Here is a 55,827-nt window from a genome sequence, read left to right as displayed (position 1 = left end):
CTCAAGGCCATCGAGCTGCGCCTGGAGAAATTGCCAAGCCAAGTGCAGAAGGACCGGGTCTGGAGTACCGAGTTGGGCGGCTTGTGGAGCCAGTATCAGAACCGCCTGAACAAACACGCCCAGGAAGGCAAGCGCGACCCTCAGCTGGAGCTGTATCGCTGGTGGCTGGAGGAATACCGGGTTTCGCTGTTTGCCCAGCAGTTGGGCACCAAGGTACCGATTTCCGACAAGCGCCTGAGCAAGCAATGGAGCCTGGTCGAAGCGTGACCGACGTGCGGCAAGCAACTGTGGCGAGCGAGCTTGCTCGCTCGCCACAGGGAAGGTGTTTGCGCGGGATAGGCGCCAAGTGTCCGATGTTGTGGCAAACTTCGCGGTTATAAATGCCGGGATCGTCGAGTTGGGCTGGTGCAGCCGTGGCGCGATGGAATAAAGCGTTACCAGTTTGAAGGCCGCTGGGCGGCATAAAACTACTTACGGTTTGGTACGACGGTACCAATACCCTTCTGCCTGAACAGATTTAGAGGAACGACCGTGCATAACGTCGTCATCAGCGGCACAGGCCTGTACACCCCGGCCAACAGCATCTCCAACGAAGAGCTGGTGCAGTCTTTCAATGCTTACGTGCAACAGTTCAACCTGGATAACGCCGCCGCCATTGAACGCGGTGACGTGGAGGCCCTGACCGAATCCAGCGCCGCCTTTATCGAGAAGGCCTCGGGCATCAAGAGCCGCTTTGTCATGGACAAGGCCGGCATTCTCGACCCGCAGCGCATGGCGCCACGCCTGCCCGAGCGCTCCAACGACGAATGGTCGATCCTCTGCCAGATGGCCGTCAGTGCTGCCGAGCAAGCCTTGCAGCGCGCCGGCAAGACCGCCGCCGATATCGACGGTGTGATCGTCGCCTGTTCCAACCTGCAGCGGGCGTACCCGGCGATTGCCATCGAAGTCCAGGAAGCGCTGGGTATCCAGGGTTTTGGCTTTGACATGAACGTGGCGTGTTCCTCGGCGACCTTCGGTATCCAGAACGCCGCCAACAGCATCCAGCTGGGCCAGGCGCGGGCGATCCTGATGGTCAACCCGGAGATCTGCACCGGCCACCTGAATTTCCGCGACCGCGACAGCCATTTCATCTTTGGCGATGCGGCCACCGCCGTGATCCTGGAGCGGGCCGACCTGGCCACTTCCGAGCATCAGTTCGACGTGGTGAGCACCAAGCTGCTGACCAAGTTCTCTAACAACATCCGCAATAACTTCGGTTTCCTCAACCGCGCGGCGGAAGAGGGGATTGGTGCCCCGGACAAGCTGTTCGTGCAGGAAGGCCGCAAAGTCTTCCGTGATGTCTGCCCGATGGTCGCCGAGTTGATCGGCAAGCACCTGTCGGAAAACCAGCTGAATGTTGGCGATGTGAAGCGTTTCTGGCTGCACCAGGCCAACCTCAGCATGAATCACCTGATCGTCAAGAAACTGCTGGGCCGCGAGGCTTCTGTGGAAGAGGCGCCGGTGATCCTCGATACTTACGCCAACACCAGTTCGGCGGGTTCGGTGATTGCGTTCCACACCTACCAGGACGACTTGCCCAAGGGCGCTGTGGCTGTGCTTAGCTCGTTTGGCGCAGGGTATTCGATTGGTAGCGTGATCCTGCGCAAACGCTGATCATGTTTTGAAATCGAGGTCTTGAATGGCAGCAGCGGACGACGCGCACCTGCTTGAACGATTGCTCAAGGGTGAGCAGCGGGCCTACAAGGAGTTGGTCACCACTTACCAGAGCGCCATGCGCGCCGTGGCCTATGCCATCGTTGGCCAGCGCCATGCCGACGAGGTGGTGCAGGACGCCTGGCTGTCGGTGGTGCGTAACCTGGCGAAGTTCGAGGGGCGTTCCAGCCTCAAGACCTGGCTGCTGACCATCACTGCCAACTCGGCAAAGGGCCGCTACAAGCAAAACCGCCGGGAAGTACTGCTCGATGACTTGCCGGCGCCCCATGGCACCATCGGTGATGATCGCTTTGTGCCCGAAGATGGCCACTGGGCCGTCGCGCCGTTTGCCTGGCACCAGGACACGCCCGAAGCCCTGCTCACTGAAGACGAATTGCGTAAATGCCTGGAGCACACACTGGCCAGTCTTTCCGAGCTGCAAAGCAGCGTACTGCTGCTGCGTGAGCGCCAGGGGCTGGAGTTGGAGGAGATTTGTAATCTTCTGACGCTATCGCTCTCCAATGTTCGTGTGCTGTTGCATCGAGCACGGCTTAAAGTCTTCGCCACGGTGGAGCATTTTGAGGAAACCGGCGAATGTTGACCTGTAAGGAACAAGTGGCACGTTCCAGTGACTATCTCGATGGGCAACTGACCTTTCGCGAGCGCCTGCTGGTGCGCCATCACCTGATGTTCTGCCCCAACTGCCGGCGCTTTATCCGGCAGATGCGCTTGATGCAGGCGACGCTGAAGATCCTGCCCGAGCCGCCTATCGCCGATGTTGATGCGTTGGCCGAACGCCTGGCCGCCGAGCGCTCCCGCGACCAATAATATCCATCACTTTTCACACTGAAACGAAGCCCGCATCGATAAAAGATGCGGGCTTTTTTTTGCTCAAAAAACAACCAAGATGAAAAATATTTCATTTTTATCGGGTGTTTTTACATTTTGTATCATCTGCCATTTTCACCAGTTTCCGGGGCTGGAGCCTTGATTTCCGTAGGCTCTGGCTTATTTCGAATGGCTATTAAAAAGTTCCCGAGTAACAAAATCTTTATGTTCCGGCAACCCAGCTGAAATATCCCCTCGCCAAGATCGCCCCCCAACACCAGCGGCTCTAAACCGCGTGTTTTACCAATGCACAAGACCATCAATTAGGGGAATTCTTCGATGATCCGCAAGCACTTCGCCGGTTTCGCGGCCAGCGCCTTGGCCCTGGCCGTTACCGCCCAGGCTTTCGCCGGTACTGTCACTACTGACGGTGCCGATATCGTTGTCAAAACCAAGGGCGGCCTTGAGGTTGCAACCACCGACCAGAATTTCAGCTTCAAGCTGGGTGGTCGTTTGCAGGCCGATTACGGCACGTTTGATGGCTTTTACACCAAGAATGGCAACTCGGCTGACGCCACATACTTCCGACGTGCCTACCTCGAATTGGGCGGCACGGTGTACAAGGACTGGAAATACCAGATCAACTACGACTTTTCCCACAACTCCGGCAATGCCGATGATGGCTACTTCGACGAAGCGTCCTTCTCGTACGTAGGCTTCAAGCCAGTGGTGATCCGCGCGGGTCGTTTCGACCAGGACTTCGGCCTGGAAAAAGCCACCAGTTCCAAGTGGGTGACCGCCATCGAGCGTAACCTCGGTTATGAAGTCGCCGACTGGATCAACTCCCACGAGAACGGCATGGGCCTGCAGGTCAGCGCCGTGGTGGCTGACATGGCCTACCTGTCCTCCAGCGTGTCGTCCAAGGACATCAACGACAAGGACGGCAAAGGCGTGAAGCAGTTCAACGGCCGTGCCGTGTTTGCGCCGATGCACGACAGCGGCAACGTTTTGCACCTGGGTGTGGACGTGGCGGTGCGTGACCTGAAGGACACCTCGTTCGACTCGCGGATCCGTCCTCGCCTGGACGCTCGTGGCGTTGCCACCAACGGCGGTAACGATGCCGGGGCCAACGGCAACCGTGCGACCTTCGGCGGCGGTGTAGGGCTGGACTCCGGCAACCTGACCGCGAACGACGCCTACGACACCGACACGGTGTTCGGCGGCGAATTTGCCTTCGCCCGCGGTCCGCTGTCCCTGCAGGCCGAATACCTGAACCGCAAGATGAAGGCCGACAGCAGCGCTTATCAGGATGTGAAGGCCACGGGTTTCTACGGCCAGGTGGCCTACACGCTGACCGGCGAGTCCCGGGTCTACAAACTCGACGGCGCCAAGTTCGACACCATCAAGCCGCAGAACAAGCAGTTCGGTGCGTGGGAAGTGTTCTACCGCTACGACAACATCAGCGTTGACGACAAAAACGTGGTGCGTAACAGCGCGACCCGTGAAGTGGGTGACGCCAAGGCAAGCCTGAACACCATCGGTGTCAACTGGTACGCCAACGAAGCGGTGAAGGTGTCTGCCAACTACCTCAAGGTCAGCACTGACAAGATCCAGAACGCCAATGGCGACGACAGCGGCGACGCCATCGTGGCCCGCGTGCAATACGTGTTCTAGGCAACCTGTAATACCGCTCCAAAGCGCTCTTTCCTCATCCGTCAAAGCGCTCCTCATTTGGTTTGCCCCGCCGTTTGGCGGGGCTTTTTTTTGCGCCGTGTCCTGTAGGCGCGAGCTTGCTCGCGAAGAACCCGAGATCACCGCGTTCTGTCAGAATGGTCGCGTTGTCGTTAACGATCATCGCGAGCACGCTCGCTCCTACACAAAGCCGTGACCGTCGGGGAATGGGATGCCGTTACAACGTTTGAATAACCTGTCCGAGATTGCGCCCGATGAATGGAACGCGTTGGTCCCCGTCGATCAGCCGTTTCTGCGCCATGCGTTCCTCAGTGCCCTGGAAGACAGCGCCAGCATCGGCCCGCACTCCGGCTGGCAGCCCGAGCATTTGCTGCACTATGAAGGTGGACGGCTGATTGCCGCGTTGCCCAGCTATCGCAAATGGCATTCCTATGGCGAGTACGTGTTCGACCACGGTTGGGCCGATGCCTGCGAGCGGGCGGGCATCGACTACTACCCGAAATTGCTGACGGCCGTGCCCTTCAGCCCGGTCAGCGGCCCGCGCCTGTTGGCCGCCAGCGCCGAGGACGGTTTCGAATTGCTTAAAAGCCTGCCCGGTTACCTGGAAATCGAAGGCCTTTCCAGCGCCCATATCAACTTTACCGACGCCCTCGCAGACACCGCACTGGCCCGGCAGCCGGGTTGGCTGCAACGCCTGGGCTGCCAGTTTCATTGGCAAAACCGCGGCTACCGAGACTTCCAGGACTTTCTCGACGCCCTGAGTTCGCGCAAGCGCAAACAGATGCGCAAGGAGCGCGAGCAAGTGGCGGGGCAGGGCATCGAGTTCGAGTGGCTGCAAGGTCATGAGTTGAGCGAGGCGCAGTGGGATTTTGTCTACGCCTGTTACGCCAATACCTACGCCATACGCCGACAATCGCCGTACCTGACCCGGGCGTTTTTCAGTCTGCTGGCGGAGCGCATGCCCGAGGCGATTCGCGTGGTGCTGGCCAAGCAAGGCTCACGGCCGGTGGCCATGGCCTTCAGCCTGATCGGCGGCAACAGTTTTTATGGGCGTTACTGGGGCTGCCTGGCCGAGTTCGACCGGCTGCATTTCGAGACTTGCTTCTACCAAGGCATGGATTACGCGATTGCCCATGGCCTGCAGCGTTTCGACGCCGGCGCCCAGGGCGAGCACAAGTTGATTCGCGGGTTTGAGCCGGTGATCACGCACTCCTGGCATTACCTGCGACACCCGGGATTGAAGACCGCCGTGGCGGATTTCCTGGAGCGCGAAAGCGTGGGGATCCTGGCATATGCCGAGGAGGCGAGGGCAGCCCTGCCTTACCGGCAGGGCTGAACCCGTTTGGCTCAGGCGGTTTTTTCCGCGCCCAGCCATCGATAGGTAATGCCGCCGACCACTGCACCGAGGATCGGCGCCAGCCAGAACATCCACAACTGCTGCAGCGCCCAACCGCCGACGATCAGCGCCGGGCCGGTGCTGCGGGCCGGATTGACCGAGGTGTTGGTGACCGGGATCGAGATCAGGTGGATCAGCGTCAGCGCCAGGCCAATGGCAATGGGCGCGAAGCCCGTCGGCACACGACGGTCGGTGGCGCCGAGGATGATCAACACGAACATCGCCGTCATCACCAGCTCGCACACAAACCCCGCTGCCATCGAATAACCACCAGGCGAATGCTCGCCGTAGCCGTTGCTGGCCAGGCCCGAAGCCAGTTCGAACCCCGGCTTGCCGCTGGCTATGAAGTACAACAATGCAGCCGCAACGACGCCGCCGATTACCTGGGACACGATGTACGCCGGTAACTCCCTGGCCGGAAATCTTCCGCCCACTACCAGCCCCACCGACACTGCAGGGTTCAGGTGACAACCGCTGATGTGCCCGATGGCAAATGCCATGGTCAGCACCGTGAGCCCGAACGCCAGGGCCACACCGAGCACACCGATCCCGACCGGGGACGATGCGGCCAGTACCGCACTGCCGCAGCCACCCAACACCAGCCAAAACGTACCCAGTCCTTCCGTAACGGAACGTTTGAACAGTGACATGAACACATCCTTAATAGATTGCTCTATCTGATTAACGGGTCTGTGATGCATCCCTGCTGCCTTAAATCAGGGCCCTCCTGGGGCCTGATTGGAGTACAGCAGGATTGTGTCGCAAGACCAGCGGGATAGAGAAAACTGTCAGAATTGTTCGGAATTGAGGTCGCGGTTAACCAACGGAATCAGTCTATTCCGACGAAGCCACCGGTCTGGTGTTGCCACAATCGCGCATACAAACCGCCGTGTGCGAGCAATTCGGCATGGCTGCCGGTCTCGGCGATCTGGCCTTTTTCCAGCACCACCAGCCTGTCCATTCTGGCAATGGTGGAAAGCCGGTGGGCGATGGCGATTACCGTCTTGCCCTGCATCAGGGTTTCCAGGCTTTCCTGGATCGCCGCTTCCACTTCCGAATCCAGCGCGGAGGTGGCTTCGTCCATGATCAGGATCGGCGCATCCTTGAGCAGCACTCGCGCGATGGCGATGCGCTGGCGTTGCCCGCCGGAGAGTTTCACCCCGCGTTCGCCGACGTGGGCGTCGAGGCCGGTGCGGCCCTCGGCGTCCGACAGCAATGGGATGAACTCGTCGGCGCGGGCCTTGTGCACGGCGGCCCAAAGCTCTTCGTCGGTGGCGTCCGGCTTGCCATACAGCAAGTTGTCGCGGATCGAACGGTGCAGCAGCGAGGTGTCCTGGGTGATCATGCCGATCTGTTCGCGCAAGGTTTCCTGGGCGACGTCGGCGATGTTCTGGCCGTCGATCAGGATACGGCCGCCTTGCAGGTCGTACAGGCGCAACAGCAGGTTGACCAGGGTGGATTTGCCCGCGCCGGACGGACCGATCAGGCCGATCTTTTCACCCGGTTTAATCGCCAGGTTCAAGCCGCTGATGATCCCGCTCTTCTTGCCGTAGTGGAAATCCACCTGATCGAACCGCACCTCGCCATGGGGCACTTCCAGGCGCGGGGCATTTTCCCGGTCGGTCACTGCCAGCGGCTGGGCGATGGTTTTCAGGCCGTCCTGGACCATGCCGATGTTTTCGAAAATGCCGTTGACCACCCACATGATCCAGCCGGACATGTTGACGATACGAATCACCAGGCCGGTGGCCAGGGCGATGGCGCCCACCGAAATCAGCGATTGGGTCCACAGCCACAGGGCAAGGCCGGTGGTGGTGACAATCAGCAGGCCGTTCATGGTGGTAATCACGATGTCCATGCTGGTCACGACGCGGCTGGCCAACTGGGTTTTCTCGGTCTGCTCGACGATGGCTTCCCTGGCGTAGTTCTGCTCGAAATTGGTATGAGCGAACAGCTTCAAGGTGGTGATGTTGGTGTAGCCGTCGACGATCCGCCCCATCAGTTTTGAGCGTGCCTCGGAGGAGATGACCGAGCGCTTCTTGACCCGTGGCACGAAGTACCGCAGGGCCAGGCTGTAGGCGACGATCCAGGTGATCAGCGGGATCATCAGGCGCCAGTCGGCTTCGGCGAACAGCACCAGGGCGCTGATGGCGTAGATCGCCACGTGCCAGATCGCGTCCACGGCGGCCACTGCGGAGTCGCGCAGGGAGTTGCCGGTTTGCATGATGCGCTGGGCAATGCGCCCGGCGAAATCGTTCTGGAAGAAGTTCAGGCTCTGTTTGAGCACATAGCTGTGGTTTTGCCAGCGGATCAGGCTGGTCATGCCGGGGCTGATGGTCTGGTGCACCAGCAGGTCATGCAGGGCGCCGAAGATCGGGCGCAACAGCAGGGCGACCACGGCCATCCAGATCAGCTCGGTGGCGTGGATCTGGAAGAAGTTGGCGGGCGGCGTGCCCTGGGCCAGGTCGATGATGCGGCTCAGGTAGCTGAACAGCGCCACTTCGATCAGCGCGCCGATCAGGCCCACCACCAGCAAGGCGGCAAAGCTTGGCCATACCTGGCGCAGGTAATAGACGTAGAAGGGCAGGACTTTGTCTGGAGGGGCCGCGCTGGGAGGTTCGCGGAAGATGTCGATCAGTTGTTCAAAACGACGATAGAGCATTAGGTCTGACGCCCGCGCGGCGGGCTCTCCTGTTCAAATGCGCGCGACGCCTTGCGGGCCCCGCGCGAAACTCCCTGTAGCCTTCAGTCGATGCGCTTGGCCGACTTGATCAGGACAGGATCGATTGGCACGTTCTGCATGCCCTGTTTGGTGGTGGTCTGCGAGTTGACGATGATGTCGACCACGTCCATGCCCTTGACCACTTTGGCGAACACCGCGTAACCGGCATCACGGCCCGGGTCGAGGAAGGCATTGTCCGCAACGTTGATGAAGAATTGGCTGGTGGCGGAGTTCGGGTCGTTGGTACGCGCCATCGACAGGGTGCCGCGCACGTTATGCAGGCCGTTGCTGGCTTCGTTCTTGATCGGTGCTTCGGTCGGCTTTTGCGACATTTGCTGGGTAAAACCACCGCCCTGCACCATGAAGCCCGGGATTACCCGGTGAAAAATGGTGTTGGTGTAGAAGCCCTTGTCGACATAGGCCAGGAAGTTCTTGGTACTGATCGGGGCTTTGACCGGGTCCAGTTCGATCTCGATGTCGCCATTGGTGGTGGTGATCAATACGTGGGGTGCCTTGGCGGGTTCGGCCGCCATCAGGTTGGCAGCGAACAGTACGGAACCGGCAAAGAAGGCGATTTTTTTCAGCATGGGTCAGTGATCCTGGGTTGTGGTTTCGACTGTCTTGAGAAAATCGAGCAGGGTGTTGTTGAAGCGTTCGGGTTGGTCCAGCGGCGTGGCATGGCGGGAATCCTCGATCACCACCAGCCGCGCATCGGGCAGCAGTTTTACATAGATTTCTTTCTGCGCCACGGGGGTGTAGTCGTGGTCGGCGCTGATGACCAGGGTTGGACAGGATATTTTCGAAAGTTGTTCCTGTACGCCCCAGCCAACAATCGCATCGAAGCTGGCGAGGTAAGCACGTTTGTCGTTTTTTGCCCAGCGTTCGGCCATCTTGCGCCGCAGTTCGGCTTGTTCGGGCTTGGGAAACAGCAGGCTGCCCAGGGCCTTGCCGATAGTGTTCAGGCTGAGGACGCGCGCCAGGCTCCAGCGCTTGGCCCACTGCCAATAGTCGCTGGCGCTGCGAACCTTGACCTGGGGCGCACTGTTGACGATGCACAGGCTCTTGAGCATTTGCGGCTCATCCACTGCCAGTTGAAAGGCGATCATGCCGCCCATGGACAGGCCGACCACGTGGGCCGGCGGCAAATGCAGGTGTTCGATCAAGGCCACCAGGTCGGCGGTGAAGCCGGCGATGCTGTAGCGCTCACGGGGTTTGTCGGAGCGGCCGTGACCGCGCACATCCACCACCACCAGGCGATAGTGTTGGGACAGCACGGGCACTTGCAGTTCCCAGTCCAGGCAACTGGAGCCCAGGCCGTGGATCAGGATCAGCGGCGCGCCGTGGCCATATTCCTCGTAATGCAGGGTGCAACCTTCATGTTCGAAATAGGCCACGTGAACTCCTTGTTCAGGCTTGCTGCGGTGCGGCGAATGGCGCGTCCAGTGGTGCAGTGTCGAAGGTGCGCAGCAACTCGACGAGAATCTGCGTGGCCGGGCCCAGGGGTTTGTCCTTGTTCGAGTAAAGATAGAAGGTCGGGTTGCGGCTGCCACCCCGTTCCAGGGGCAGTAGCTTGAGCAGGCCTTCCTTGAGTTCGCGTTCGATCAGGTGTCGCGGCAGCCAGGCGAAGCCCAGGCCGCTGCTGACGAAGGTGGCGGCGGTGGGCAGGCTGCCAACGGTCCAGCGCTGCTCGGCGCCGAGCCAGCCGACGTCCCGTGGCTGCTGGCGGCCGGAGTCGCGGATCACCACCTGCATGTGGCTTTCCAGATCCTGGAAGCTCAGTTCGCGGTGCAATTGATGCAGCGGATGTTCGGGGTGGGCCACGGCGACAAATTCGACGTCGCTCATTTCCGTACCGAGGTAACCGGGAATGATGAACCCGCTGATGGCGAGGTCGGCCATGCCGTCCATCAACAGCTCTTCGACGCCGGACAACACCTCTTCGCGCAAACGCACCCGGCAGCCACGGCTTTGCGGCATAAAGGCAGTGAGGGCGCGCACCAGGCGGGCGTTGGGGTAAGCGGCATCGACCACCAGCCGCACCTCGGCTTCCCAGCCTTGTTCCATATGGTGGGCCAGGTCTTCCAGTTGGCTGGCGTTTTTCACCAGTTGCCGGGAGCGGCGCAGCAGCACTTCACCGGCTTCGGTGAGCACGGCCTTGCGCCCGTCAATGCGCAGCAGCGGCACGCCGAGCTGATCCTGCATGCGGGCCACGGTGTAGCTCACCGAGGATTGCGAGCGGTGCAGCGCTTCGGCCGCCTGGGCGAAGCCGCCATGGTCGACCACGGCTTGCAAGGTGCGCCATTGATCAAGGGTAACGCGGGGCGCTTTCAAGATGAGCTCCTCTTGTCCTAAGCTGGCGGTCCTTATTGGAGACTGCCGAATGAGAAAATTCTGTTGTGTGCTGCTGGCGTTGCTGCCGTTGAGTGCGTTTGCATTCAGTACCGATGTGACGAAAGACATTCAGGGCGTGAAGATCGATTACAGCGCGTCAGACGTCGACAGCACTATCAGTTCGATCCAACTCACCAACTACGGCCCCAATGACGCGGAGTGCAAGGTACGCTTTACCAATGGTCCGGAAGCCCCGCGTACCCGCAAGGTCACGGTCGCGGCAGGGAAAACCACCAACACCACGGTCAATTTCAGCCGTGCCATTATCAAGATGCGTATCCAGCTGACCTGCGCACCGAAATAAGGCAAAAGCGGAGGATGCCCACAGCAATACTCCGCTTATAAACAAATTTCTAGATGGGTTATAGCAGTTTTTTACGCTTTTTAATCGAACGGGCTCTGTCTAACCTTCACTCCATCGCCTTACAGCATTCACCGATGGAGCTTACATAATCATGGCCCGTGTTCTGATCATCGAAAGCAGTGCCCGTCAGCAGGACTCAATCTCCCGCCAGCTGACCCAACAATTCATCAGCCAATGGAAAGTCGCCCACCCGGCTGATCAGATCACCGTACGAGACCTCGCCATCAACCCGGTTCCGCACCTGGATGCCAATCTGTTGGGCGGCTGGATGAAACCTGCCGAGCAGCGCAGCACGGTTGAGCAGGCCTCCCTGGACCGCTCCAACGAACTGACCGATGAGCTGCTGGCCGCCGATGTATTGGTCATGGCCGCGCCGATGTACAACTTCGCGATTCCCAGCACCCTCAAAGCCTGGCTCGACCATGTGCTGCGTGCCGGTGTGACCTTCAAGTACACCGCCACCGGCCCCCAGGGCCTGTTGACCGACAAGCGTGCCTTTGTGCTGACCGCCCGCGGCGGCATCCACGCCGGTGGCAGCACCGACCACCAGGAACCGTACCTGCGTCAGGTCATGGGCTTTATCGGCATCCATGACGTCACGTTCATTCATGCCGAAGGGGTGAACCTGGGCGGTGATTTCCAGGAGAAGGGTTTGAACCAGGCCAAGGCGTTGTTGGCCCAAGTGGCGTGAGATGTTAATCGTCAGATAATCGCCCGCTGTTTAGATAGCTCCACGCAACCCTTCAAGTACGCGTATCGAACCTCCCTTTGCACTTTTTGCTCCTGAGTGCTCCCGCCCGACTGACGCTTTTAGCGAGGTCGGGTTTTTTTTGCCTTGAGTTTCGTAACGCGCGGAAAACCGCTAATGTCGCGCCCATTCAAAATGAGGCGAGCATGGGCTATCTACTTGTTGTGACGCTGATCCAGGCGTTTTCCTTCAGCTTGATCGGCGAATATCTGGCCGGTCACGTCGACAGTTATTTCGCGGTGCTGGTGCGTGTACTGTTGGCCGGGCTGGTGTTTATCCCGCTGACCCGCTGGCGCACGGTGGAGCCGGCGTTCATGCGCGGCATGCTGTTGATCGGCGCACTGCAGTTCGGCGTGACCTACGTGTGCCTGTACCTGAGCTTTCGCGTACTGACGGTGCCGGAGGTGTTGCTGTTCACCATCCTGACACCGTTGCACGTGACCCTGATCGAAGACGCCCTCAACCGCCGCTTCAACCCGTGGGCGCTGGTGGCCGCACTGGTGGCGGTGGCGGGGGCAGCGGTGATTCGCTTCGACCAGATCACCCCGAACTTCTTCATGGGCTTCCTGCTACTGCAACTGGCCAACTTCACCTACGCCGCCGGGCAGGTGCTTTATAAGCATCTGGTGGCCCGTCATCCAAGTGATCTGCCGCATTACCGGCGCTTTGGCTACTTCTATCTCGGCGCGTTGGCGGTGGCGTTGCCGGCGTTCCTGATGTTCGGCAAGGCCAACTTCCTGCCGGAAGCGCCGTTGCAATGGGGCGTGCTGGTATTCCTCGGGCTGGTCAGCACGGCACTGGGCATGTACTGGTGGAACAAGGGCGCGTGCATGGTCAACGGTGGCACATTGGCGGTGATGAACAACCTGCATGTGCCGGTGGGGTTGTTGCTGAACTTGCTGATCTGGAATCAGCATGAACCGTTGGGCAGGTTGCTGCTGGGCGGCTTGGTGATTCTCGGGGCGGTGTGGATCAGCCGGCTGGGCCTGCGGTCGTCGGTGCCAATTGCGTCAGCAAAAAATCAATGAATGCGCGGGTCTTTTGCGGCACGCGTCGCGCTGACGAATAAACCGCATTGATGGTGATTGCCGGCGCCTGCCATTCGCAGAGCACCGGCACCAGGCGCCCGGCGCTCAGGGCGTCTTCGACGATAAAGTCCGGCAACAGCGCGATGCCCATCCCGGCCTCTGCCGCCTGGGCCAGCAGGTCGCCGTTGTTGGCGTGCAGGGGGCCGGTGACGTTGACCCGCTGGGTTTCCTGGCCCTTGCTCAGTTGCAGGCTGACGCCGCTTTGCAGATACCCATAATTGAGGCATTGGTGGTGGCGCGGGTCTTGCGGGGTTTGCGGTGTGCCCGCGCGTGGCAGGTAGGCAATCGCTGTTGGAATACCAGCGTGACTGGGCTCACAAGGAAACCTATGACGCGGTGATGGGCCTGGTACAGGAGCACAGCAGCGCTTACGGCATGGGCGTGGATTACGCCTACACCATGGTGCACGGTGCGCCACAGCGTCAGGTCAAGTAAGGCCGAACGCAAAAAAACGGCACAACTCGGGTTGTGCCGTTTTTTGTTGCTACATCACTGCCTTTTCCGCCGGGGGCAGGTGACTGGCCCCCAGCACCGCCGGCAACATCCCCGCCCGCAAGTCACCGCCGCTGGGCTGCTGGTACAGGCTCAAACCAAATTCCGGCAGCACCGCCAGCAGGTAATCGAAGATATCGCCCTGGATCCGCTCGTAGTCGGCCCACGCGGTGGTGCGGGTGAAGCAGTAGATCTCCAGCGGAATGCCCTGGGCGGTGGTCTGCATCTGCCGCACCATGCAGGTCATGTTCGGCTGGATCTCCGGATGGCTTTTCAGATAGGCCAGGGCATACGCGCGGAACGTGCCGATATTGGTCATGCGTCGGCGGTTGGCGGACATCGCCGCGACATTGCCCTGGGCTTCGTTCCAGGCCTTGAGCTCGGCCTTCTTGCGGCTCATGTAGTCGGTCAGCAGGTGTACCTGGGTGAGCTTCAGCTCTTCGTCGTCGCGGATGAAACGCACGCCGCTGGCGTCGATATACAGGCTGCGCTTGATCCGCCGGCCACCGGAGGCCTGCATGCCGCGCCAGTTCTTGAACGACTCGGACATCAGGCGCCAGGTGGGAATCGAGACGATGGTCTTGTCGAAGTTCTGCACCTTCACGGTGTGCAGGGTGATGTCGACCACGTCACCGTCCGCGCCGACCTGGGGCATTTCGATCCAGTCGCCGACCCGCAGCATGTCGTTGCTGGTCAATTGCACGCTGGCGACGAACGACAGCAGGGTGTCCTTGTAGACCAACAGAATCACCGCCGACATTGCACCCAGACCGGAAAGCAACAGCAATGGCGAGCGGTCGATCAGCGTGGCGACGATGATGATTGCGCCAAACACGAACAGCACCATCTTCGCCAACTGCACATAGCCCTTGATCGAGCGGGTGCGGGCGTGTTCGGTGCGGGCATAGATGTCCAGCAGGGCGTTGAGCAGTGCACTGATCGCCAGCACCATGAACAGAATGGTGAACGCCAGGGCGACATTGCCGATGAACAGGGTGGCGGTCTTGCTCAGGTCCGGCACCAGATACAGGCCGAACTGGATCACCAGTGACGGCGTCATCTGCGCCAGGCGATGGAAGACTTTATTGTGCCGCAGGTCGTTGAGCCAGTGCAGCGCGGGTTGCCGGCCCAGCAGCTTGACGGCGTGCAGGATGAGGTACCGGGCCACTCGTCCGAGCAGCAATGCCACTACCAGCAACACCATCAGCGCGAGGCTGGAATGCAGCAGCGGGTGTTCGTCGAGGGTGCCCCAAAGGTCTTTGACGTTGAGCCAGAGCTGTTTGATATCCATGGGTAAACGCGATTCTTCTGTAAGACGTGTCGGGCCGATTAGAGCATTTAAGTACGTCAAAGTTGTGGTTGTGGACAAATCCCCTGACAAAAAAGCGCCTGATTAACCCAGTTCGCGTAAAGAAACTCGGCCTGAGCGCCCGAAACCGTTACCCTATGCAGCTGTTTTTTTGTATTTCTTCGAGGTAGCACCCGTGTTTTCCCAATTCGCCCTGCACGAACGCCTGCTCAAAGCCGTGGCCGAGCTTAAATTTGTCGAGCCAACGCCTGTGCAAGCAGCGGCCATCCCGCTCGCGCTCGAAGGGCGTGACCTGCGGGTGACGGCTCAAACCGGGAGTGGCAAGACCGCCGCTTTCGTCCTGCCGATTCTTAACCGTCTGATCGGCCCGGCGAAAGTCCGTGTCAGCATCAAGACCCTGATCCTGCTGCCGACCCGCGAACTGGCCCAGCAGACCTTGAAGGAAGTGGAGCGCTTCTCGCAGTTCACTTTCATCAAGTCCGGCCTGATCACCGGCGGCGAAGACTTCAAGGTCCAGGCCGCCATGCTGCGCAAGGTGCCGGACATCCTGATCGGCACCCCGGGCCGGATGATCGAACAACTGAACGCCGGCAACCTGGACCTCAAGGAAGTTGAAGTCCTGGTGCTCGACGAAGCCGACCGCATGCTCGACATGGGCTTTGCCGACGACGTGCAGCGCCTGGTGCAAGAGTGCGTCAACCGCCAGCAGACCATGCTGTTCTCGGCCACCACCGGTGGTTCGACCCTGCGCGACATGGTCGCCAAGGTCCTGAACAACCCTGAGCACCTGCAGGTCAACAACGTCAGCGACCTGAACTCGACCACCCGTCAGCAGATCATCACTGCTGACCACAACGTGCACAAAGAGCAGATCCTCAACTGGTTGCTGGCCAACGAGACCTATCAGAAGGCTATCGTGTTCACCAACACCCGGGCCATGGCCGACCGCATCTACGGTCGCCTGGTGGCTCAGGAGTACAAGGCGTTCGTCCTGCACGGTGAGAAAGACCAGAAGGACCGCAAGCTGGCCATCGACCGCCTCAAGCAAGGCGGCGTGAAGATCCTGGTCGCGACCGACGTTGCCGCCCGCGGCCTGGACGTGGATGGCCTGGACATGGTGATCAACTTTGATATGCCCCGCAGCGGCGACGAATACGTGCACCGTATCGGTCGTACCGGGCGTGCCGGCAACGATGGCCTGGCGATCTCGCTGATCTGCCATGGCGACTGGAACCTGATGTCGAGCATCGAGCGCTACTTGAAGCAGTCGTTCGAGCGCCGCACCATCAAGGAAGTCAAAGGCACCTACGGCGGGCCGAAAAAGGTCAAGGCGTCGGGCAAGGCCGTTGGCGTGAAGAAGAAAAAGGTCGACGCCAAGGGCGACAAGAAGAAGGCCGGTGGCAAGTCGCCGACCAAGCGCAAGATTGCCAACCGTCCAAAGACCGACAACCTGTCGTTGGTCAGCAAGGACGGCATGGCGCCTCTGAAGCGCCGCAAGCCGGAAGCACCGGCTGCCGAGTAAGGCTTGAGGCATAAAAAAACCGGACAATGTCCGGTTTTTTTTCGCCTCAGTTTTTGGCCTTGGCCGCTGCTTCGTCCATTTCCTTGAGGCGCTGGTCGATCAGTTGGCACTTGTCGGGCAGGTCCGCGCTGGCGGTTTCCAACTTCATGTTCTGCAATTCTTCGTTGATCTCCTTGGCCTTCTCCGGGTTCTGTTGGGTGAGCTTGGTCACTTCCTTGGCCAGTTGTTCACGTTTGGCGGTGGCTTCTTCGAGCGTGCAGGCCCACGCGGGCACGGCGGCAAGCAGCGTGGCGGCGACGGCCATATTCAGCAGGGTTTTCATGATTCGGACCTCCATGGCGGTGATGAACGGTTGAGGGCCGTGAGCACTGAAAAGTTCAGCGAAATCGCGTCCGTCCGCTAGGCTGAACGGACGACGGGTCCGGCATGTCACACCTTTGAAGGGCCTATTTCGTGTGCCTTCAGGAGGAATCAGGATGACGACTTACGATTGGGATTTGATCGAACGACTGTTGCATGAGGTACAGAACGGTGGCGCCAGCTTCGCCCCACGCAAATACGCCGAGGAAGAAGCGACTAAAAGGGCCGCCGCCGGAGAGCCCATCGGTAATCTCGACGAGTTTAAAAAGCTCGCGGCGGATTACGAGGCGTTGTTGTTCAAGCACGGCTTTATTGAGTCGCGGTCAGAGGAAGAGTGCGGCAATGGTGAGAACTTCAAATTGACCCAGCGCGGCTCACAGTTGCTGAGCCTGATCGACAGCTGTATCCCCGGTGATAATCACCCGCGTCAGGTGCTGGACGAGCAGGCGGATGCGCTGGATCCGGCGACGTTTGATGAACTGGCTTCCAAACCACAGATTGCCTGATGACTATGGGGTGCCAGCCTTCAGGCATTTAAGGGCCTTGAAGTCGCTGCGCACCTTGTCGATCTTTTGTGTCAGCTTCTGGCGTTGTTGCACGGTGCTTTCCGCCATCAGGTCGACGATCAGGCTGCGGGCTGCGGTTTCGGTCTGGGCGTAGGCCTGGCGATATTCAGGAGTCCACAGGCTTTCGCGGTTCACCAGCAGTTGCTCGATCTTCTGTGGGAAATCGCTGCTGTGGCGGTCTTTGACGGCTGCGATAAATAGTGTTTGCCAGTGGGCGCGGTTGCCAATCCATTGTTGGTTCTGCTCACCCAAGGCGATCGACCAGGCGGTGACGCGATTCTGCTGGCTGGCACTTAACGGCCCGAGCCATGCATCCAGCCGTTTGTTCATGCGCTCGGCGCGTTCCTTGATCTGCTGCTCGAGGGGCGGTTTCAGGTATTCGTCCTGACGCTTGCGCAGGTCCTTGGCGAACGCTTGCTCCATATCCTGTACTTGCTGGTCGTCCAGCCCCTGCAGTAGCTCGACGGCGGACGGCGTGATCGCCCGGGCGCTCTCGGCAATAGCTTGTTTGGCTTCGGCGGTACGGGTTTGCAGGGCGGCGTCGGTCACCTGGTTGGTGTCGACCATCTGTTGCAGGCGATCGAGCCAGTCCAGGTAGCCCGGCAACTGGGTGGTGCAATGCCAGGCCAGGTGTTCCTTGAGTGTGTCGTTGAACCAGCTCTTCTGCCCGGCGTTCATTTCCAGGTAGTCGCTGAGGGTCCAGGGGATGATCACATCCAGATTGCGATAGGCCAGGCCCACCCGATTGCAGCCGGCAAGCACCAGGCTGAGGGTCAGCAACATCACCAGAAATTTTAACCGACGCAGCATGAGCGAGTCCTTGCGCAGACGAGAGTATTGCATCTGAACCCGTCAGGGCAGCGACAGTTCAGCCCATCAATAAAACGCCCGCTCGGCCTTCAGGGTCAACAGCCCGTCGCATTGCGAGTTGTGTCCGGAGTAGGCCGAGCAATCGCCGCCGCTGAGGCTGGAGTCGCTGTAGATCAGGTTCAGGTCGACGCCCATCCATGGCCTGGAAAATTGTACCGACCAGTCGCTGAAGCTGCGGATCGAGCTGCCATCGGCCACCGAGACCGGGGTGCCGAGCTGGTGGGTGGTGTATTTCATGCTGACGCCGATGCCGAACGGCTTGGTGTCGCCGAGGTCGGCGAACAGGGTGCTGTCCTGCCGGTCCGGGTCGTTGCTGAAGGCGGCGCCGAAGCGATTGCCCAGCAAGGTCAGGCCGCCGTAGAACTCCTGGCTGTCGAGGGGGCTCAGCTTGGGATAGCTGTAGTGAATCATCCCCAGTTCATAACCCAGGGTCTGGTCGAAGGGGCGTTTGAAACCCAGGTAGGAGTCGACTTCCAGGTTGCTGGCAGGGGACATTCCCATGCTTGGAGAGAATTGGCCGAGGTAGAGGCCGCTGTCATGGCTCAAGTCCAGGCCGCCGTGGAATGAGTTGCTGCCGGGCGCGGTGGGTTTGACCAAACCTTGAGCCATGCTTCGGCTGGGTGTCGTGCCCAATTTCAGGTCGAAATCACCCAATTCACGCTGGAAAACCTGCGCTTCGGCGAGGGGGCTGGCCAACAGGGCACCGGCCAGGAATATGCAGGATTTGAGCATGCTTCACTCCATGAAAAGCGAGGAGCAGTAACGGGAAATATCAGGCAAATGCCCGATCTAGACGTGTGCAAGCATACCGGCGATGGTTCGCAGATGAGGCCCGTTCGTCGATTGGCGTAATAAAGGGGTGTATCAGGGGGTAGTGCGGGCTCTAGTCCTAGCGCCTTGAAAGGCAAAGCGCATAGGGACCAGGTGTAATGCGCGAGTCTTACTTTTTACCCAGGGTGATCTGCTTGGACGGGCCGAAAGTCTGGCCGCTTACGCCTTTGGCAATCTGCTGGATTTCGCCGCCCTGCTTGAGGAATGCAGCAATTTGGCTGTTGATCGATTCGCTGGTTTCAACGGCGGGAGCTGGCTTTGCTTTGCTGTTGGATGCTTTTACGCGCATGGCGGCCACTAACCTGTAGAGAATTAACTTGGCCATGCATCGTACATGAAATGCTTGACAATTGCTTGGCAAATATCCCCCTGAAATATACGCAGGGTTTATGATTCGCCTGGATTATTAAGTGAAATACTCACCTAACTTGCTGTTTTAACTCGAATCCCTCGAGGAAATCCGGCCGTGGGTACTGGCCGGATTCAGCCCGATGACCTGACGAGCGGGGCGCTTCTCGGCAAACCCATGATTTTTCAGGCCTGTACGCCGGTACGCGGGACCGCCGTCGTCAACTCGGGTAGAATGCCGCCCACGCAATGAGGGTATTTGAGATGGCTTTAGTCGGGCGCTACAACAGCTTGCAAGTGGTTAAACACACTAACTTTGGTTTGTACCTGGATGGTGATCAAGAGGGCGAAATCCTCTTGCCCAACCGATATATCCCCAAAGATATTCCCAGTGAAGATGAAGACTGGCTCAACGTTTTCATTTATCTGGACAGCGATGACAAACTTATCGCGACCACCGAAAAACCAAAAGTACAGGTGGGTGAATTTGCCAGTCTGAAAGTGGTTGAAGTCAACAGTATCGGTGTATTCCTCGATTGGGGCCTGCCCAAGGATCTGCTGCTGCCTTACTCCGAAGAAAAGCGCCAGCTGACCGCCGGTGAGTATTGCGTGGTACACGTCTACCTCGACAAACACACCAAGCGCATCACCGCCACCGCACGCCTTGACCGCTACCTGGACAAGACCCCGGCCACCTACAAGGTCGGCCAGGAAGTTGACTTGCTGGTGGCCGAAGCCACCGACATGGGCTTCAAGGCCATCATCAACAACAAGCACTGGGGCCTGATCCACAAGAACGAAGTGTTCAAGTTCCTGCGCCCGGGCAAGGAAGAGAAAGGCTTCATCAAGGAAATCCGCGCCGACGGCAATATCAGCCTGAGCCTGCAGCCTGTGGGTGAAGAAGCGGCCTCCAGCCTGAACTCGAAGATCCTCGCCAAGTTGCGCGACAACAACGGCACCTTGCCGGTCAGCGATAAAAGCGACCCGGCACTGATCAGCAGTTTGTTCGGTGTCAGCAAAGGCAACTTCAAGAAGGCCATCGGCGCCCTCTACAAGCAGGGTCACATCGTGATCCACGCGGATCGCATTGAACTAAGCTGATCGTGGTTTGCTCTTCTGTAGGAGCACGCTTGCTCCTGCAAAAGGCCGCCTCAATGTCCAGAAAAACGCTTTTCGCCTACCTCGGTACGTTGCTTGCCTTTCTGATGCTTGACGGCCTGTGGCTCGGTGTCCTCATGGGCCCGACCTACAAAGCGCTGCTCGGCCCGTTGATGCTTGACCAGCCGCGCCTGTTCCCAGCCGTGGCGTTCTATCTCCTCTATGTATTCGGTTGTGTGGTGCTTGTCGTCCTGCCTGCGTTGGCGAGCGGCGGCTGGCAGCGTGCCGCGCGGCTTGGTGCACTCCTGGGATTGGTAGCCTACGGCACCTATGACCTGAGCAATTGGGCAACCCTGCAGGGCTGGTCCGCCGGTTTGGCCTTCATGGACATCGCCTGGGGCACCTTCCTGACTGCCGTTTGCTGCACCGTGGGCTATCAATGTGCGCGCAGGGTGCACAATTGATTGTGTACAGGATTGCCCTGCACCATCCCTGAGCGAATCACCACCGTTCAATCGTCTCTACGCCGCCTGAAGAGCCAAGCTCCACGGGGGATTGTGCCGAGTTTTATTGCATTGGCACGCATTCTGCTCAACAACTCGTATACAAACCATGTCGCCTCCCGTACGCACTCCCGTCGCGGGTGGCAGGCCGGTATTTACGAGGAGCCCTGCGATGACCGAACAATTGCCCAAAGGCTGCAGCCCGCGCCTGTACAACCAGGACCTGGGACCGCTGCCGCAAAAATGGAACTGGTACAACATCTTCGCCTTCTGGATGAGCGACGTGCACAGCGTCGGCGGCTACGTATTCGCCGCCAGCCTGTTCGCCCTGGGGCTGGCCAGTTGGCAGGTATTGATCGCCTTGCTCGCCGGGATTTGTATTGTGCAATTGATCGCCAACCTGGTGGCCAAGCCGAGCCAGCAGGCGGCAGTGCCGTACCCGGTAATCTGCCGGTTGGCCTTTGGGGTATTCGGGGCGAATATCCCGGCGGTGATTCGTGGGTTGATCGCAGTGGCCTGGTACGGGATCCAGACATACCTGGCGTCCAGCGCATTGATCATCGTGGTGCTGCGCTTTTTCCCACAGATGGCGGTATACGCAGAGCCGCACTTTGCCGGCCTGTCGTACCTGGGCTGGTTCGGTTTCCTCAGCCTGTGGACGCTCCAGGCGCTGGTGTTCTGGGCGGGCATGGAGTCCATCCGTCGTTTCATCGACTGGGCGGGGCCTGTGGTCTATGCGGTGATGTTTGCCCTGGCAGGCTGGATCGTCTGGAAGGCTGGCTGGGCCAATATCAGCTTCACCCTGGCGGAAAAATCCCTCTCAGGCTGGCAGGCGTTTGGCCAAATCATCGTGGCAACCGCGTTGGTGGTGTCGTACTTTTCCGGGCCGACCTTGAACTTCGGTGATTTCAGCCGCTACTGCCGCACGATGAAAGACGTGCGTCGCGGAAATTTCTGGGGCTTGCCGGTAAATTTCCTGGCGTTCTCCCTGGTCACCGTGGTGATCGTCTCGGGCACCTTGCCGGTGTTCGGCGAAATGCTCCACGACCCGATTGCCACCGTTTCGCGCATCGACAATGACATGGCTGTGTTGCTGGGGGCGTTCGCCTTTGTCACTGCGACTATCGGCATCAACATCGTCGCCAACTTCGTCTCGCCGGCCTTTGACTTCGCCAACGTGGCACCGAGCAAAATCAGCTGGCGTGCCGGTGGAATGATTGCGGCGGTGGCCTCGATCTTCATCACCCCATGGAACCTGTTCAACAACCCGCTGATGATCCACTACACCCTCGATATCCTCGCCGCGTTTATCGGGCCGTTGTTCGGGATTCTGCTGGTGGATTTCTACCTGATCAAAAAACAGAAGATCGACGTGGATGCGTTGTTCGATGACAGCCCGAGCGGGCGCTACTACTTTGACGGCGGCGTGAACTGGACGGCGGTCAAGGCGCTGGTGCCCGCGACGCTGGTGGGCGTCGCGATCACCTTCACCCCGGTGCTGCAGGGCATGGCCAATTTCGCCTGGTTTACCGGCTGCTTCCTGGGTGGGCTGTTTTTCCTGGTGCTGGCGCGGCGTGAACAGGTTCGTGCGCCTGTGTCGATGGTTGCCGGCTGACCAGCACCGATCCGGCCACCAACAAACCGGCGCCTGCTACCACCAGCGCCGGTTGCAGGCCGCCGCTGAGGTGGCTGCTCACCGACGCCAGCAACGGACCGCTCAATTGGCCGATCGCAAAGCTGGCGGTCAGCAACCCGGTGCTGCGCTGGTAGCCGTGGGGGGCGACCTCACGCAAGCGTGCCATCACCAGTTGCATGCACGCCAGGAATGGCCCACCGCACAGCAACACCCCCAGCGCCAGCCCCCAACCGTTGCCCAGCAGGCAGGCAAACACGCCGGCCGCTTGCAGCCAAAGGGTTGTCATCAGCCAGCGACGGGTGGTGTCCGGGTCCTTGCGGCGCAAACTTGCCGCCACCACGCCAATCGCGGCAGCCAGGCCAAAGCAGGGCCAGAACAGGTCTGCTTGCCATGCTCCCTTGAATTGCGCGCTGGCCATCTGTGACAGGAATGTCGCCGGGATGATGTAGCCAAGGCCATACAACACGTAGATCCAGCACAGATGTGTGATGCTGCCGTTGCTGGCCACGGCGGTGTGGCTGGCAACGGGCGAGTCGGCAGCGGAAGGCTTGGGCAGGAACGGCAGGATTGCCAGCAGCATGACCAGGGCGACCACCCCATACACCAGCCACAAGGTTGCAGAGTCTTGCCCCAACAGGTTGGAGCCCAGCGCCAGCAACCCGGTCAACAGAATCCCCAGCCCCGGCCCGGCAAATACCAGCGCACCCAGGCGTGGGCGCCCGGCCGCAATGGCCAGCGGCTGGCTCAGGCTGGTAATCATCACCAGCGCCCAGGCACTGGCTACACCGGTACCAAAGCGCAACAACAGATGCGGCCAGAACCCGTGGGCCCAGTACGACGCCAGGGTCAGCAGCACACACAGCCACAGCCCGCCGTACAAACGCCCGCGTACATGGTGATGGCTGCGGGCAAAGATCGAATCCACCGCGCCGACGAAATAACCCAGGTAGTTGGCGGCCGCAATCAGGCCGGCGCCGGTCAGGTCGATCTGCCCTTCACTGAGCAAATGCGGCATTTGCGGGGTGAGTGCGAATCGACCTATGCCCATGGCCATCATCAGGGCGATAAAGCTGGCGAGTAAGCGGATCAGCGGTGACATGGTGGTTTTTCCTGGGAGCAGCGAGTGACCATCAGGCTAAAGCGGATTGACTTTCTTTAAAAATGAATAATAGTGAGTAACTTGTTCAGTTTTGGAGAATGGTGATGGAGTTCAGTCAATTGCGGATTTTCCAGGCCGTGGCCGAGGAAGGCTCCATCACCCGTGCCGCTGAGCGCTTGCACCGGGTGCCGTCCAACCTGTCGACCCGGCTTAAACAGATGGAAGAACAGCTGGGCGTCGAACTGTTCGTGCGCGAGCGCCAGCGCTTGCAGCTTTCTCCTGCAGGCAAAGTGCTGCTGGACTACAGTGCGCGCCTGCTGGCCCTGCATGACGAAGCCCATGGCGCGGTGCAAGGCGGGCAACCGGCTGGGGACTTTGTGCTTGGCAGCATGTACAGCACGGCGGCGATTCATTTGCCCAAGCTGCTGGCGCGTTACCACAAGGCGTATCCGATGGTGAACCTGCAGGTGCAGTCAGCGCCCAGCGGTGAACTGCTGGAAGGCTTGATCACCGGGCGCCTGGACGCCGCATTGGTGGATGGGCCGTTGACCCTGGCCACCCTCGACGGCGTGCCGCTGTGCGAAGAGCGCCTGCTGCTGATCTGCGAGGCGGATCATCCGCCGGTGCGTGGGCCGCAGGATGTTGCCGGCCGTTCGGTGTTCACTTTCCGACGCAGTTGTTCTTATCGGGCGCGCCTGGAAGCCTGGTTTTCCCACGATCGCGTGGCCATGGGCCGGGCCATCGAGATCGAGTCCTACCAGGGCATGCTGGCCTGTGTAATCGCCGGTTCCGGCGTGGCGTTGATGTCGGAATCGATGCTCGACAGCCTGCCGGGCAAGGACAGCGTGTCCATTCATCCGCTGGCCGAGCCTTTTGCCAGCGCCACCACCTGGTTGATGTGGCGCAAGGGCATGCTCGGCGCTAACCTCAATGCGTGGATTGACCTGCAGCAGGAGGGCAAGGTGCTACCGGAAACCGAAACCCGAGCGATTGCTTGAACGATCCGTCAGGATTTTGATCAATTCAGTAATAGTTCGTTGTGGTTTCGTTCAAGCAATACGTAAGACTTAAGACTACTATCTGTAGGAAGCGGCCACAGAATTCCAGCCGCTCGGCATTACCCCAAGGGGGCACCATGAAAGAGAAACTGCAAAACTGGCTGCACGACCTCGGCGTCGCACTCGGCTTGATCGAGCCACCGCTGCAACCGGTGCCAATCCGCACCGATGACGAGCAGCGTCGCCCGCGTCGCAGGTAAGTCCTGGAAAGCGCTCAAGCATGTTTGTTTGGGCGCGGCCAGGTGGTTTGCCTATGTATTGGAGTCATGATTGATCATGACCCGTTGCTGTGTACTTCAATTCTTCGTCTGGCTTTGGCCGGACGTTTTCATTTCCGGGGTTTGGTGATTTTCTCAAGACGCCTGCTATCGGAATAATCCTTAAAATATTTAATTTAATAACGCCACGGTAATACCGATTGGTATTCCGGGCGTGTGCGCGTCAGTCGAGTTTTGCCATTAAGTATCGGAATTGGACTACCTGTTTGTCAGAGTCGACGGGCTTATTTGATTAATAGGATAGGCGTAGGTTGAGTTTCATCACGAAAAGATTTGTAGCGTTTGCAGCTCTTGCAAGCCCCCAACTTCATTGAGTTGCGCTCTCCGGAGTAGGAGCCAGTCAGAACTGTTGGAGACAAAACCATGATGTTCTCTTCCGTTCCGCCAGTCGCCGCGTCACTTATTGCCACCACCGAAAACATCTTGCATATCGCCCCTGCATCGCGTGGCTGGAAAGCTGATGCACCCGGCAACGTGGTGTTTTTCCCGCCGACGTTAACCAAGCAGGCTCTGCTTATACAGATTGCACTGCTGCGCCCATCAACGCTCGTTGTCGCAGACCAGGTTATTGATGCCGACGTCATCAACCAATGGCGTATATCCCACCCATTTGGCGAACTCTGTTTGGTCCGCAGAGGTACTAGTCTGGATAAGATCCGATTGGATCTGTGCGAGTCCAACAATGTTCGAGTGATTAATACGCCAGGGGTCAATGCGCCGCATGTTGCTGCCTATATTGCGCACTGGCTGACGCTGGCCGATGGCTCCTTGCCCCATGACATCTGTGTGCTGGGATACGGCAATGTAGGGAAAGAGCTTGTTAAGTTGTTGCTTGCTCGAGATCCGGATGTTCGGATTAAGGTGTTGTATCGACGCGAACGAGTGCCGGACAGTTTCGGGAAAGCCTCTTCCGATTGTAGGGTTTCATTGGTTGACGACTGGCTTGAGGCGCTCGAGGGGGCCAATGCAGTCGCCCTATGCTTATCCCTGAATGATGAATCCATTTATCGCATTGATCGGACCCTCATTCAGTGCCTGCACAGGAAGGCTCGCCTTGTCTGTGTCGCCAAGCCGGATGTCTTTAGCGACGATGCGTTGCAGGCCCTGGCAATCTCCGAAGACATCCAGCTCATATTGGACTACGGCCCCAGGACACTGGATGCGTTTCGGGTGCGCACACAAGCGCTCGGCTGCAGTGTCTCCACGTGGTACAAGCCGGCGACGCTGACCACACAGGCGGCCACCACCGAAGCCTGCCATTGCGACCTCGACTATGCGGTCTCGGTGCAACTGAGCTTGATGGCCTTGCGCGGCCTTGTCCGGCGCAAACTCGCACACTCATTGGCGATCCCCTCTCGGCAAGCCGATGACGGTGCGCCGCGTGTGTCGATCATCGGCAGAGGTATCAACGGGCTGCTCCAAGCCGTGATGTTCCGCCTGGCAAATTATCAGGTCACGGTTTACGGAGGAAATCAGCAGCGCGATGGTGCCAGTCACAAGCAGGTGAACATGCGCCATCTATCAGCAACGGAGACGACTGCAAAACCGCTGCCTAACGATTACCTGACTCCCGCAAATCAGTACCTGGCCATTGAGTGCAATCGCGCAGGCATCGAGCTGTTTGAAAAATTCCTGGCCGACAACCCATCGCTGGCACGATTTGCACGGTCGCGAATTGTACGAGCCTATGTGGACGGCTCCAGTGGCACGGAGGCTGCGATCCGCGAGCAACGTGATATCGAAAACAGGCCTTGGCCGAGTGGCAAGCCGGGGCGAGAGCTTGCAGAGATCAGTCAGCTGCAATTCCAGACAATGTATGGAGTTCCCGAGGTCGGGCGGGCGATTGAGGTGTCGGGCTACGATCTGGAATTTATCCATTTAATGGATGAGATGGTGGCGCTTTTGCAGCGCTCCGGGGTTGAATTCCTGCCACGGCACCTGAGTCCGGTCCAAATTGCCGATCTGAGTAGAGAGCACTTTGTCGTCACGGCCATGGGGGTGGACGAACCAGAGATCATCCCGATCATTGGCTGGTTTTTCAAGCTGCGCGCCGTTGATGATGAAGGTGTCGACATGCGCGGACTCAAGCTGCAGTACGACCTGCCAATCGGCGTCATGAATTGCCGCCTGGACGGGAACTGCATCCTTGTCTCCGCCGGGCAGGTGCCGCCCGATTCGACGCCGCAGTACAAGGAACAGATACGGGCGGCGTGCCTGGCTGCCGTTTCTCGACACTTTCCAAAGTCCTGCAGCCGCGCAATCGAACGTGGCGACTTGCAACAAATCGAATGTGCCAGGCCCGGCACCGCAGATGGACTTTCAATCGTGCATTGGTCCGCCTACAACCGCATTGTCGCAGGGGCAACTTATGCCGGGGGCACCACGCAGGGATTGGTATGGGCCTCTTTGGTCCAGGAAGTCATCCAGGCCAGAGCGCCGGCGGTTTCGGCAATGTGGGAATAAAAAAACGGGTGCGACATCCGACGTCGCACCCGCTGAAGAAAGCTACTTTCAACTATTCGTTCAGATCGCCCGAGCCGCAACAGCCTCCGGACGACGGGACAGCAAACTCACCAGCACAAAACTCACCAGGCCCACACCCAGGCTGTAGTAGATCGGTGTATTGGCGTCCAAACCATCCTTGATCATGAACACCAGCGCGGTCACAAAGCCCAGGGTCATGGAGGTGATCGCCCCGGAAGTTGTCGCACGCTTCCAGAAAATCGCCCCGATCAGCGGGATCAACATGCCGCCCACCAACAGGTTGTACGCCAGGGTCAGTGCGCTGATCACATCATTCACCACCAGCGCGATACCCAACACAGCGATACCGGTCAGCAAGGTAAACAGACGGTTGATCTTCAAGCTCGACTGCTTGCCACCACGCAGGCGCGGCAGCAGGTCTTCGGTCAATACGGTGGAAGCGGCGAGCAAGCCGGCGCTGGCGGTGGACATCATCGCGGCCAGTGCAGCGGCGATCACCAGGCCGCGGATACCGTCGGGCAGCGAGACTTTGACGATGGCGGCGAACGCATTGTTGACGTTGTCCAGGTCCGGGATCAGTACGTGGGCGGCCATGCCGATCAGCGCACAGGCCAGGCCGTAGAGGATGCAGTAGAAACCGGCGAAGGTGCCTGCGTACTGGGCGACCTTTTCGTCACGGGCGGTGAACACCCGTTGCCAGATGTCCTGGCCGATCAGGATGCCGAAGAAGTAGATCATGAAGTAGGTGATGATGGTGTCCCAGCCGATTTCAGTGAAGCTGAAATTCGACGCGGGCAGCTTGGCCACCAATTCATCCCAACCGCCGACGCGGTACAGGCAGATTGGCAGCAGGATAAACATCAGGCCGACCGTCTTGATCACGAACTGCACGATGTCGGTCAGGGTCAGCGACCACATGCCGCCAATGGTCGAGTACACCACCACCACGCCACCGCCTACCAATACCGACATCCAGAACGGCAGGTCGAACAACACTTGCAGCACGGTGCCGATGGCCAGGATCGAGGTCACGCCGATCATCAGCGCGTAGGCCAGCATGATCACCGCACTGGCTTGGCGGGCCATGGGGTTGTAGCGTTTCTCCAGGACCTGGGTCACGGTGAAGATTTTCAGTTTCAGCAGCGGCTTGGCCAGGAACAGGTTCAGCGCAATGATCCCCGCGCCCAGCGCGGCGCACAGCCAGAAACCGGAAATACCATGTACATAGCCCAGGCGCACGGTGCCGACGGTGGACGCACCGCCCAGCACCGTGGCGGCCATGGTGCCCATGTACAGCGTCGGGCCGAGGTTGCGGCCGGCCACCAGGTAGTCTTCATGGGTCTTGGCGCGGCGCATGCCATAGTAGCCGAGCACCAGCATGCCGGCGGCGTAGATGAGGACGACGAATAGATCTAAGGCCATGACGGCGAGTCTCCGATTATCTTTTTTATGTGGGGCTAAAGGGGGCTGTGTGGCGAGGGAGCGTGCTCCCGCTGGGCTGCGCAGCAGCCCCAATCCATTCCATGCAATTCATCAGGCGGCCTCGCGACTGCTGCGCAGTCGAACGGGAGCAGGCTCCCTCGCCACAGTCGGCCCGTAGACGGCAGCCGGTTCAGGGAACACGCGAAGCAGTGTCAGGTACACCAGCGAGGCCAGGCCCAGGGTCACCGGCAAGCTGATGTCGATGCCGTCGGCGAGGTTGCCCAGCGGCCCGACAAACTGCCCCGGCAGGTTGACGAAGCACAGGCCCACCAGCGCACTCGGGATCCAGGCCCCCAGGCCGCGCCAGTTCCAGCCATGGCTGAACCAGTAGCGCCCGCCGGTTTCGCCGCGAGTGAACACTTGCAGGTCATCCGGGCAGTAGTAACCCCGGCGCACGATCAGGCCGATGATCATCATCACCATCCACGGCGTGGTGCAGGTGATGATCAGCACGGCGAAGGTCGACACGCTCTGCACCAGGTTGGCGGCGAAACGTCCGATAAAGATGAAGGCAATCGACATCACCCCGATCAGCAGCGTCGCCTTGACCCGGGACAGCAGGCGCGGGAATACGCTGGACATGTCCAGGCCGGTGCCATACAGCGAGGTAGTGCCGGTGGACATGCCGCCGATCACCGCGATCAGGCACACCGGCAGGAAGAACCAGCTCGGTGCCACCGCCAGCAGGCCGCCGACATAGTTGTTGGCCGCGATATAGTCCGGTGCCTTGACTGCCACGATGGTCGCGGTGGCCAGGCCGAACAGGAACGGGATCAACGTCGCGATCTGTGCGAACACCACCGCCAGCATGATCCGCATCTTCGAGGTTTCCCGTGGGATGTAGCGTGACCAGTCACCGAGGAACGCCCCGAAGGAAATCGGGTTGCTCATGGCCACCAGTGCCGCACCGATAAACGCCGCCCAGAAACCGGTCTGGCCGAGGGCAACGGTGCCGGCGAAGTGACTGTCGAAAGCGGGTGCGAAGGCGAAGATGCCCAACAGGAACAGCAGGCTCGCCGCCCATACTGCAATGCGGTTGACCCACAGCATGAAGCGAAAGCCGTAGATGCACACCGTCAATACGAGAATGGCGAAGACGCCGTAGGCCAGGCCCAGGGTCAGGTCGGTTTCCGGCAAGCCCACCAGACGTTTCGCACCGCCCACCAGTGCATCGCCTGAGCTCCACACCGACAGTGAGAAGAACGCGATAGCGGTCAGCAGCGACAGGAACGAGCCGACAATCCGCCCGTGCACACCAAAGTGCGCACCGGAAGACACGGCGTTGTTGGTGCCATTGATCGGACCGAACAGACCCATGGGGGCGAGGATTACCGCACCCACCAGCACGCCCAGCACAATCGCCCAGACGCCGGCCTGGAACGACAAGCCAAACAGCACCGGAAAGCTCCCCAGCACCGCGGTGGCGAAGGTGTTGGCACCGCCGAAAATCAGGCGAAACAAATCCTTCGGCCCGGCGGTACGTTCGTGGTCCGGGATCTGTTCGACGCCGTTGGTTTCTATGTTGCGAATACTGTTTTCGTTGTTTTTATTATTCATGATCTGCTCCGATCACATTGGCTAATGGGGCGGCAGCCCTTCCGGCATAGCGGACAAATGTTCGTGACAGGCCAGCCACAGGCCTTCTTTTTGTTGTGTGCGATCCCCTTGCCGCTTGAAGACAATGGTCTCGCGTTCCTGGCTAAAGAATTGCTCCCCGTTCATGCGCAGCTCGGTGGCCACGTCATGCACAAATACCGCGACGTCACCGTGCAGGCTGACGAAAGCGTTGCTTGAGGTGCAGGACAGCACCTCAAATCCCTCGTCCCGGCGCCAGCTGTCCCACAACACCTGGTAGGCATCGCGACTCAGCAGCGGCTGGGGGAGGGTGTAGAACACGAAGCTGGCATCGGCACTGAACGCACCGAAGTAGGCGTCGCGATCATTGCGGGCGAAGGCCGACACTAGGTCGGCCGCGGCTTTTAAAACCTCGGCCTGGGCGCTCATCAGCGGTGCGCCACGCCCGGCAATACGCAGAGCATTTCGTACAGCAGGTTGGCGCCCAGCAGCGAGGTGTTGCCGGTGGTGTCGTACGGCGGCGAAACTTCTACCAGGTCGCAACCAATCAGATCCAGGCCTTGGCAGCCGCGGATGATTTCAATCGCCTGGATCGTGGTCAAGCCACCGATTTCCGGGGTGCCGGTGCCGGGCGCCCAGGCTGGGTCGATGCCGTCGATATCGAAGCTCAGGTACACCGGGCCACCGCCGACTTTCTCGCGCACTTCAGCCATCAGGGGCGCCAGCGAGTGATGCCAGCATTCTTCGGCCTGGACCACACGGAAGCCCTGTTTGCGGCTCCAGTTGAAGTCTTCGGCGGTGTAGCCCTGGGCGCGCAGGCCGATTTGCACCACGCGGTCGCAATCCAGCAAGCCTTCTTCCACCGCGCGGCGGAAGGTGGTGCCGTGGGCGATTTTCTCGCCGAACATGTGGTCGTTGACGTCGGCGTGGGCATCGATGTGCACCAGCCCGACCTTGCCGTGTTTCTTGTGGATCGCCCGCAGGATCGGCAGGGTGATGGTGTGGTCGCCACCCAGGGTCATCGGGATCACATTGTGTTCGAGGATTTCGTCGTAGGCTTCTTCGATGATGCGCACGGCGTCCAGCAGGTTGAAGGTGTTGATCGCCACATCGCCGATGTCGGCAACCGACAGCGAGTCAAACGGCGCGGCGCCGGTGGCCATGTTGTAAGGGCGGATCATCACCGATTCGGCGCGAATTTCCCGCGGCCCGAAACGGGTGCCGGCACGCAGGGAGGTGCCGATGTCCAGTGGCACGCCGACGAAGGCGGCATCCAGGCCCTTGGCCGATTGCAGATGGGGAAGACGCATCATGGTGGCGATGCCGGCGAAGCGCGGCATTTCGTTGCCGCCCAGTGGTTGGTGGAAAATCTTGTCCACGGGATTGCCTCATCGTTTTGTTTATTAGAAGCCGATTCTGCGAAATGCATGGGAAGGGAAGAATCGGCAGGGGCAAATACTTAGTTCAGATTTTTCTAAACTAATGCCTGAGGTAAACTCGGTTCAAATGTGGGAGCGGGCTTGCTCGCGAATACGGTGTGTCAGTCACGGAGGGTTCGATTGAAACACCGCATTCGCGAGCAAGCCCGCTCCTACAGGTTTTATGTTTGCCTCTGGAGAGCCCATGGCCAACGCCTTGCCCGACCTGAAACTCCTGCGCATCTTCGTCAGCGTCGTGCGGCACCAGGGTTTCGCCAATGCCCAGCACGAACTCAACCTGTCGACCTCGGCCATCAGCACTTACATGAGCCAGCTGGAAGCCGCGTTGGGCCTGGTGCTGTGCCATCGCGGGCGGGGCGGGTTCAGCCTCACCAGCAAGGGCGAGTTGTTTCATCAGGAAACCCTGCGCCTGCTGGGCGAGCTGGAAGGCTTCGAGCAATACGCCGCCGCGCTCAAAGGCGAACTGCGCGGCACCCTGAAACTCGGCGTACTCGACTCCACCGTCAGCGACAAGGCCTTGCCGTTTGCCGAAGTGATCGGCGCCTACAGTCAGGAACACCCGGCGGTGCATTTGCACCTGTCGGTGATGAGTCCTTACGAGTTGCAACTCGGCGTCCAGGACAATCGCCTGGACCTGGCCATCGGTGCGTTTTCCAACCGGATGAGCGGGCTGATCTATATGCCGCTGTACCGCGAACAGCACTGGCTGTATTGCAGCACCCGTCACCCATTGTTCAACGAGCGGCGCATTCCCGAACAAGTCATCACCCAGCAACGCATGGTCGGTCGTGGTTACTGGAGCCAGGCCGAACTGGCGCGTCACGGCTTCAAGCACAGCGCCGCCACGGTGGAAAGTATGGAGGCGCAATTGATCCTGGTGCTGTCCGGCGCCTACATCGGCTACCTCCCGGAACACTACGCCCAGGCCTGGGCCGACAAAGGGGATTTGCGGGTACTGCTGCCGGCGACCTTTGGTTACCAGGCGCCGTTCTCAATGATCATGCGCCGGGGCCGCAGCCGCGAACCCCTGATCCAGACCTTCCGCGATTTACTCAAAGCCCAGCTCAACCAGGCCTGAAAACCCATGTCCAGACCCCAATGCTCCCGCTGCCTGCGGCCCACCACTCACTGCCTGTGCGCGCTGATTCCCCGGCTGGATAGCCGAACCCGGGTGTTGCTGTTGCAGCATCCGAGTGAGGTCAATCACGCCTTGAATACCGCGCGGTTGGCGGCGCTGGGCTTGGTGAATGCGCAGTTGGTGGTGGGGGAGGTGTTTGAGGATTTGCAGGCGTTGTTGAATCCGCCGGGTTATCAGGCGCGTCTGTTGTTCCCGGACGAAAATGCCCAACCCTTGCAGGCCTATACGCCATCCGACGAACCGTTGCTGCTGGTGGTGCCGGACGGCACCTGGCGCAAGGCGCGCAAGTTGCTGCACCTCAATCCTTTATTGGCGGCGCTGCCTCGGGTGACGCTGGCGGAAGGCGCCGTGTCCCGTTATCGGCTGCGCAAGGCACCGGGGCCCGGAGCGTTGTCGACGGTGGAGGCCATCGTGCAGGCGTTGCAGGTGCTTGAAGCGCCCACCTCATTTGAGCCGCTGCTGAAACCGTTCGAGGCATTGATCGAAGGACAGATTGCCGCGATGGGCGACGAAGTGTTCCAGAGAAACCACGGCCCCGCCTGACTTATTCCATTAAGCGATAAGCACCACACTTTGCGTGATATGGCCCGCCAGCCTTTCCCGGTATGATAGTCGCCCCCGCAGTCTGGATTGCGAATACGCCATGACCTTGCAGTACCCCACCATCGCCGATTGCGTCGGCAACACCCCGCTGGTCCGCTTGCAGCGCCTGCCGGGCAACACCAGCAATACCTTGTTGCTCAAGCTCGAAGGGAACAACCCGGCCGGCTCGGTCAAGGACCGCCCGGCGTTGTCGATGATCACCCGCGCCGAGTTGCGTGGGCAGATCAAGCCCGGCGACACCCTGATCGAAGCCACCTCCGGTAACACCGGGATTGCCCTGGCCATGGCCGCGGCGATCAAGGGCTACAAGATGGTCCTGATCATGCCCGACAACGGCAGCGCCGAGCGCAAGGCGGCGATGACCGCCTACGGCGCCGAGTTGATCCTGGTCACCCAGGAAGAAGGCATGGAAGGCGCCCGCGACCTCGCCGAGCGTATGGCTGCCGAAGGCCGTGGCCTGGTGCTGGACCAGTTCGCCAACGGCGACAACCCCGAGGCGCACTACACCACCACTGGCCCGGAAATCTGGCGCCAGACCCAGGGCACCATCACTCACTTCGTGAGTTCGATGGGCACCACCGGCACCATCATGGGCAACTCGCGCTACCTCAAGGAGCAGAACCCCGAGATCCAGATCGTCGGCCTGCAACCGATGGAAGGCGCAGCGATCCCGGGGATCCGTCGTTGGCCCGAGGAGTACTTGCCGAAGATCTACAACGCGGCTCGCGTCGATCGCATCATCGACATGGCCCAGCGTGAAGCTGAAGACACCACCCGCCGCCTGGCCCGTGAAGAAGGCATCTTCTGCGGCGTGTCGTCCGGTGGCGCCGTGGCCGGGATGTTGCGCTTGTCCCAGGAGTTGGAAAACGCGGTGATCGTCGCGATCATCTGTGACCGTGGCGACCGTTACCTGTCGACCGGCATTTTCGACGCGCCCAACTGATGGCCAAGCACGAGAGAGGCCTGCGCTTCCAACCGACGGGCGGCAGCCGGGCCCCACAGATTCCTGTAGGCAAGAAGCAGCGCCTGACCATCGAGCGCCTGGCCAACGACGGCCGCGGCATTGTGTTCTTTGAAGGCCGCACCTGGTTTGTCGTGGGTGCGCTGGCCGGCGAAGAGGTGGAAGCGCGGGTGTTGGGCGCCCACGGCAAAGTGGTCGAGGCGCGCACCGAGCGCGTATTTACCGCCAGCGAACTGCGCCGTCCGGCACCCTGTGTCCACGCCGGCCGTTGCGGCGGTTGCAGCCTGCAACACTTGCCCCACGACGAACAACTCGCCCTGAAACAGCGCATGCTCGCCGAGCAATTATCCCGTGTGGCAGGTGTCGAACCCCAGGAGTGGGCCGCGCCTTTGAGCGGGCCGGAATTCGGCTATCGTCGCCGCGCCCGCGTGGCCGTGCGCTGGGATGCCAAGGCGAAGAAACTCGAGGTCGGCTTTCGTGCCGTGGCCAGCCAGGACATCGTCGCCATCGACGATTGCCCGGTGCTGGTACAGGCCTTGCAACCGATCATGCAGCGTTTGCCCAACATGCTGCGGCGCTTGAGCAAGCCTCAGGCGTTGGGGCATGTGGAATTATTCAGTGGTTCGTCGATTGCCGTGTTGTTGCGACACATGGCGCCCTTGTCCGAAGCGGACCTGACGATCCTGCAGGAATTTTGCACGTTCCATGAAGCCCAACTGTGGCTGCATGGCGAGGGCCAGCCGCAACCGGTCGAACCAGACCAGGCCTTGGGCTATCGTCTGGAACCGTGGGATTTGCAGTTGGCGTACCGCCCGGGAGACTTTGTGCAGGTCAACGCCGGGGTCAACCAGGCGATGGTCGCCCAGGCGCTGGATTGGCTGGCGCCAAAGCCCGACGAGCGGGTGCTGGATTTGTTTTGTGGCTTGGGCAACTTCGCCTTGCCGCTGGCCCGCCAAGTGCGGGAAGTGGTGGCGGTGGAAGGGGTGCAGGCCATGGTGGACCGGGCGGCACAGAATGCCGTCAGCAATAATTTGCATAATGTTCAGTTTTTTCAGGCCGATTTGTCCCAGCCTTTGACCGACGCGGAATGGGCCAAACAGGGCTTTTCTGCGGTACTCTTGGACCCACCCCGCGATGGTGCCCTGGAGGTTGTGCGCAAGCTCGCTACCCTGGGGGCTGATCGCCTGGTGTATGTGTCCTGCAATCCGGCAACGCTGGCGCGGGACACGGTCGAGTTGGTCAAGCAAGGCTACCGGCTAAAACGTGCCGGGATCCTCGACATGTTTCCCCAGACGGCCCATGTCGAGGCCATGGCGTTATTTGAAGCGGGCTAGGATGCCCGTTTAATCCGACTGGCCTGCATCTCCTGGGCCTGTGACCTGCCAGGGAGCGTGCACAAGCTTTTTTTGTAAAGCAGGTCAGCGATGATTTTGACGCACTAAAAGGTGCGTCGTAGGGAAGGTAAGCAAGATGGTACAGGTGAGAGCACACCAGCCGATCAACACCGACGGCAGTATCAATCTCGAGGCATGGCTGGATCATGCCATCAGTGTCGACCCGGCACTGGACCGTGAAGCCTTGAAAGCAGCCTGCGAGTTCGCTCGTGAGTCTGAACAGCAAGACAATGCGGCGAAGAACCTGTGGGCCGAAGGCACTTCAAGCTTTCGCACCGGGTTGGAAATCGCCGAGATCCTCGCCGATCTCAAGCTCGATCAGGATTCGCTGATCGCGGCGGTGCTGTATCGCGGCGTGCGTGAAGGGCATATTCAACTGCCCACCGTCAGCCAGCGTTTCGGCACCGTGGTGGCCAAGCTGATCGACGGCGTGCTGCGCATGGCGGCGATCAGTGCCAGCCTCAGCCCGCGTCAGTCGATGGTGCTGGGCACCCAGGGCCAGGTGGAAAACCTGCGCAAGATGCTGGTGGCGATGGTCGACGACGTGCGCGTCGCCTTGATCAAGCTGGCCGAGCGTACCTGCGCGATTCGGGCGGTGAAAACCGCCGACGACGAAAAGCGCAACCGCGTCGCCCGCGAGGTGTTCGACATCTACGCGCCGCTGGCCCACCGCCTGGGCATCGGCCATATCAAGTGGGAACTGGAGGACTTGTCCTTCCGTTACCTCGAACCCGATCAATACAAACAGATTGCCACGCTGCTCCATGAGCGGCGGCTGGACCGTGAGCGCTTTATCGCCGACGTGATGAGCCAGTTACGCACGGAATTGCAGGCCACCGGGGTTGAAGCCGACATCAGCGGCCGGGCCAAACACATCTATTCCATCTGGCGCAAAATGCAGCGCAAGGGCCTGGCCTTCAGCCAGATCTACGACGTGCGCGCCGTGCGTGTGCTGGTGCCGGAAATGCGCGACTGCTACACCGCGCTGGGTATCGTGCACACGCTGTGGCGGCACATCCCCAAGGAATTCGACGACTACATCGCCAACCCCAAGGAAAACGGTTACCGCTCATTGCACACGGCAGTGATCGGCCCCGAGGGCAAGGTACTGGAAGTACAGATCCGCACCCACGCGATGCACGAAGAGGCGGAGCTGGGCGTATGCGCTCACTGGCGCTACAAGGGCACCGACGTCAAGGCCGGGTCGAACCAGTACGAAGAGAAAATCTCCTGGTTGCGCCAGGTGCTGGAGTGGCACGAAGAGCTGGGCGACATCGGCGGTTTGGCCGACCAGCTGCGGGTGGATATCGAACCTGACCGGGTCTACATCTTCACCCCCGACGGCCACGCGATCGACCTGCCCAAGGGCGCCACACCGCTGGATTTTGCGTACCGGGTGCACACCGAGATCGGCCACAACTGCCGTGGCGCCAAGATCAACGGGCGCATCGTGCCGCTCAACTACAGCCTGCAGACCGGTGAACAGGTCGAGATCATCACCAGCAAGCACGGTACGCCGAGCCGCGACTGGCTGAACCCGAACCTGGGCTACATCACCACGTCCAGGGCGCGGGCGAAGATCGTCCACTGGTTCAAATTGCAGGCGCGCGACCAGAACGTCGCCGCCGGCAAGACCTTGCTCGAGCGCGAATTGGCACGCCTGGGCCTGCCGCAGGTGGACTTCGACAAGCTGGCCGAAAAGGCCAACATGAAGATCGCCGAAGACATGTTCGCCGCCCTCGGTGCCGGCGATCTGCGCCTGGCGCAGTTGGTCAACCTGGCCCAGCAACTGGTTGAGCCGGAGCGGGGCAGCGAACAGCTGGAACTGATTCCACGCAAGGCCACCGGCTACAAGCCGGGCAAGCGGGGCGATATCCAGATCCAGGGCGTCGGCAACCTGATGACGCAAATGGCCGGCTGCTGCCAGCCATTGCCGGGCGACGCCATCGTCGGTTACATCACTCAGGGCCGCGGGGTGAGCATTCACCGCCAGGACTGTGCCTCGGTGTTGCAACTGGGCGGGCGCGAGCCGGAGCGGATCATCCAGGTCAGTTGGGGCCCGGTGCCGGTGTTGACCTATCCGGTGGACATCATCATTCGTGCCTACGACCGTTCCGGGCTGCTGCGTGATGTGTCGCAGGTACTGCTCAATGAGCGGATCAACGTGCTGGCGGTCAACACCCGCTCGAACAAAGAGGACAACACGGCGCTGATGTCCCTGACCATCGAGATTCCGGGGCTGGACGCGTTGGGTCGGTTGCTGGGGCGTATTTCCCAGTTGCCGAACATCATTGAGACCAGGCGTAATCGCACGCCATGAGTAGCTGGACGAGCGCGGACTGAACTGTGGGAGCGGGCTTGCTCGCGAAGGCGATGTGTCTGTCAAATATCAGGCAACTGACACGACGCCTTCGCGAGCAAGCCCGCTCCCACATTTGATCCTCAGCGTTCCCACTTCTGCGGAAAGAGACTGATGTATTCACTTGAAGACCTGCTGCACCTGATGAACCGCCTGCGCGACCCACAATACGGTTGCCCGTGGGACATCAAGCAAACCTACGCCACCATCGTCCCCCACACCCTGGAAGAAGCCTACGAAGTCGCCGATGCGATCGAACGCGGGGATTTTGATCACCTGCAAGGTGAACTGGGCGACCTGTTGTTCCAGGTGGTGTATTACAGCCAGCTGGCGCGGGAAGAAGGGCGCTTCGAATTCGCCGGGGTGATCGACAGCATTACCCGCAAGTTGATTCGCCGTCACCCACATGTGTTTCCTACGGGAGACTTGTACGCGCCGCTGGATATTCCGCAGCTGAGCGAAGAGCAGGTCAAGCAGCGTTGGGAAGAAATAAAGGCCGAGGAGCGTGCGGAAAAGTCCGACGTCCCACAGCAGTTATCCCTGCTGGATGATGTGCCCACGGCCTTGCCGGCGCTTTCCCGCGCCGCCAAATTGCAAAAGCGTGCCGGGCAGGTGGGTTTCGACTGGCCGGCCGCGTTGCCCGTGGTGGATAACGTGCGCGAAGAGCTGGATGAAGTGCTCGAAGCCATGGCCGATAACGACCCGGCAGCCATCGCCGATGAAGTAGGTGACCTGCTGTTTGCGGCGGTCAACCTGGCCCGTCACCTCCAGGTCGACCCGGAAGCAGCCTTGCGTTTAGCCAACGCTAAATTCGAACGACGTTTCCGATTTATCGAACAGGCATTGCGCGAGACCCACCGTCCCATAGAAGATTGCACCCTCGAAGAGTTGGACGCCCTGTGGGGCGAAGCCAAACGCCAGGAAAAGAATCTGTCCAGCTGCGGCTGAGCCGTTGCCCAAGTGAGTAAGCACCATGAGCATTTCCCTTCGCGACCAGTTGCTCAAAGCAGGCCTGGTCAACCAAAAGCAGGCCAAGCAGGTCGGCAAAGAGAAACAGAAACAGCAGCGCCTGGTGCATAAAGGCCAGGCCGAAGCGGACGATAGCCAGGCGCGCCTGGCCATCCAGGCGCATGCCGAAAAGGTCAAGCGCGACCAGGAACTGAACCGTCAGCAGCAGGAAAAAGCCGAGGCCAAGGCCCGCGTTGCGCAGGTCAAGCAATTGATCGAAACCTCGCGCCTGCCCAAGCTGACCACCGAGGACTACTACAACTTCGTGGATGACAAGAAGGTCAAGCGCCTGTCGGTCAACACGCTGATGCGTAACAAGCTGAGCAACGGCTCCCTGGCGATCGTGCATCACGGTGGCGGTTACGAGGTGATCCCGCGCGAAGCCGCGCTGAAGATCCAGGAGCGGGCGCCAGAGCGCATCGTTCAGATGAACGTGCTGACCGAAAGCCAGGTGCCGGATGAGGATGATCCGTACGCCGCCTACCAGATCCCTGATGACCTGATGTGGTAATGCGTTAGAAACACACATTGTGGCGAGACGGCTTGTTGTGGTGAGGGGGCTTGCTGTGGCAAGGGAGCTTGTTGTGGCGAGGGAGCTTGCTCCCGCTGGGGCGCGAAGCGCCCCCAAAATCCCAACCCCAACCCCCAAAACACAAACCCCGCTCAAAAGGCGGGGTTTGTGTTTATAGACACTCCAGCTGCGTGGGGCTGGTTATCTACAGGATTTCAGAGTTTCAGGAGCTTTGCGCCTGGCGTTTCATCTCAAGGGTCTCGAGCTCGTTTTTATAATTATGAGCTTCGGCCTCGTCGTGAAACATGCCGACCAGCAGGTCTTGCTGGTGTACATCCCAGATGTGAATCCCGTGGGCTACTGCTTCGTGGGACATATGTTCATCGTCGCGTTCAGTTACTTTTACAGTCATCTGCTTGCTCCAATCTCTGGTTGATCTGCGGCAAGGCGTCGCAGGCCTTTGTTATATTATTTGTTAGCTTGCTAAGTAAATAACCAGGAATTGCAACACACCTTTACAGAAACTGGAGTAATCCCGCGAGCCCAGGGAAACCGCGACATTGCGTCGCAGGGCGCTGAGTTTTATGACAAAAGTTTCATGTTGGCGTCAGGCGACAGGCAAAAAAAAGCCCCGCGTACGCGAGGCTCTTTCATTGCGCAGAGGATCAGCTGCCTTTGACAGCCTTGCCGTCAACGGTACCGTCTTGCAGCATGATGTTGTATTCCTTGCCGTCGGTCTCGACCTGGCGCAGGGCAACCAGGATGCCGCCCCAGTCCTTGGCAAACCACATTTGGGTAATGCGCTTGCTTTGAGTCGGGTCACGCACGCGCTCGACCTTGATCGCATCGATGGAGCCGGCTTTGGTCTGGACCTTTTCCGGGCCGATCACGCGGAAGTCGTAGGTATCGACATCAGTGCCTTCGACGACGTTGTAGCTCATGCTTTTCTTGCCGGCTGCCACATCGCGCTGCAATGCCAGCTGGTAGGTCGACTTGTCGAGCATGCCGCTTTGAAGGGCCACGTTGACCGGGTCCTTGTTTTCAAAGCCGGTGACTTTCTTGGCCGTCTGATCGAAGTCGAGGTTGATCTTCTTCGTCTTGCCCAGGCCACCGCGTTCGAAGGTGTAGCTCACCGGTTGCAGGGCGTCTTTGTCGAAGCGGATCACGCTGGTTTCAGTCAGGCTGGCGATCATCATGGAAGCCTTGAAATTCAAGGTCCAGCTGCCGTTGTCATTCTTGGTCAGGCTGCGTTCTGCCGAACCACTCATGGGCAACTGTTTCCAGTCGGCGGTGTAGCTGGCGGAGAAAGGGTGAAGGTCTGCCGCTTGCACGGCAGGCAAGGCGAACAGCGCAAAAGCAAAGAGCAGGGCGCGACGCATAAAGTCTCCTAGGTTCGAATCAAGTGGCCGCTGGCCGCAAGTAACTGACCGTCCAATAATGCACCGTGGTCGCCAAGAATCAACCGCCCCTCAGCGAACCAGCGAACAGCCAGCGGGTAAATCCTGTGTTCCTGGGTGTGAACCCGTTGCGCAAGCGTCTGCGCAGAGTCCGCAGACTCTACCGGAACTACTGCCTGTACGACCAGAGGCCCGCCATCGAGTTCCTCGGTGACAAAGTGCACGCTGCAGCCGTGCTCGGTGTCGCCGGCCTCCAGGGCACGCTGGTGGGTGTGTAACCCTTTGTATTTTGGCAGCAGGGACGGGTGGATATTCAGCAGACGCCCGTTGTAGTGACGCACGAAGTCAGCGCTGAGAATGCGCATGAAGCCGGCCAGTACCACGAGTTTGGGGTTGAAGGCGTCGATCAGTTCGATCAAGGCGCTGTCGAAGGCCTCGCGGCCTTCAAAAGCCTTGTGATCCAGGGAGCGGGTGTCGATACCTGCGTCCCTGGCGCGTTGCAGGCCGTAGGCGTCGCTGCGGTTGGAAATCACCGCAGCGATGCGCACCGGGCTGTCGCCGGCGCGCGTGCTGTCGATCAGGGCCTGCAAGTTACTGCCGGTGCCGGAGAGCAGCACCACGACATCACAGGTTGCAGGCATCAGTGCGCCTTAAGGTTCTTCAGTTCAACCTGAGCCGCGCCTTCAGGGGCGGTAGCGATCTGGCCGATGACCCAAGGCTGTTCGCCGGCTTCACGCAATACGTTCAGCGCGCTTTCAACGTGCTCTTGAGCCACGCAGATGACCATGCCCACGCCGCAGTTCAGCACGCGGTGCATCTCGGTTTCGTTGACGTTGCCTTTCTCTTGCAGCCAGTCGAAGACTGCCGGGCGCTGCCAGCTGGCCACGTCGACAATCGCCTGGGCGCCTTCAGGCAGTACGCGCGGGATGTTGTCCAGCAGGCCGCCACCGGTGATGTGGGCCATGGCCTTGACCGCGCCGGTGTCCTTGATCAGCTTGAGCAACGGCTTCACGTAGATGCGGGTCGGGGCCATCAGCAGGTCGGTCAAGGGCTTGCCGTCGAGCTGGATGGTTTCGATGTCGGCGCCGGACACTTCGATGATCTTGCGGATCAGCGAGTAGCCGTTGGAGTGCGGGCCGGACGATGGCAGGGCCAGCAGGGCGTCACCGGCAGCCACCTTGGAACCGTCGATGATTTCGGATTTTTCGACAACACCGACGCAGAAACCGGCCAGGTCGTAGTCTTCGCCTTCGTACATGCCTGGCATTTCAGCGGTTTCGCCGCCGACCAGGGAGCAGCCGGACAGTTCGCAGCCAGCGCCAATGCCGGTGACCACCTGGGTAGCGGTCTCGACGTTGAGCTTGCCGGTGGCGTAGTAGTCAAGGAAGAACAGCGGTTCGGCGCCGCACACCACCAGGTCGTTCACGCACATGGCAACCAGGTCGATGCCGATGCTGTCGTGCTTGTTCAGGTTCAGTGCCAGGCGCAGCTTGGTGCCCACACCGTCGGTGCCGGAGACCAATACAGGCTGCTTGTAGCCGGCCGGGATCTCGCAGAGGGCGCCAAAACCGCCCAGGCCGCCCATGACTTCGGGGCGCGCAGTGCGCTTGGCGACGCTCTTGATGCGTTCGACCAATGCTTCACCGGCGTCGATGTCTACACCGGCGTCCTTGTAGCTCAGGGAGGGTTGCTTGCTCATGATCCAGGCCTTTAGGGGGGATTCAGGGGTAACGACCGAATGCGGCGGGTGTACCGAAACCTGAAGTTTCAGCACGGCCTGCCATTGACGGTCTGCGAAGGCGCGCGATTTTATCAGGCTTGAGGGGCAGCGGCCATCCTCGGGCCGACGGGCAGGGGCAATAGCTGTTAAAAAAATCGCTAATCGAGTCGGTCACAGGCCCTATTAAGGTATAGCCTTTAACTCGCTATCGTTATGACAGTACAAAAACTTGCCGAGACCCTGTGAATGTTTTGCCGGTCGCTGTGGTCACAGCCTTGCTCAACAGTGTTCACGCGGTCTGTTCCAACCGCTTATTTGCCGTTCGGGAATCTTCTTTCATGGGTCTGAGTAAATATTTTTTTGTGGGCTGCTTGTCGTTGGTCAGCCTGGCGAGTCATGCCGAAACCCTCAATGGTCTCTATCAAGTGCTGGAGCCGGTCAGCAGTCAGTCTCCCCAGGAGCGCGACCAGGCGACCCAGCGTGCCCTGCAAACCCTGGTGATCCGCCTGACCGGCGACGCCAAGGCCGCCGATGGCCCGGGCCTGGCGGCGATCCGCAAAGACCCGCAACAAATCATCAGTCAGTACGGCTACGACGCCGGCCCGCCGGAAAGCCTGCAGGTGGATTTCGACCCGGTCAGCACCGACCGCGCGTTGCGTGGCGCGGGCCTGGCGCTGTGGGGCAGCAATCGGCCATCGATCCTCGGTTGGTGGCTGAACGATTCCGTCGAAGGCAGCAGCCTGGTCGGTGATGGCCAGGCCGTCGCCCAGCCGCTGCGCCGCGCGGCCCAGCACCGTGGTTTGCCTTTGCGCCTGCCGCTGGGTGACCTGGACGAACAAATCGTCGCCACCGCCCCGAATCTTGAAAGCCCTGACGCCACACCGCTGCGCGCCGCGTCCGAGCGTTATGGGGCCGATGCCTTGCTGGCGGTGCATGCTCGCGAAGATGGCGGCCAATGGTCGGCCAAATGGCGCCTGTGGCTGGGGGATAAAAGCGAGCAGGGCACCGCCACCGGCACTGATACTGCCGCATTGGCTGACGCCGTGCTGCTGGCCGTCAGCGAACGCCTGGCACCACGCTTTGTGGTCAAGGCCGGCGCTGCCACCAGTGATCAGTTGCTGGAAGTGCAGGGCATGAATCTCGAGCATTACGCCGCCCTCGGCCATCTGCTGGAGCCGTTCGGTGCCCAGCCAGTGCGCGTGGACGGCGCTCGCATCGTTTATCGGGTGAATGGCAGCGCCGAGCAGCTGCGCACCCAGTTGAGCCTGGCCAAGTTGCAGGAAATCCCGGCAGGTGAAGCTCCGGCTCCGCAGCCGGTGGTAGAAGGCGCGCAACCGGCACCGGTCGAGCCGACGCCGCAGCTACGTTTTCATTGGTAAGTGTTCTTCCTTCTTATATAGAAGCAGGAAGCAAATAACAGAGGGAGTGGTTTATGGCGGATACGCGTCGTTGGGTGTGGCTTGGCGGGATTGTCCTGCTGTGCGTTTTTGTGTTCCTGCTGCATTCGATCCTGACGCCGTTCCTGGTCGCGTTACTGCTGGCCTACCTGTTCGATCCGGTGGTGGATCGCCTGGAAAAGCTCGGCCTGTCACGTACCTGGGGCGTGGTGGCGGTGTTTGCGTTGTTCACCTTAATCATCACGGCGCTGGTCCTGGTGCTGGTGCCGATGTTGGCCAAGCAGCTGTTCAAGCTCTATGAGCTGGCGCCGCAGATGCTCGACTGGCTGCAACACACGGCCATGCCGTGGGCGCAGGCCAAGCTGGGGCTGGCAGACGGCTTCTGGAAGTTCGACAAGGTCAAGGCCGCCATCAGCGAGCACATGGGCCAGACCACCGACATTGTCGGCGTGGTGCTGAGCCAGGCGACGGCGTCGAGCCTGGCGCTGATCGGCTGGCTGACCAACCTGGTGCTGATCCCGGTCGTGGCGTTCTACCTGCTGCGGGACTGGGACATCATGATGGCCAAGATCCGCGGCCTGCTGCCGCGCGACCGTGAGGAGCGCATTGTCTCCCTGGCCGAGGAGTGTCATGAGGTGCTCGGCGCCTTCGTCCGTGGCCAGTTGCTGGTGATGCTGGCGCTGGGGATCATCTACGCGGCGGGGTTGATGGCGATCGGCCTGGAACTGGGGCTGTTGATCGGCCTGATCGCCGGCCTGGCAGCCATCGTGCCTTATATGGGCTTTGTGATTGGTATCGGTGCGGCGCTGGTGGCCGGGTTGTTCCAGTTCCACGGCGACCTGTACCCGATGCTCGGGATCGTCGCGGTGTTCATGGTCGGCCAGGCCCTGGAAGGCATGGTGCTGACGCCATTGCTGGTGGGCGACCGGATCGGCCTGCACCCGGTGGCGGTGATCTTTGCGATCCTGGCGGGCGGCGAGCTGTTCGGCTTTACCGGCATCCTGCTGGCGCTGCCGGTGGCGGCGGTGATCATGGTGCTGGTGCGCCATGTGCACGACTTGTACAAGGACTCGGACATGTACGCCGGAAGCGACGAACCGGAGTTATAACCGCAGCATCACAAACCCGGCTCAAGGCCGGGTTTGTCATTTATCGGCTCTGGCGTTTCGCCATTGCGTCAAACATTCCTCACCAAATCCAACAAGTTAACGCAAACCTTTGATTTTGCTTGTGGTCTGCTGCATTGTGCGCCCGGCGTCACGGGTATAAACTTTGCAAACTTTACACAGAGGTCACTAACGGTTCGATTGGAACCGTTCAGTCAGCATGAAACCGATTCAGCTGCCCCTAGGTGTGCGTCTGCGTGACGACGCCACCTTTATCAATTACTACCCAGGCGCCAATGCCGCTGCACTCGGCTATGTCGAGCGGCTCTGCGAAGCCGACGCCGGGTGGACCGAAAGCTTGATCTACCTCTGGGGCAAGCACGGCGTGGGGCGTACCCACTTGTTACAGGCCGCTTGCCTGCGCTTCGAACAGATGGGTGAACCGGCGGTGTACCTGCCGCTGGCGGAGCTGCTGGACCGCGGTATCGAGATCCTCGACAACCTTGAACAATACGAACTGGTCTGCCTGGACGATTTGCAGGCAGTGGCGGGGCGGGCAGATTGGGAAGAGGCACTGTTCCATCTGTTCAACCGCTTGCGTGACAGCGGCCGGCGCTTGTTGATTGCCGCCTCCACCTCGCCACGTGAGCTGCCGGTGAAGCTGGCGGACTTGAAGTCGCGGCTGACCCTGGCGCTGATTTTCCAGATGCGCCCGTTGTCCGACGAAGACAAACTGCGGGCCCTGCAACTGCGTGCTTCGCGCCGCGGGTTGCACCTGACCGATGAAGTCGGGCATTTTATTCTCACCCGCGGTACACGCAGCATGAGCGCACTGTTCGACTTGCTCGAACAGCTCGACCAGGCTTCCTTGCAAGCCCAGCGCAAGCTGACTATTCCCTTCCTCAAAGAAACCCTGGGCTGGTAGCCAGCCCTTTAAAACCGGGGCTTTCGGCAAATTACAGGCGCCAGAAAACCTGCGTTTGGGCCGTTTTGGCCACGCAAATGGCTGGCATAGGGTGTTAAGGGCTTAGATGTCATAGTCCAAACAAGAAGTCACATAGATCACGATTGAATTTGCAAATCGATGTGATAGAAGGCATAGTCTCGGCTTCTTTACACATCAGCCACGGTCGTGCCCATGCTAAATCGCTTCGCACCCCTCGTGCCTCTCGCACTCGTTACCCTGTTGTTTGGTTGCGCCACCCACACTCAAAACGTGGCTGAGCAGCAAAAACCAGTACAGCAGTCCCAGGCAAAATTCGTTGCGTCGCAGTCTTCCACTGTTTATCAGGAAGAGATCGCAACTGAAAAAGAACTCGCCGACTTCGCCGGCGCCAAGCCTTACCAGCTTCCAGTTCTGGCCGACAGCATTCTCGAACGCGGCATGTCCCTGATCGGTACCCGTTACCGTTTCGGCGGTACCTCTGAAGCCGGTTTCGACTGCAGCGGTTTCATCGGCTACCTGTTCCGCGAGGAAGCCGGCATGAATCTGCCGCGTTCCACCCGCGAAATGATCAACGTGGATGCACCGTTGGTCGCGCGGAACAACCTCAAGCCCGGTGATCTGCTTTTCTTTAGTACGGCTGGCCGTGGTCGTGTCAGCCACGCCGGTATCTACCTGGGCGACAACCAGTTTATCCACTCCAGCAGCCGCCGCAGCGGTGGTGTGCGAGTTGACAACCTGGGTGACAGCTACTGGAGCAAAACCTTCATCGAAGCCAAGCGCGCCCTGGCGATGGCCCCGACTACCGTTACCGCCAGCAAGTAAAGTTAAAGTGATACTTGAAGTTTGACGTGTAAGCGCTAGAATCCCTGGACATTGTTGTAAATTGATCGCGCGAGCTTTGCTTGCGCGTTCTGTTTTTCAACGTTCGGCAGCGAAAGCCGCATCCAGATCAGGATTGTTCTGCCCATGTCGACCTCGGCCCGCCTAATTCTTCTCGTTTGCGCCGCGCTGCTCAGCGCCTGCGCAAGTCGTCCTCCGCCTGCTCCCGTGGCCGTCAAGCCCAAGCCGGTGTTCAACACCTATGCCACCCAAAGTTTCTCGCCTGCGGCCGAAGACGTGCTTTTTCGTGCGCTGGGCCTGGTCGGCACGCCTTATCGTTGGGGCGGCAACACGCCGGACTCGGGGTTTGATTGCAGTGGCTTGATCGGTTTCGTCTACCGTGACGCGGCGGGCATCTCCTTGCCACGTACCACCCGCGAGCTGATCGTGATGCGCGCCCAGGACGTGAGCGAAAACAACCTGCAGACCGGCGACCTGATCTTCTTCGCCACGGGTGGCGGCTCGCAGGTCAGCCACGCCGGGATCTACGTGGGAGAAGGGCGCTTTGTGCATGCGCCGCAGACCGGCGGTACGGTGAAGCTGGACACGCTGTCCAAGGCTTATTGGCAAAACGCCTACCTGAGCGCCAAGCGCGTGTTGCCGGCCGAGCACCTGGCACGAAACCCCTAGAAAAACACGAAACCAAATGTGGGAGCGGGCTTGCTCGCGAATGCGGTGGATCAGTCGACAACAAGCTGACTGACACACTGCATTCGCGAGCAAGCCCGCTCCCACATTTGTTTTGCGGTGTTTGCGAAGCTGGCTATTTAGCCGCCGACACTCGCCACACCTTGTTCCCCACGTCATCCGCCACCAGCAAATCCCCCTGCTTGTCGATCACCACGCCGACCGGGCGGCCCATGGCTTTCTCATCGCTATTGAGGAACCCGGTCAGCACATCCACCGGCTGGCCTTTGGGTTTGCCGCCTTCAAACGGCACGAAGATCACCTTGTAGCCACTGTGTGGCTTGCGGTTCCACGAACCATGCTGGCCGATAAACGCGCCATTGCTGAATTGTGCCGGTAGCTTGCTGCCCTCGGCAAAGGTCAGTCCCAGGGAGGCTGTGTGCGGGCCCACCGCGTAGTCCGGGGCAATCGCCTTGGCTACCAGTTCCGGGTTCTGCGGACTCACCCGCACATCCACGTGCTGCCCGTAATAACTGAAGGGCCAGCCATAGAACGCGCCATCCTTGACCGAGGTGATGTAGTCCGGCACCAGGTCGCTGCCGATTTCATCGCGCTCATTGACCGCCGTCCACAGCTTGCCGCTTTGCGGTTCCCAGGCCATGCCGTTGGGGTTGCGCAGGCCGGAGGCGAAGATGCGGTGCTGGCCGGTAGCACGGTCCACTTCCCAGATCGCGGCGCGGCCTTGTTCGGCTTCCAGGCCGTTTTCCGCGACGTTGCTGTTGGAGCCCACGCTGACGTACAACTTGCTGCCGTCCTGGCTCGCGACCACGTTCTTGGTCCAGTGATGGTTGATGCTGCCGCCCGGCAAGTCGGTCACCGTGGTGCCGGCTTCCTTGATCGAGGTTTCGCCTGGCTGATAGGGGAAGCGCAGCAGCTTGTCCGAATCGGCCACATACAGGTCGCTGCCCACCAGTGTCATGCCGAACGGCGAGTTCAGGTTCTCCAGGAACACCGTGCGGGTTTCGGCTATGCCGTCGTGGTCGGCGTCCCGCAGCAGGGTGATGCGGTTGGGGCTCGGCACGGCGGCCCCGGCACGGCCCATGACTTTCTCCATCACCCAGCCACGAATACCCTTGGAATCGTCTGGCTTGGGCGGCGCATTGGTTTCTGCCACCAGCACATCGCCATTGGGCAGCACATACAACCAGCGCGGATGGTCCAGGCCTTCGGCAAACGCCGCTACTTGAGTGCCTGCCGCCGCCGTTGGCTTGGCGCCTTCGGGCCAGCCGATGGCCGGGGCGATATTCACCGTGGGGATCAGGGTTTTATTCGGTTCCGGCAGTTTGGGCGAGGGCCCGGTGCCGTCGGACACTTGCAGGGTAGAGCTTTCGCCGCAGGCGGCGAGGGTGCCGGCGAGCATGATCAGTAGGGCAAGTCGGGTCTTGTGCATGGTTTTCTCCTTAATACCTGTAGCGGTAGAGGCACGCAGCGGCCCGATGGTTCACGCGCATGTCCGGCTTTAATTGACGCTCCACCCCCAACCCACTAACCTTCGCGGCTTGTTTCAGGTGCTCTGTGGCGTACGCGCCGACTGAGTGAAACAGGGAAGCCGGTGAGTGAGCGCATTTTTCTACAGTGCTGCCACGATCCCGGCGCTGCCCCCGCAACGGTAAATGAGTCAAGACGGTGCCTTAAGCCACTGTATCGCCCGCGATATGGGAAGGCGCACCTTCGGCATCCAATGCCACTCATGAGCCCGGAGACCGGCCTGATCCATCCAACAGCATCACGGTGGGCGATGCTTGGCTGTCTGTATGTGTCTTTTTCCTGCCCGCCGTTTTTGTCCAGCCCCAACGGAGAGCTGCCATGACTGAATCCCCCGATCGTGACGAACGCCACCTGGCGCGCATGCTGCGCAAAAAAGCCGTGATTGACGAGCGCATTGCCAATTCACCGAACGAGTGCGGGTTGCTGCTGGTGCTTACCGGCAATGGCAAAGGCAAGAGCAGCTCGGCCTTTGGCATGCTCGCCCGGGCCATGGGCCACGGCATGCAGTGTGGCGTGGTGCAGTTCATCAAGGGCCGCAACAGCACTGGCGAAGAACTGTTCTTCCGCCGTTTCCCCGAGCAGGTGCGCTTCCACGTGATGGGCGAAGGTTTTACCTGGGAAACCCAGGACCGTGCCCGCGACATCGTGGCCGCAGAAGCCGCCTGGGCGGTCTCCCGGGAAATGCTGCAGAACCCGGCCATCGGCCTGGTGGTGCTGGATGAACTGAACATCGCCCTCAAGCACGGCTACCTCGACCTGGACCAGGTACTCAGCGACCTGCAGGCCCGCCCGCCGATGCAACACGTGCTGGTCACCGGCCGTGGCGCGAAACCCGAATTGATCGAAATGGCCGACACCGTGACTGAAATGGGCATGCTCAAGCATGCATTCCAGGCCGGTATCAAGGCGCAGAAAGGCATCGAACTTTGAATCAGCCCCGTCACTGTCCTGCTGTGCTGATCGCCGCACCGGCGTCCGGCCAGGGCAAAACCACCGTCACCGCCGCGCTCGCCCGTTTGCACCGCAACCTGGGGCGCAAGGTGCGAGTATTCAAATGCGGCCCGGACTTTCTCGACCCGATGATCCACGAGCGCGCCAGTGGTGCGCCGGTCTATCAATTGGACATGTGGATGGTCGGCGAGCAGGAAAGTCGCCGATTGCTGTGGGAAGCGGCGGGGGAAGCCGACCTGATCCTGATCGAAGGCGTGATGGGCCTGTTCGACGGCACGCCGTCCAGCGCCGACCTGGCGCGGCATTTTGGCGTGCCGGTACTGGCGGTCATCGATGGCACGGCCATGGCCCAGACGTTCGGTGCCCTGGCATTGGGCTTGGCGCGTTACCAGCCGGACCTGCCGTTTGCCGGCGTGCTGGCCAACCGCGTCGGCACGCTGCGCCATGCGCAACTGCTTGAAGGCAGCCTGACCGAAGGCCTGCGCTGGTACGGCGCACTGTCCCGGGAAACCGGGATCGAATTGCCCAGCCGCCACCTTGGCCTGGTGCAGGCCAGCGAATTGAACGACCTCGACCTGCGCCTCGACGCCGCCGCCCAGGCCCTGGGCAGCAGCTGTGAGGTAGCGCTGCCACCGCCGGTGGAATTCGCTGCGCCCGAGGTGATCGAGGCCCAACCGTTGCTGGCCGGCGTGCGCATCGCCGTGGCCCGCGACGAAGCCTTCGCGTTTACCTACGGCGCCAGCCTCGACCTGTTGCGAGCGATGGGCGCCGAGCTGCGCTTCTTCTCGCCGATTCGTGACCGTGCATTGCCCGAAGCTGACAGCCTCTACCTGCCCGGCGGTTATCCGGAATTGCATCACCAGGCGCTGTCGGAAAATACCGCGATGCTCGACGCCATTCGCGCCCACCACGCTGCCGGCAAGCCACTGCTGGCCGAATGCGGCGGCATGCTCTATCTGCTGGACTCGCTCACCGATGTCGACGGCACCCGTGCCGAACTGGTCGGCCTGCTCCAGGGCGACGCCGTGATGCAAAAGCGTCTGGCGGCACTGGCCCTGCAAAACGTCGAACTGCCCGAAGGCCTCTTGCGCGGTCACACCTACCATCACTCGCTGACCAGCACCGAGTGGCAGCCGATTGCCCGGGGCCTGAGCCCGAATGGCGGGCGCGGTGCCGAGGCGGTTTATCGTCAGGGCCGGATGACGGCGTCCTACGTGCACTTTTACTTCCCGTCCAACCCGACGGCGGTGGCTGCCTTGTTTGCGCCAAGCCTTGAGACCGCCATCGCAGGCAAGCCCGCACCCACAGTTGACCGAGTTGAAACGCAATCCAATGTGGGAGCGGGCTTGCCCGCGATGAGGCCATGACTGACAACGCCTTTCCGGAAGCCGACCGCGAAGCCGTCTACCGTGCCATCGCCGAACGCCGCGACATGCGGCACTTCAGCGGTGGCAGCGTGGCGCCGCAATTGCTCCATCGCCTGCTGCAAGCCGCGCACCAGGCGCCGAGCGTCGGCTTGATGCAGCCCTGGCGTTTTATCCGCATCAGCGACCGCAACCTGCGCGGCCAGATCCAGCAGTTGGTGGAAGAAGAACGCGTACGCACCGCCGAGGCTCTCGGCGAGCGCTCCGACCAGTTCATGAAGCTCAAGGTCGAAGGCATCAACGACTGCGCCGAAGTGCTGGTGGCTGCCTTGATGGACGACCGCGAGCGGCATATCTTCGGGCGCCGCACCTTGCCGGAAATGGACATGGCATCGTTGTCCTGCGCGATTCAGAATCTATGGCTGGCGGCTCGTGTCGAAGGGCTGGGCATGGGCTGGGTCTCGCTGTTCGAGCCCCAGGCCCTGGCCGATCTGCTGGGCCTGCCGCCCGGTGCCAAGCCGTTGGCCGTGTTGTGCCTGGGCCCGGTGGCCGAGTTCTACCCGGCACCGATGTTGCAGCTCGAAGGCTGGACCGAACCACGGCCGCTGAGTGACATGTTGTACGAGAATGTTTGGGGAGTGAGTCAATGAGTGTGGCCTTGCTGAGTGTCGCTGCCGTGGCGCTGGATGCGCTGCTGGGCGAGCCCAGGCGCTGGCATCCGCTGGTGGCGTTCGGTAATTTTGCCGGGCGCATCGAGCAACGATTCAACTCCGGCGGTCGGGGCTGGCGCAGCCATGGCGTCACCGCCTGGGTGATCGCGGTGGTGCCGCTGACCCTGCTGGCCACGGCGCTGTCGTGGGCGCCCTACATCGGCTGGGTCCTGGAAATCCTCGCATTGTATTGCGCCCTCGGCATGCGTAGCCTCGGCGAGCACGTGCTGCCGGTAGCGCAAGCATTGCGCAGCGATGACCTGGACGAGGCACGCAAACGCGTCAGCTACCTGGTCAGTCGCCAGACCAGCGAGCTGGACCGCACTGAAGTTGCCCGTGCGGCCACCGAATCGGTGCTGGAAAACGGCAGCGATGCGATATTTGCGGCGCTGTTCTGGTTTGTGGTCGCTGGCGTGCCCGGCGTGGTGCTCTATCGTCTGAGCAACACCCTGGACGCTATGTGGGGCTATCGCAATGAGCGCTTTGAACGTTTTGGCTGGGCCGCGGCGAAGATTGACGACGTGCTCAACTACATTCCCGCACGCCTGGTGGCGTTGACCTACGCGCTGCTGGGCAAAACCCGCCTGGCTCTCAAATGCTGGCGCACCCAGGGCCCGACCTGGGACAGCCCCAACGCCGGCCCGGTGATGGCTGCGGGTGCCGGTGCCCTTGGCGTGGAGTTGGGCGGTGCAGCGATTTATCACGGTGAGCTGCACCAGCGCCCGCCACTGGGCGAAGGCCCGCCGGCGGATGCGGATTCCATCGAGCGTGGCTGGCAACTGGTGCAACGCGGCGTGTGGCTGTGGTTGCTGATCCTGTGTGTGGGGGCTGAGTTTTATGCTTGAGCACGGTGGCCGCTTGCGCAAGGCGGCGATGCAGTACGGCATTCCAGAAGCAGACTGGCTGGACCTGTCCAGCGGCCTGGCGCCATGGCCGTTCCCGATTCCGGAAATCCCGCTGCGGGCCTGGGCACGCCTGCCTGAAAACGACGACGGCCTGGAGCAGGCTGCCTGTGAATATTACGGCACGCCCCATGTATTGCCGGTGGCCGGCTCCCAGGCCGCGATCCAGTTATTGCCGCGCCTGCGCCGGGCCGGCAAGGTCGGTGTGCTGTCGCCGTGTTACGCCGAACACGCAGAAGCCTGGCGTCGCGCCGGCTACATCGTGCGCGAAGTGCTGGAGCAGGAAGTCGACTTCTTCCTCGACAGCCTCGACGTGCTGGTGGTGGTCAACCCCAACAACCCCACCGGCCTGAGCCTGACGCCGCAACGCCTGCTGGACTGGCATGCTCGCCTGGCCCAACGCGGCGGCTGGCTGGTGGTGGATGAAGCCTTCATGGACATCACCCCGCAACTGAGCCTGGCGGGCCAGGCCCATCAAGTCGGCCTGATCGTGCTGCGCTCGTTCGGCAAATTCTTCGGCCTGGCCGGGGTGCGGCTGGGGTTCGTGCTGGCCGAGCGCAAGCTGCTCAAGCTGCTCGCCGAACAGGTGGGGCCGTGGGCCGTCAGCGGGCCGACGCGGGTGCTTGGGCAAGTATGCCTGCGCGATACCGCCGGCCATGCGCAACAGCGGCTGCGTTGCGAATCGGCCAGCCAGCGCCTGTTTGATGTGCTTGAACGCCACGACTTGCGGCCCCAGGGCGGCTGCGCGTTGTTCCAGTGGATGATCACTGACCGGGCTGAGCAGCTGCATGAATTCATGGCCCAGCGCGGCATTCTGCTGCGCTTGTTTGTCGACAACAGCAGCCTGCGTTTCGGCCTGCCGGATACCGAGGCCGACTGGTTGCGGCTGGAACAGGCACTGAAGGCCTACAAGGAAGCCTCATGAGTACCTTGATGGTGCAGGGCACCACCTCTGACGCCGGCAAAAGCACGCTGGTGACCGCACTCTGCCGCTGGCTGGTGCGCCAGGGCATCCCGGTGGTGCCCTTCAAGCCGCAGAACATGGCGCTCAACAGCGCCGTGACTGCCGAAGGCGGCGAGATCGGCCGGGCCCAGGCGGTGCAGGCCCAGGCCGCGAACCTGGCGCCCCATACCGACATGAACCCGGTGCTGCTCAAACCCAACAGCGACACGGGCTCCCAAGTGATCATCCACGGGCGCGCCGTGACCACCATGAATGCCGTGGCTTATCACGATTACAAAGCCATCGCGATGCAAGCGGTGCTGGCCTCTCATGCGCGGTTGAGTGCGGCTTACCCGGTGGTGATGGTCGAGGGTGCGGGTTCGCCGGCCGAGATCAATCTGCGGGCGAACGACATTGCCAACATGGGCTTTGCCGAAGCGGTGGACTGCCCGGTGCTGCTGATTGCCGACATCAATCGCGGCGGGGTGTTTGCGCACCTTGTGGGCACTCTGGAATTGTTGTCACCCACCGAACAGGCGCGGGTCAAAGGCTTCATCATCAATCGCTTTCGCGGCGATATCGCGCTATTGCAGCCGGGGCTGGATTGGCTGGAAGCGCGCACGGGCAAGCCGGTGGTGGGGGTGTTGCCGTATGTGATGGATCTGCACCTGGAGGCCGAGGACGGTATCGACCAGCGCCAGATCGACAAGGCGGCGCAAGTGCTCAAGGTGGTGGTGCCGGTATTGCCGCGGATCAGTAATCACACGGATTTTGATCCGTTGCGGTTGCATCCGCAGGTGGATTTGCAGTTTGTGGGGCCAGGGCAGGCGATTCCTGCGGCGGACCTGATTATTTTGCCGGGCTCGAAGAGTGTGCGCAGTGATTTGGCGTATTTGCGGGCCAATGGGTGGGACACGGCCGTGGCGCGGCACCTGCGTTATGGCGGGAAGGTGCTGGGGATTTGTGGTGGGTTGCAGATGCTCGGCGAGCAGGTGCACGACCCGCTGGGGTTGGAAGGGCCTTGTGGTTCTAGCGCTGGGCTGGGGTTGTTGGCGTTCAGTACGACCCTGGAGGAGGAGAAGCAGCTGCGTAACGTGCGGGGGCGGTTGTTGCTGGAGGAGGCCGAGGTGAGTGGGTATGAGATCCACGCGGGTGTAACCAGTGGCGCTGGCTTGGTGCGGGCTGCGGTGCAGTTGGACGATGGGCGCCTGGATGGGGCTCAGAGTGAGGATGGGCAGGTTCTCGGGACCTATCTGCATGGGGTGTTTGAGACGCCGGCTGCGTGTAGTGCGTTGTTGCGGTGGGCGGGGTTGGAGGATGTGCAATCGGTGGATTATCACGGGTTGCGGGAGCGGGATATTGAGCGGTTGGCGGACTTGGTAGAGCGGCACCTGGATACCGGGTTGTTGCGTTCGTTGTGTGGGGTTTGATTTTTGGATCGTGTGAATATCCGTTATTTAGGTAACGGCGACCTATGGTTCCGCTCTTACAG

General features: G+C 60.6%; 56 protein-coding genes, 2 pseudogenes and 1 riboswitch (1 of these 59 only partly in view). Of the genes and pseudogenes, 36 read left to right on the top strand and 22 right to left on the bottom strand.

The features are described 5' to 3' along the window. The 5 genes from hrpA to HX811_RS13440 all read left to right on the top strand — a co-directional run. Positions 1–267: the 3' portion of an ATP-dependent RNA helicase HrpA gene (gene hrpA, locus HX811_RS13460; protein ID WP_177046195.1), read on the top strand. 3,645 nt of this gene lie to the left of the window's left edge; the window shows 267 of its 3,912 coding nt (coding positions 3,646–3,912); its start codon lies beyond the left edge, outside the window; it ends in the stop codon at positions 265–267. 264 nt (positions 268–531) lie between these two features. Further along, positions 532–1,653, top strand: a complete 1,122-nt coding sequence (locus tag HX811_RS13455) for a beta-ketoacyl-ACP synthase III (RefSeq protein ID WP_003210699.1) — start codon at positions 532–534, stop codon at positions 1,651–1,653. A 25-nt stretch (positions 1,654–1,678) separates the two neighbouring features. Further along, positions 1,679–2,293 carry an RNA polymerase sigma factor gene (locus HX811_RS13450; RefSeq protein ID WP_003210700.1) on the top strand — a complete coding sequence of 205 codons (615 nt, stop codon included), beginning with the start codon at positions 1,679–1,681 and terminating at the stop codon, positions 2,291–2,293. Next, positions 2,287–2,520 carry an anti-sigma factor gene (locus HX811_RS13445; protein ID WP_003210701.1) on the top strand — a complete coding sequence of 78 codons (234 nt, stop codon included), beginning with the start codon at positions 2,287–2,289 and terminating at the stop codon, positions 2,518–2,520. Before HX811_RS13450 ends, HX811_RS13445 begins: the two co-directional genes overlap by 7 nt. 339 nt (positions 2,521–2,859) lie before the next feature. Continuing rightward, positions 2,860–4,194 carry an OprO/OprP family phosphate-selective porin gene (locus tag HX811_RS13440; protein WP_003210703.1) on the top strand — a complete coding sequence of 445 codons (1,335 nt, stop codon included), beginning with the start codon at positions 2,860–2,862 and terminating at the stop codon, positions 4,192–4,194. 34 nt (positions 4,195–4,228) lie between these two features. On the opposite strand, the gene HX811_RS32000 is transcribed toward HX811_RS13440, so the two are convergent. Then, complete coding sequence (locus HX811_RS32000) at positions 4,229–4,384, bottom strand: hypothetical protein (RefSeq protein ID WP_157222855.1); 156 nt, start codon at positions 4,382–4,384, stop codon at positions 4,229–4,231. Between the two features lie 39 nt (positions 4,385–4,423). Between HX811_RS32000 and HX811_RS13430 the strand changes: the two genes are divergently transcribed. Next, complete coding sequence (locus HX811_RS13430) at positions 4,424–5,548, top strand: GNAT family N-acetyltransferase (RefSeq protein WP_003210704.1); 1,125 nt, start codon at positions 4,424–4,426, stop codon at positions 5,546–5,548. 11 nt (positions 5,549–5,559) lie between these two features. Here the strand turns inward: HX811_RS13430 and aqpZ are convergent, their stop codons facing one another. The 5 genes from aqpZ to HX811_RS13405 all read right to left on the bottom strand — a co-directional run bounded on the left by aqpZ (position 5,560) and on the right by HX811_RS13405 (position 10,661). Then, positions 5,560–6,258 (bottom strand): aquaporin Z, encoded by a 699-nt coding sequence (gene aqpZ, locus HX811_RS13425; protein WP_008437990.1) that lies wholly within the window; start codon positions 6,256–6,258, stop codon positions 5,560–5,562. A gap of 179 nt (positions 6,259–6,437) precedes the next feature. Then, positions 6,438–8,270, bottom strand: a complete 1,833-nt coding sequence (locus HX811_RS13420) for an ABC transporter ATP-binding protein (RefSeq protein ID WP_177046193.1) — start codon at positions 8,268–8,270, stop codon at positions 6,438–6,440. 83 nt (positions 8,271–8,353) lie between these two features. Further along, positions 8,354–8,917, bottom strand: coding sequence for a peptidylprolyl isomerase A (locus HX811_RS13415; protein WP_003210708.1), 564 nt, complete (start codon positions 8,915–8,917; stop codon positions 8,354–8,356). 3 nt (positions 8,918–8,920) lie between these two features. Continuing rightward, a complete protein-coding gene (locus HX811_RS13410) occupies positions 8,921–9,724 on the bottom strand; it encodes an alpha/beta fold hydrolase (RefSeq protein ID WP_102605388.1) in 804 nt (267 codons plus the stop codon). 13 nt (positions 9,725–9,737) lie between these two features. Then, a complete protein-coding gene (locus HX811_RS13405) occupies positions 9,738–10,661 on the bottom strand; it encodes a LysR family transcriptional regulator (RefSeq protein ID WP_003210710.1) in 924 nt (307 codons plus the stop codon). Positions 10,662–10,710: 49 nt separating this feature from the next. On the opposite strand from HX811_RS13405, the gene HX811_RS13400 reads away from it, so the two are divergent. From HX811_RS13400 to HX811_RS13390, 3 genes are all read left to right on the top strand, one after another. Beyond that, entirely contained in the window at positions 10,711–11,025 is a 315-nt protein-coding gene (locus tag HX811_RS13400) for a 3-phosphoglycerate kinase (protein ID WP_177046191.1), read from the top strand. A 151-nt stretch (positions 11,026–11,176) separates the two neighbouring features. Beyond that, on the top strand, positions 11,177–11,776 hold the full coding sequence (locus tag HX811_RS13395) for an FMN-dependent NADH-azoreductase (protein ID WP_003210712.1): 600 nt from the start codon (positions 11,177–11,179) through the stop codon (positions 11,774–11,776). Positions 11,777–11,979: 203 nt separating this feature from the next. Beyond that, positions 11,980–12,861 (top strand): carboxylate/amino acid/amine transporter, encoded by an 882-nt coding sequence (locus tag HX811_RS13390; protein ID WP_177008946.1) that lies wholly within the window; start codon positions 11,980–11,982, stop codon positions 12,859–12,861. On the opposite strand, the pseudogene HX811_RS13385 reads toward HX811_RS13390, so the two are convergent. Then, positions 12,806–13,204 (bottom strand): annotated as a pseudogene (locus HX811_RS13385) (substrate binding domain-containing protein); the annotation flags it as partial. The gene HX811_RS13390 and the pseudogene HX811_RS13385 overlap by 56 nt on opposite strands. On the opposite strand from HX811_RS13385, the pseudogene HX811_RS13380 reads away from it, so the two are divergent. Further along, positions 13,192–13,356: pseudogene (locus tag HX811_RS13380) on the top strand (hydrolase); the annotation flags it as partial. The pseudogenes HX811_RS13385 and HX811_RS13380 overlap by 13 nt on opposite strands. A gap of 49 nt (positions 13,357–13,405) precedes the next feature. On the opposite strand, the gene HX811_RS13375 reads toward HX811_RS13380, so the two are convergent. After that, complete coding sequence (locus HX811_RS13375) at positions 13,406–14,704, bottom strand: mechanosensitive ion channel family protein (RefSeq protein ID WP_003210716.1); 1,299 nt, start codon at positions 14,702–14,704, stop codon at positions 13,406–13,408. A 193-nt stretch (positions 14,705–14,897) separates the two neighbouring features. On the opposite strand from HX811_RS13375, the gene HX811_RS13370 reads away from it, so the two are divergent. Further along, positions 14,898–16,244, top strand: coding sequence for a DEAD/DEAH box helicase (locus HX811_RS13370; RefSeq protein WP_177046189.1), 1,347 nt, complete (start codon positions 14,898–14,900; stop codon positions 16,242–16,244). A gap of 46 nt (positions 16,245–16,290) precedes the next feature. Here the strand turns inward: HX811_RS13370 and HX811_RS13365 are convergent, their stop codons facing one another. Beyond that, positions 16,291–16,566, bottom strand: a complete 276-nt coding sequence (locus HX811_RS13365) for a hypothetical protein (protein ID WP_177046187.1) — start codon at positions 16,564–16,566, stop codon at positions 16,291–16,293. Between the two features lie 154 nt (positions 16,567–16,720). Here HX811_RS13365 and HX811_RS13360 point away from each other — a divergent pair, with 154 nt between their 5' ends. Beyond that, positions 16,721–17,110, top strand: a complete 390-nt coding sequence (locus HX811_RS13360) for a hypothetical protein (RefSeq protein WP_003210719.1) — start codon at positions 16,721–16,723, stop codon at positions 17,108–17,110. A 3-nt stretch (positions 17,111–17,113) separates the two neighbouring features. Here HX811_RS13360 and HX811_RS13355 read toward each other — a convergent pair whose 3' ends face one another. The 3 genes from HX811_RS13355 to HX811_RS13345 form a co-directional block, all read right to left on the bottom strand. Continuing rightward, on the bottom strand, positions 17,114–17,980 hold the full coding sequence (locus tag HX811_RS13355) for a DUF6279 family lipoprotein (protein ID WP_177046185.1): 867 nt from the start codon (positions 17,978–17,980) through the stop codon (positions 17,114–17,116). Positions 17,981–18,046: 66 nt separating this feature from the next. After that, entirely contained in the window at positions 18,047–18,772 is a 726-nt protein-coding gene (locus tag HX811_RS13350; RefSeq protein ID WP_177046183.1) for a TorF family putative porin, read from the bottom strand. A gap of 208 nt (positions 18,773–18,980) precedes the next feature. Continuing rightward, complete coding sequence (locus HX811_RS13345) at positions 18,981–19,160, bottom strand: hypothetical protein (RefSeq protein ID WP_003210722.1); 180 nt, start codon at positions 19,158–19,160, stop codon at positions 18,981–18,983. A gap of 323 nt (positions 19,161–19,483) precedes the next feature. Between HX811_RS13345 and HX811_RS13340 the strand changes: the two genes are divergently transcribed. From HX811_RS13340 to HX811_RS13330, 3 genes are all read left to right on the top strand, one after another. Then, a complete protein-coding gene (locus HX811_RS13340) occupies positions 19,484–20,320 on the top strand; it encodes a S1 RNA-binding domain-containing protein (RefSeq protein WP_076014775.1) in 837 nt (278 codons plus the stop codon). Between the two features lie 53 nt (positions 20,321–20,373). Further along, on the top strand, positions 20,374–20,781 hold the full coding sequence (locus tag HX811_RS13335; protein ID WP_008438163.1) for a DUF2177 family protein: 408 nt from the start codon (positions 20,374–20,376) through the stop codon (positions 20,779–20,781). 211 nt (positions 20,782–20,992) lie between these two features. Then, positions 20,993–22,435 (top strand): NCS1 family nucleobase:cation symporter-1, encoded by a 1,443-nt coding sequence (locus HX811_RS13330; RefSeq protein ID WP_177046181.1) that lies wholly within the window; start codon positions 20,993–20,995, stop codon positions 22,433–22,435. On the opposite strand, the gene HX811_RS13325 is transcribed toward HX811_RS13330, so the two are convergent. After that, complete coding sequence (locus tag HX811_RS13325; protein ID WP_177046178.1) at positions 22,347–23,555, bottom strand: MFS transporter; 1,209 nt, start codon at positions 23,553–23,555, stop codon at positions 22,347–22,349. The two genes, HX811_RS13330 and HX811_RS13325, sit on opposite strands and share 89 nt — an antisense overlap. 104 nt (positions 23,556–23,659) lie before the next feature. Between HX811_RS13325 and HX811_RS13320 the strand changes: the two genes are divergently transcribed. The 3 genes from HX811_RS13320 to HX811_RS13315 all read left to right on the top strand — a co-directional run bounded on the left by HX811_RS13320 (position 23,660) and on the right by HX811_RS13315 (position 27,354). Beyond that, positions 23,660–24,553: a LysR family transcriptional regulator gene (locus HX811_RS13320; protein WP_003210727.1), complete on the top strand. Its 894-nt coding sequence runs from the start codon at positions 23,660–23,662 to the stop codon at positions 24,551–24,553. A 137-nt stretch (positions 24,554–24,690) separates the two neighbouring features. Continuing rightward, positions 24,691–24,813 carry a PA1414 family protein gene (locus tag HX811_RS31995; protein WP_003210728.1) on the top strand — a complete coding sequence of 41 codons (123 nt, stop codon included), beginning with the start codon at positions 24,691–24,693 and terminating at the stop codon, positions 24,811–24,813. Positions 24,814–25,254: 441 nt separating this feature from the next. Then, positions 25,255–27,354 carry an FAD-dependent oxidoreductase gene (locus tag HX811_RS13315; protein WP_177046176.1) on the top strand — a complete coding sequence of 700 codons (2,100 nt, stop codon included), beginning with the start codon at positions 25,255–25,257 and terminating at the stop codon, positions 27,352–27,354. Between the two features lie 60 nt (positions 27,355–27,414). Here HX811_RS13315 and HX811_RS13310 read toward each other — a convergent pair whose 3' ends face one another. The 4 genes from HX811_RS13310 to speB all read right to left on the bottom strand — a co-directional run bounded on the left by HX811_RS13310 (position 27,415) and on the right by speB (position 31,811). Next, positions 27,415–28,797, bottom strand: coding sequence for a sodium:solute symporter (locus HX811_RS13310; RefSeq protein ID WP_177046174.1), 1,383 nt, complete (start codon positions 28,795–28,797; stop codon positions 27,415–27,417). Positions 28,798–28,908: 111 nt separating this feature from the next. Further along, positions 28,909–30,414, bottom strand: coding sequence for a cytosine permease (locus HX811_RS13305; protein ID WP_003210731.1), 1,506 nt, complete (start codon positions 30,412–30,414; stop codon positions 28,909–28,911). Between the two features lie 21 nt (positions 30,415–30,435). Continuing rightward, positions 30,436–30,861 (bottom strand): nuclear transport factor 2 family protein, encoded by a 426-nt coding sequence (locus HX811_RS13300; protein ID WP_003210732.1) that lies wholly within the window; start codon positions 30,859–30,861, stop codon positions 30,436–30,438. Next, the gene (gene speB / locus HX811_RS13295) at positions 30,861–31,811 is read right to left on the bottom strand and encodes an agmatinase (protein ID WP_003210733.1); all 951 of its coding nucleotides are present in this window, start codon (positions 31,809–31,811) and stop codon (positions 30,861–30,863) included. The genes HX811_RS13300 and speB overlap by 1 nt, the downstream gene beginning before the upstream one ends. A 244-nt stretch (positions 31,812–32,055) precedes the next feature. Here speB and HX811_RS13290 point away from each other — a divergent pair, with 244 nt between their 5' ends. The 7 genes from HX811_RS13290 (at position 32,056) to HX811_RS13260 (ending at position 39,845) form a co-directional block, all read left to right on the top strand. Then, entirely contained in the window at positions 32,056–32,949 is an 894-nt protein-coding gene (locus tag HX811_RS13290; RefSeq protein WP_003210734.1) for a LysR family transcriptional regulator, read from the top strand. 6 nt (positions 32,950–32,955) lie between these two features. Further along, the gene (locus HX811_RS13285; protein WP_003210735.1) at positions 32,956–33,552 is read left to right on the top strand and encodes a tRNA-uridine aminocarboxypropyltransferase; all 597 of its coding nucleotides are present in this window, start codon (positions 32,956–32,958) and stop codon (positions 33,550–33,552) included. A gap of 100 nt (positions 33,553–33,652) precedes the next feature. After that, positions 33,653–34,555 carry a cysteine synthase CysM gene (cysM, locus tag HX811_RS13280; protein ID WP_003210736.1) on the top strand — a complete coding sequence of 301 codons (903 nt, stop codon included), beginning with the start codon at positions 33,653–33,655 and terminating at the stop codon, positions 34,553–34,555. Beyond that, positions 34,555–35,907, top strand: coding sequence for a 23S rRNA (uracil(1939)-C(5))-methyltransferase RlmD (gene rlmD / locus HX811_RS13275; protein WP_008438175.1), 1,353 nt, complete (start codon positions 34,555–34,557; stop codon positions 35,905–35,907). The genes cysM and rlmD overlap by 1 nt, the downstream gene beginning before the upstream one ends. Before the next feature lie 136 nt (positions 35,908–36,043). Continuing rightward, on the top strand, positions 36,044–38,287 hold the full coding sequence (gene relA, locus HX811_RS13270) for a GTP diphosphokinase (RefSeq protein WP_003210738.1): 2,244 nt from the start codon (positions 36,044–36,046) through the stop codon (positions 38,285–38,287). Positions 38,288–38,440: 153 nt separating this feature from the next. After that, entirely contained in the window at positions 38,441–39,274 is an 834-nt protein-coding gene (mazG, locus tag HX811_RS13265; protein ID WP_008438185.1) for a nucleoside triphosphate pyrophosphohydrolase, read from the top strand. A gap of 25 nt (positions 39,275–39,299) precedes the next feature. Then, positions 39,300–39,845, top strand: coding sequence for a DUF2058 domain-containing protein (locus HX811_RS13260; RefSeq protein WP_003210740.1), 546 nt, complete (start codon positions 39,300–39,302; stop codon positions 39,843–39,845). 223 nt (positions 39,846–40,068) lie between these two features. Here the strand turns inward: HX811_RS13260 and HX811_RS13255 are convergent, their stop codons facing one another. From HX811_RS13255 to purM, 4 genes are all read right to left on the bottom strand, one after another. Then, the gene (locus HX811_RS13255) at positions 40,069–40,257 is read right to left on the bottom strand and encodes a hypothetical protein (RefSeq protein WP_003210741.1); all 189 of its coding nucleotides are present in this window, start codon (positions 40,255–40,257) and stop codon (positions 40,069–40,071) included. A gap of 253 nt (positions 40,258–40,510) precedes the next feature. After that, the gene (locus tag HX811_RS13250; RefSeq protein ID WP_003210742.1) at positions 40,511–41,224 is read right to left on the bottom strand and encodes a DUF3108 domain-containing protein; all 714 of its coding nucleotides are present in this window, start codon (positions 41,222–41,224) and stop codon (positions 40,511–40,513) included. Between the two features lie 8 nt (positions 41,225–41,232). Then, a complete protein-coding gene (gene purN, locus HX811_RS13245) occupies positions 41,233–41,883 on the bottom strand; it encodes a phosphoribosylglycinamide formyltransferase (protein ID WP_008438189.1) in 651 nt (216 codons plus the stop codon). Then, entirely contained in the window at positions 41,883–42,941 is a 1,059-nt protein-coding gene (gene purM / locus HX811_RS13240) for a phosphoribosylformylglycinamidine cyclo-ligase (RefSeq protein ID WP_003210744.1), read from the bottom strand. The genes purN and purM overlap by 1 nt, the downstream gene beginning before the upstream one ends. Before the next feature lie 359 nt (positions 42,942–43,300). On the opposite strand from purM, the gene HX811_RS13235 reads away from it, so the two are divergent. The 5 genes from HX811_RS13235 to HX811_RS13215 all read left to right on the top strand — a co-directional run bounded on the left by HX811_RS13235 (position 43,301) and on the right by HX811_RS13215 (position 47,920). Next, positions 43,301–44,341, top strand: coding sequence for a DUF2066 domain-containing protein (locus tag HX811_RS13235; RefSeq protein WP_177046172.1), 1,041 nt, complete (start codon positions 43,301–43,303; stop codon positions 44,339–44,341). 53 nt (positions 44,342–44,394) lie between these two features. Further along, positions 44,395–45,468, top strand: coding sequence for an AI-2E family transporter (locus HX811_RS13230; protein WP_177046170.1), 1,074 nt, complete (start codon positions 44,395–44,397; stop codon positions 45,466–45,468). A gap of 217 nt (positions 45,469–45,685) precedes the next feature. Further along, complete coding sequence (hda, locus tag HX811_RS13225) at positions 45,686–46,390, top strand: DnaA regulatory inactivator Hda (RefSeq protein ID WP_003210747.1); 705 nt, start codon at positions 45,686–45,688, stop codon at positions 46,388–46,390. 213 nt (positions 46,391–46,603) lie between these two features. Continuing rightward, a complete protein-coding gene (locus tag HX811_RS13220; protein ID WP_003210748.1) occupies positions 46,604–47,233 on the top strand; it encodes a C40 family peptidase in 630 nt (209 codons plus the stop codon). A gap of 144 nt (positions 47,234–47,377) precedes the next feature. Then, the gene (locus HX811_RS13215) at positions 47,378–47,920 is read left to right on the top strand and encodes a C40 family peptidase (RefSeq protein WP_003210749.1); all 543 of its coding nucleotides are present in this window, start codon (positions 47,378–47,380) and stop codon (positions 47,918–47,920) included. Between the two features lie 133 nt (positions 47,921–48,053). Here the strand turns inward: HX811_RS13215 and HX811_RS13210 are convergent, their stop codons facing one another. Next, positions 48,054–49,367, bottom strand: coding sequence for a sorbosone dehydrogenase family protein (locus tag HX811_RS13210; protein WP_177046168.1), 1,314 nt, complete (start codon positions 49,365–49,367; stop codon positions 48,054–48,056). 99 nt (positions 49,368–49,466) lie between these two features. Then, a riboswitch (cobalamin riboswitch) is annotated at positions 49,467–49,704 on the top strand. 79 nt (positions 49,705–49,783) lie between these two features. Here HX811_RS13210 and cobO point away from each other — a divergent pair. The 6 genes from cobO to HX811_RS13180 are packed head-to-tail and all read left to right on the top strand — an operon-like array spanning position 49,784 to position 55,765. Further along, a complete protein-coding gene (cobO, locus tag HX811_RS13205; protein ID WP_003210751.1) occupies positions 49,784–50,395 on the top strand; it encodes a cob(I)yrinic acid a,c-diamide adenosyltransferase in 612 nt (203 codons plus the stop codon). After that, positions 50,392–51,783, top strand: a complete 1,392-nt coding sequence (locus HX811_RS13200) for a cobyrinate a,c-diamide synthase (RefSeq protein WP_177046166.1) — start codon at positions 50,392–50,394, stop codon at positions 51,781–51,783. The genes cobO and HX811_RS13200 overlap by 4 nt, the downstream gene beginning before the upstream one ends. Beyond that, a complete protein-coding gene (gene bluB, locus HX811_RS13195) occupies positions 51,780–52,430 on the top strand; it encodes a 5,6-dimethylbenzimidazole synthase (RefSeq protein ID WP_003210753.1) in 651 nt (216 codons plus the stop codon). The genes HX811_RS13200 and bluB overlap by 4 nt, the downstream gene beginning before the upstream one ends. Then, positions 52,427–53,335, top strand: coding sequence for an adenosylcobinamide-phosphate synthase CbiB (gene cbiB, locus HX811_RS13190; protein WP_003210754.1), 909 nt, complete (start codon positions 52,427–52,429; stop codon positions 53,333–53,335). The genes bluB and cbiB overlap by 4 nt, the downstream gene beginning before the upstream one ends. Continuing rightward, on the top strand, positions 53,328–54,317 hold the full coding sequence (gene cobD / locus HX811_RS13185; RefSeq protein WP_003210755.1) for a threonine-phosphate decarboxylase CobD: 990 nt from the start codon (positions 53,328–53,330) through the stop codon (positions 54,315–54,317). The genes cbiB and cobD overlap by 8 nt, the downstream gene beginning before the upstream one ends. After that, positions 54,314–55,765 carry a cobyric acid synthase gene (locus tag HX811_RS13180; protein ID WP_134325927.1) on the top strand — a complete coding sequence of 484 codons (1,452 nt, stop codon included), beginning with the start codon at positions 54,314–54,316 and terminating at the stop codon, positions 55,763–55,765. The genes cobD and HX811_RS13180 overlap by 4 nt, the downstream gene beginning before the upstream one ends. Positions 55,766–55,827: the final 62 nt, after the last annotated feature.

Origin of the sequence: Pseudomonas sp. F8002 (assembly GCF_013385495.1) — a bacterium.
In the GTDB taxonomy this organism is placed as follows: Bacteria; Pseudomonadota; Gammaproteobacteria; order Pseudomonadales; family Pseudomonadaceae; genus Aquipseudomonas.
Note: the sequence above shows the minus strand (reverse complement) of the source record. Positions and strands in the feature narration are given on the sequence as shown.

Coding starts and splice junctions, on each gene's coding strand:
- cobO (WP_003210751.1), top strand. CDS start 49,784: ATGACTGAATCCCCCGATCGTGACGAACGCCACCTGGCGCGCATGCTG.
- HX811_RS13180 (WP_134325927.1), top strand. CDS start 54,314: ATGAGTACCTTGATGGTGCAGGGCACCACCTCTGACGCCGGCAAAAGC.
- bluB (WP_003210753.1), top strand. CDS start 51,780: ATGACTGACAACGCCTTTCCGGAAGCCGACCGCGAAGCCGTCTACCGT.
- HX811_RS13300 (WP_003210732.1), bottom strand. CDS start 30,861: ATGAGCGCCCAGGCCGAGGTTTTAAAAGCCGCGGCCGACCTAGTGTCG.
- HX811_RS13440 (WP_003210703.1), top strand. CDS start 2,860: ATGATCCGCAAGCACTTCGCCGGTTTCGCGGCCAGCGCCTTGGCCCTG.
- HX811_RS13235 (WP_177046172.1), top strand. CDS start 43,301: ATGGGTCTGAGTAAATATTTTTTTGTGGGCTGCTTGTCGTTGGTCAGC.
- HX811_RS13335 (WP_008438163.1), top strand. CDS start 20,374: ATGTCCAGAAAAACGCTTTTCGCCTACCTCGGTACGTTGCTTGCCTTT.
- HX811_RS13255 (WP_003210741.1), bottom strand. CDS start 40,257: ATGACTGTAAAAGTAACTGAACGCGACGATGAACATATGTCCCACGAA.
- relA (WP_003210738.1), top strand. CDS start 36,044: ATGGTACAGGTGAGAGCACACCAGCCGATCAACACCGACGGCAGTATC.
- aqpZ (WP_008437990.1), bottom strand. CDS start 6,258: ATGTCACTGTTCAAACGTTCCGTTACGGAAGGACTGGGTACGTTTTGG.
- HX811_RS13330 (WP_177046181.1), top strand. CDS start 20,993: ATGACCGAACAATTGCCCAAAGGCTGCAGCCCGCGCCTGTACAACCAG.
- HX811_RS13250 (WP_003210742.1), bottom strand. CDS start 41,224: ATGCGTCGCGCCCTGCTCTTTGCTTTTGCGCTGTTCGCCTTGCCTGCC.
- HX811_RS13415 (WP_003210708.1), bottom strand. CDS start 8,917: ATGCTGAAAAAAATCGCCTTCTTTGCCGGTTCCGTACTGTTCGCTGCC.
- HX811_RS13365 (WP_177046187.1), bottom strand. CDS start 16,566: ATGAAAACCCTGCTGAATATGGCCGTCGCCGCCACGCTGCTTGCCGCC.
- HX811_RS13355 (WP_177046185.1), bottom strand. CDS start 17,980: ATGCTGCGTCGGTTAAAATTTCTGGTGATGTTGCTGACCCTCAGCCTG.
- purN (WP_008438189.1), bottom strand. CDS start 41,883: ATGCCTGCAACCTGTGATGTCGTGGTGCTGCTCTCCGGCACCGGCAGT.
- hda (WP_003210747.1), top strand. CDS start 45,686: ATGAAACCGATTCAGCTGCCCCTAGGTGTGCGTCTGCGTGACGACGCC.
- HX811_RS13445 (WP_003210701.1), top strand. CDS start 2,287: ATGTTGACCTGTAAGGAACAAGTGGCACGTTCCAGTGACTATCTCGAT.
- HX811_RS13315 (WP_177046176.1), top strand. CDS start 25,255: ATGATGTTCTCTTCCGTTCCGCCAGTCGCCGCGTCACTTATTGCCACC.
- HX811_RS13305 (WP_003210731.1), bottom strand. CDS start 30,414: ATGAATAATAAAAACAACGAAAACAGTATTCGCAACATAGAAACCAAC.
- HX811_RS13320 (WP_003210727.1), top strand. CDS start 23,660: ATGGAGTTCAGTCAATTGCGGATTTTCCAGGCCGTGGCCGAGGAAGGC.
- HX811_RS31995 (WP_003210728.1), top strand. CDS start 24,691: ATGAAAGAGAAACTGCAAAACTGGCTGCACGACCTCGGCGTCGCACTC.
- purM (WP_003210744.1), bottom strand. CDS start 42,941: ATGAGCAAGCAACCCTCCCTGAGCTACAAGGACGCCGGTGTAGACATC.
- HX811_RS13285 (WP_003210735.1), top strand. CDS start 32,956: ATGTCCAGACCCCAATGCTCCCGCTGCCTGCGGCCCACCACTCACTGC.
- HX811_RS13310 (WP_177046174.1), bottom strand. CDS start 28,797: ATGGCCTTAGATCTATTCGTCGTCCTCATCTACGCCGCCGGCATGCTG.
- HX811_RS13340 (WP_076014775.1), top strand. CDS start 19,484: ATGGCTTTAGTCGGGCGCTACAACAGCTTGCAAGTGGTTAAACACACT.
- HX811_RS13430 (WP_003210704.1), top strand. CDS start 4,424: ATGCCGTTACAACGTTTGAATAACCTGTCCGAGATTGCGCCCGATGAA.
- HX811_RS13210 (WP_177046168.1), bottom strand. CDS start 49,367: ATGCACAAGACCCGACTTGCCCTACTGATCATGCTCGCCGGCACCCTC.
- HX811_RS13450 (WP_003210700.1), top strand. CDS start 1,679: ATGGCAGCAGCGGACGACGCGCACCTGCTTGAACGATTGCTCAAGGGT.
- HX811_RS13220 (WP_003210748.1), top strand. CDS start 46,604: ATGCTAAATCGCTTCGCACCCCTCGTGCCTCTCGCACTCGTTACCCTG.
- cysM (WP_003210736.1), top strand. CDS start 33,653: ATGACCTTGCAGTACCCCACCATCGCCGATTGCGTCGGCAACACCCCG.
- HX811_RS13390 (WP_177008946.1), top strand. CDS start 11,980: ATGGGCTATCTACTTGTTGTGACGCTGATCCAGGCGTTTTCCTTCAGC.
- HX811_RS13230 (WP_177046170.1), top strand. CDS start 44,395: ATGGCGGATACGCGTCGTTGGGTGTGGCTTGGCGGGATTGTCCTGCTG.
- cbiB (WP_003210754.1), top strand. CDS start 52,427: ATGAGTGTGGCCTTGCTGAGTGTCGCTGCCGTGGCGCTGGATGCGCTG.
- HX811_RS13325 (WP_177046178.1), bottom strand. CDS start 23,555: ATGTCACCGCTGATCCGCTTACTCGCCAGCTTTATCGCCCTGATGATG.
- HX811_RS13360 (WP_003210719.1), top strand. CDS start 16,721: ATGACGACTTACGATTGGGATTTGATCGAACGACTGTTGCATGAGGTA.
- cobD (WP_003210755.1), top strand. CDS start 53,328: ATGCTTGAGCACGGTGGCCGCTTGCGCAAGGCGGCGATGCAGTACGGC.
- HX811_RS13350 (WP_177046183.1), bottom strand. CDS start 18,772: ATGCTCAAATCCTGCATATTCCTGGCCGGTGCCCTGTTGGCCAGCCCC.
- HX811_RS13395 (WP_003210712.1), top strand. CDS start 11,177: ATGGCCCGTGTTCTGATCATCGAAAGCAGTGCCCGTCAGCAGGACTCA.
- HX811_RS13345 (WP_003210722.1), bottom strand. CDS start 19,160: ATGCGCGTAAAAGCATCCAACAGCAAAGCAAAGCCAGCTCCCGCCGTT.
- HX811_RS13260 (WP_003210740.1), top strand. CDS start 39,300: ATGAGCATTTCCCTTCGCGACCAGTTGCTCAAAGCAGGCCTGGTCAAC.
- HX811_RS13290 (WP_003210734.1), top strand. CDS start 32,056: ATGGCCAACGCCTTGCCCGACCTGAAACTCCTGCGCATCTTCGTCAGC.
- HX811_RS13215 (WP_003210749.1), top strand. CDS start 47,378: ATGTCGACCTCGGCCCGCCTAATTCTTCTCGTTTGCGCCGCGCTGCTC.
- mazG (WP_008438185.1), top strand. CDS start 38,441: ATGTATTCACTTGAAGACCTGCTGCACCTGATGAACCGCCTGCGCGAC.
- HX811_RS13375 (WP_003210716.1), bottom strand. CDS start 14,704: ATGGATATCAAACAGCTCTGGCTCAACGTCAAAGACCTTTGGGGCACC.
- rlmD (WP_008438175.1), top strand. CDS start 34,555: ATGGCCAAGCACGAGAGAGGCCTGCGCTTCCAACCGACGGGCGGCAGC.
- HX811_RS13400 (WP_177046191.1), top strand. CDS start 10,711: ATGAGAAAATTCTGTTGTGTGCTGCTGGCGTTGCTGCCGTTGAGTGCG.
- HX811_RS13420 (WP_177046193.1), bottom strand. CDS start 8,270: ATGCTCTATCGTCGTTTTGAACAACTGATCGACATCTTCCGCGAACCT.